The organism is Streptococcus henryi DSM 19005 (genome assembly GCF_000376985.1).
Lineage (GTDB): Bacteria > Bacillota > Bacilli > Lactobacillales > Streptococcaceae > Streptococcus > Streptococcus henryi.
In genome coordinates this window covers 346,030-403,700 of the sequence record NZ_AQYA01000037.1, presented here as the reverse complement: position 1 = coordinate 403,700, position 57,671 = coordinate 346,030, and the positions used below count along the sequence as shown (strand labels likewise).

General features: G+C 37.2%; 50 protein-coding genes, 1 other RNA gene and 3 riboswitches (2 of these 54 only partly in view). Of the genes, 10 read left to right on the top strand and 41 right to left on the bottom strand.

The genetic code is table 11. The features are described from left to right. From F601_RS0111940 to pdxS, 5 genes are all read right to left on the bottom strand, one after another. Positions 1–24 carry the beginning of an O-acetylhomoserine aminocarboxypropyltransferase/cysteine synthase family protein gene (locus F601_RS0111940; RefSeq protein WP_018165916.1) on the bottom strand. 1,257 nt of this gene lie to the left of the window's left edge, so only the first 24 of its 1,281 coding nucleotides appear in the window; the start codon lies at positions 22–24; the stop codon falls past the left edge of the window. Between the two features lie 175 nt (positions 25–199). After that, positions 200–1,525 (bottom strand): magnesium transporter, encoded by a 1,326-nt coding sequence (mgtE, locus tag F601_RS0111935; protein WP_018165915.1) that lies wholly within the window; start codon positions 1,523–1,525, stop codon positions 200–202. Between the two features lie 593 nt (positions 1,526–2,118). Next, positions 2,119–2,277, bottom strand: a riboswitch (M-box (ykoK) riboswitch). 81 nt (positions 2,278–2,358) lie between these two features. Further along, a complete protein-coding gene (gene pcrA, locus F601_RS0111920) occupies positions 2,359–4,692 on the bottom strand; it encodes a DNA helicase PcrA (protein ID WP_018165913.1) in 2,334 nt (777 codons plus the stop codon). 74 nt (positions 4,693–4,766) lie between these two features. Continuing rightward, entirely contained in the window at positions 4,767–5,351 is a 585-nt protein-coding gene (gene pdxT, locus F601_RS0111915) for a pyridoxal 5'-phosphate synthase glutaminase subunit PdxT (RefSeq protein ID WP_018165912.1), read from the bottom strand. A 12-nt stretch (positions 5,352–5,363) separates the two neighbouring features. Continuing rightward, a complete protein-coding gene (pdxS, locus tag F601_RS0111910; RefSeq protein WP_018165911.1) occupies positions 5,364–6,239 on the bottom strand; it encodes a pyridoxal 5'-phosphate synthase lyase subunit PdxS in 876 nt (291 codons plus the stop codon). Between the two features lie 205 nt (positions 6,240–6,444). Between pdxS and pdxR the strand changes: the two genes are divergently transcribed. The 4 genes from pdxR (at position 6,445) to F601_RS0111890 (ending at position 12,424) form a co-directional block, all read left to right on the top strand. Next, entirely contained in the window at positions 6,445–7,851 is a 1,407-nt protein-coding gene (pdxR, locus tag F601_RS0111905) for a MocR-like pyridoxine biosynthesis transcription factor PdxR (RefSeq protein ID WP_026183219.1), read from the top strand. A 99-nt stretch (positions 7,852–7,950) separates the two neighbouring features. Next, a riboswitch (glycine riboswitch) is annotated at positions 7,951–8,030 on the top strand. Then, positions 8,031–8,142, top strand: a riboswitch (glycine riboswitch). Between the two features lie 129 nt (positions 8,143–8,271). Beyond that, positions 8,272–9,597 carry an alanine/glycine:cation symporter family protein gene (locus F601_RS0111900; protein ID WP_018165909.1) on the top strand — a complete coding sequence of 442 codons (1,326 nt, stop codon included), beginning with the start codon at positions 8,272–8,274 and terminating at the stop codon, positions 9,595–9,597. 190 nt (positions 9,598–9,787) lie between these two features. Then, positions 9,788–11,128 carry an alanine/glycine:cation symporter family protein gene (locus F601_RS0111895; RefSeq protein WP_018165908.1) on the top strand — a complete coding sequence of 447 codons (1,341 nt, stop codon included), beginning with the start codon at positions 9,788–9,790 and terminating at the stop codon, positions 11,126–11,128. Positions 11,129–11,233: 105 nt separating this feature from the next. After that, on the top strand, positions 11,234–12,424 hold the full coding sequence (locus F601_RS0111890; protein ID WP_018165907.1) for a cation diffusion facilitator family transporter: 1,191 nt from the start codon (positions 11,234–11,236) through the stop codon (positions 12,422–12,424). Positions 12,425–12,526: 102 nt separating this feature from the next. Here F601_RS0111890 and F601_RS13190 read toward each other — a convergent pair whose 3' ends face one another. The 14 genes from F601_RS13190 to F601_RS0111815 all read right to left on the bottom strand — a co-directional run bounded on the left by F601_RS13190 (position 12,527) and on the right by F601_RS0111815 (position 30,154). Continuing rightward, the gene (locus F601_RS13190; protein WP_018165906.1) at positions 12,527–12,664 is read right to left on the bottom strand and encodes a hypothetical protein; all 138 of its coding nucleotides are present in this window, start codon (positions 12,662–12,664) and stop codon (positions 12,527–12,529) included. 559 nt (positions 12,665–13,223) lie between these two features. Beyond that, on the bottom strand, positions 13,224–14,063 hold the full coding sequence (locus F601_RS0111880) for a transporter substrate-binding domain-containing protein (protein ID WP_018165905.1): 840 nt from the start codon (positions 14,061–14,063) through the stop codon (positions 13,224–13,226). Positions 14,064–14,084: 21 nt separating this feature from the next. Continuing rightward, a complete protein-coding gene (locus tag F601_RS0111875) occupies positions 14,085–14,714 on the bottom strand; it encodes an amino acid ABC transporter ATP-binding protein (protein WP_018165904.1) in 630 nt (209 codons plus the stop codon). A 9-nt stretch (positions 14,715–14,723) separates the two neighbouring features. Then, a complete protein-coding gene (locus tag F601_RS0111870) occupies positions 14,724–15,365 on the bottom strand; it encodes an amino acid ABC transporter permease (RefSeq protein ID WP_018165903.1) in 642 nt (213 codons plus the stop codon). Positions 15,366–15,489: 124 nt separating this feature from the next. Continuing rightward, the gene (locus tag F601_RS0111865) at positions 15,490–15,825 is read right to left on the bottom strand and encodes a zinc ribbon domain-containing protein YjdM (protein WP_018165902.1); all 336 of its coding nucleotides are present in this window, start codon (positions 15,823–15,825) and stop codon (positions 15,490–15,492) included. Between the two features lie 127 nt (positions 15,826–15,952). Continuing rightward, the gene (locus F601_RS0111860; protein ID WP_018165901.1) at positions 15,953–17,098 is read right to left on the bottom strand and encodes a mannitol-1-phosphate 5-dehydrogenase; all 1,146 of its coding nucleotides are present in this window, start codon (positions 17,096–17,098) and stop codon (positions 15,953–15,955) included. A gap of 11 nt (positions 17,099–17,109) precedes the next feature. After that, complete coding sequence (locus F601_RS0111855; protein WP_018165900.1) at positions 17,110–17,547, bottom strand: PTS mannitol transporter subunit IIA; 438 nt, start codon at positions 17,545–17,547, stop codon at positions 17,110–17,112. A 1-nt stretch (position 17,548) separates the two neighbouring features. Next, on the bottom strand, positions 17,549–19,501 hold the full coding sequence (locus F601_RS0111850) for a BglG family transcription antiterminator (RefSeq protein WP_018165899.1): 1,953 nt from the start codon (positions 19,499–19,501) through the stop codon (positions 17,549–17,551). Between the two features lie 26 nt (positions 19,502–19,527). After that, complete coding sequence (locus F601_RS0111845) at positions 19,528–21,273, bottom strand: PTS mannitol transporter subunit IIBC (protein ID WP_018165898.1); 1,746 nt, start codon at positions 21,271–21,273, stop codon at positions 19,528–19,530. Positions 21,274–21,518: 245 nt separating this feature from the next. After that, positions 21,519–23,333: a glutamine--fructose-6-phosphate transaminase (isomerizing) gene (glmS, locus tag F601_RS0111840; RefSeq protein ID WP_018165897.1), complete on the bottom strand. Its 1,815-nt coding sequence runs from the start codon at positions 23,331–23,333 to the stop codon at positions 21,519–21,521. A 285-nt stretch (positions 23,334–23,618) separates the two neighbouring features. Beyond that, positions 23,619–24,176: a signal peptidase I gene (lepB, locus tag F601_RS0111830; RefSeq protein ID WP_018165895.1), complete on the bottom strand. Its 558-nt coding sequence runs from the start codon at positions 24,174–24,176 to the stop codon at positions 23,619–23,621. Positions 24,177–24,381: 205 nt separating this feature from the next. After that, positions 24,382–25,884 carry a pyruvate kinase gene (pyk, locus tag F601_RS0111825; protein WP_018165894.1) on the bottom strand — a complete coding sequence of 501 codons (1,503 nt, stop codon included), beginning with the start codon at positions 25,882–25,884 and terminating at the stop codon, positions 24,382–24,384. A gap of 70 nt (positions 25,885–25,954) precedes the next feature. After that, the gene (gene pfkA, locus F601_RS0111820; RefSeq protein WP_018165893.1) at positions 25,955–26,968 is read right to left on the bottom strand and encodes a 6-phosphofructokinase; all 1,014 of its coding nucleotides are present in this window, start codon (positions 26,966–26,968) and stop codon (positions 25,955–25,957) included. Between the two features lie 81 nt (positions 26,969–27,049). After that, positions 27,050–30,154 carry a DNA polymerase III subunit alpha gene (locus tag F601_RS0111815; protein ID WP_018165892.1) on the bottom strand — a complete coding sequence of 1,035 codons (3,105 nt, stop codon included), beginning with the start codon at positions 30,152–30,154 and terminating at the stop codon, positions 27,050–27,052. A gap of 216 nt (positions 30,155–30,370) precedes the next feature. Between F601_RS0111815 and F601_RS0111810 the strand changes: the two genes are divergently transcribed. From F601_RS0111810 to F601_RS0111800, 3 genes are read left to right on the top strand one after another with little or no spacing between them, the layout of a single operon-like run. Further along, positions 30,371–30,745: a GntR family transcriptional regulator gene (locus tag F601_RS0111810; RefSeq protein WP_018165891.1), complete on the top strand. Its 375-nt coding sequence runs from the start codon at positions 30,371–30,373 to the stop codon at positions 30,743–30,745. Further along, positions 30,742–31,440 carry an ABC transporter ATP-binding protein gene (locus tag F601_RS0111805; RefSeq protein WP_018165890.1) on the top strand — a complete coding sequence of 233 codons (699 nt, stop codon included), beginning with the start codon at positions 30,742–30,744 and terminating at the stop codon, positions 31,438–31,440. The genes F601_RS0111810 and F601_RS0111805 overlap by 4 nt, the downstream gene beginning before the upstream one ends. A gap of 9 nt (positions 31,441–31,449) precedes the next feature. After that, positions 31,450–32,199, top strand: a complete 750-nt coding sequence (locus F601_RS0111800; RefSeq protein ID WP_018165889.1) for a hypothetical protein — start codon at positions 31,450–31,452, stop codon at positions 32,197–32,199. A 99-nt stretch (positions 32,200–32,298) separates the two neighbouring features. Here the strand turns inward: F601_RS0111800 and F601_RS0111795 are convergent, their stop codons facing one another. Then, a complete protein-coding gene (locus F601_RS0111795) occupies positions 32,299–32,910 on the bottom strand; it encodes a TVP38/TMEM64 family protein (protein ID WP_026183218.1) in 612 nt (203 codons plus the stop codon). Positions 32,911–33,001: 91 nt separating this feature from the next. Between F601_RS0111795 and ssrA the strand changes: the two genes are divergently transcribed. After that, positions 33,002–33,350, top strand: a transfer-messenger RNA (tmRNA) gene (gene ssrA, locus F601_RS12980). A gap of 236 nt (positions 33,351–33,586) precedes the next feature. Further along, on the top strand, positions 33,587–34,213 hold the full coding sequence (locus F601_RS0111790) for a DUF3862 domain-containing protein (RefSeq protein WP_018165887.1): 627 nt from the start codon (positions 33,587–33,589) through the stop codon (positions 34,211–34,213). Positions 34,214–34,284: 71 nt separating this feature from the next. Here F601_RS0111790 and F601_RS0111785 read toward each other — a convergent pair whose 3' ends face one another. The 21 genes from F601_RS0111785 to F601_RS0111685 all read right to left on the bottom strand — a co-directional run bounded on the left by F601_RS0111785 (position 34,285) and on the right by F601_RS0111685 (position 56,559). Continuing rightward, positions 34,285–36,195: a beta-glucoside-specific PTS transporter subunit IIABC gene (locus F601_RS0111785; RefSeq protein ID WP_018165886.1), complete on the bottom strand. Its 1,911-nt coding sequence runs from the start codon at positions 36,193–36,195 to the stop codon at positions 34,285–34,287. A 477-nt stretch (positions 36,196–36,672) separates the two neighbouring features. Continuing rightward, positions 36,673–37,509 carry a BglG family transcription antiterminator LicT gene (gene licT, locus F601_RS0111780; protein ID WP_018165885.1) on the bottom strand — a complete coding sequence of 279 codons (837 nt, stop codon included), beginning with the start codon at positions 37,507–37,509 and terminating at the stop codon, positions 36,673–36,675. A 214-nt stretch (positions 37,510–37,723) separates the two neighbouring features. Continuing rightward, complete coding sequence (locus F601_RS0111775; RefSeq protein WP_018165884.1) at positions 37,724–39,256, bottom strand: ClC family H(+)/Cl(-) exchange transporter; 1,533 nt, start codon at positions 39,254–39,256, stop codon at positions 37,724–37,726. A gap of 286 nt (positions 39,257–39,542) precedes the next feature. Further along, the gene (locus F601_RS0111770) at positions 39,543–40,616 is read right to left on the bottom strand and encodes an ABC transporter substrate-binding protein (protein ID WP_018165883.1); all 1,074 of its coding nucleotides are present in this window, start codon (positions 40,614–40,616) and stop codon (positions 39,543–39,545) included. Further along, positions 40,609–41,385: an ABC transporter permease gene (locus F601_RS0111765; RefSeq protein WP_018165882.1), complete on the bottom strand. Its 777-nt coding sequence runs from the start codon at positions 41,383–41,385 to the stop codon at positions 40,609–40,611. Before F601_RS0111765 ends, F601_RS0111770 begins: the two co-directional genes overlap by 8 nt. After that, a complete protein-coding gene (locus tag F601_RS0111760; protein ID WP_018165881.1) occupies positions 41,382–42,176 on the bottom strand; it encodes an ABC transporter permease in 795 nt (264 codons plus the stop codon). The genes F601_RS0111765 and F601_RS0111760 overlap by 4 nt, the downstream gene beginning before the upstream one ends. Next, on the bottom strand, positions 42,160–43,314 hold the full coding sequence (locus F601_RS0111755; protein WP_026183217.1) for an ABC transporter ATP-binding protein: 1,155 nt from the start codon (positions 43,312–43,314) through the stop codon (positions 42,160–42,162). Before F601_RS0111755 ends, F601_RS0111760 begins: the two co-directional genes overlap by 17 nt. Positions 43,315–43,460: 146 nt before the next feature. After that, positions 43,461–44,366 carry a UDP-N-acetylmuramate dehydrogenase gene (gene murB, locus F601_RS0111750; RefSeq protein WP_018165879.1) on the bottom strand — a complete coding sequence of 302 codons (906 nt, stop codon included), beginning with the start codon at positions 44,364–44,366 and terminating at the stop codon, positions 43,461–43,463. 158 nt (positions 44,367–44,524) lie between these two features. Next, complete coding sequence (gene folK, locus F601_RS0111745) at positions 44,525–45,016, bottom strand: 2-amino-4-hydroxy-6-hydroxymethyldihydropteridine diphosphokinase (RefSeq protein ID WP_018165878.1); 492 nt, start codon at positions 45,014–45,016, stop codon at positions 44,525–44,527. Beyond that, the gene (gene folB / locus F601_RS0111740; RefSeq protein WP_018165877.1) at positions 45,013–45,375 is read right to left on the bottom strand and encodes a dihydroneopterin aldolase; all 363 of its coding nucleotides are present in this window, start codon (positions 45,373–45,375) and stop codon (positions 45,013–45,015) included. The genes folK and folB overlap by 4 nt, the downstream gene beginning before the upstream one ends. A gap of 1 nt (position 45,376) precedes the next feature. Beyond that, the gene (gene folP / locus F601_RS0111735) at positions 45,377–46,177 is read right to left on the bottom strand and encodes a dihydropteroate synthase (RefSeq protein WP_018165876.1); all 801 of its coding nucleotides are present in this window, start codon (positions 46,175–46,177) and stop codon (positions 45,377–45,379) included. 10 nt (positions 46,178–46,187) lie between these two features. After that, positions 46,188–46,751 carry a GTP cyclohydrolase I FolE gene (gene folE / locus F601_RS0111730; RefSeq protein WP_018165875.1) on the bottom strand — a complete coding sequence of 188 codons (564 nt, stop codon included), beginning with the start codon at positions 46,749–46,751 and terminating at the stop codon, positions 46,188–46,190. Between the two features lie 36 nt (positions 46,752–46,787). After that, positions 46,788–48,044, bottom strand: a complete 1,257-nt coding sequence (locus tag F601_RS0111725) for a bifunctional folylpolyglutamate synthase/dihydrofolate synthase (protein ID WP_018165874.1) — start codon at positions 48,042–48,044, stop codon at positions 46,788–46,790. An 84-nt stretch (positions 48,045–48,128) separates the two neighbouring features. Further along, positions 48,129–49,007: a cysteine ABC transporter substrate-binding protein gene (locus F601_RS0111720; RefSeq protein WP_018165873.1), complete on the bottom strand. Its 879-nt coding sequence runs from the start codon at positions 49,005–49,007 to the stop codon at positions 48,129–48,131. A gap of 224 nt (positions 49,008–49,231) precedes the next feature. Beyond that, the gene (locus tag F601_RS0111715) at positions 49,232–49,981 is read right to left on the bottom strand and encodes an amino acid ABC transporter ATP-binding protein (RefSeq protein ID WP_018165872.1); all 750 of its coding nucleotides are present in this window, start codon (positions 49,979–49,981) and stop codon (positions 49,232–49,234) included. Between the two features lie 3 nt (positions 49,982–49,984). After that, the gene (locus tag F601_RS0111710) at positions 49,985–50,662 is read right to left on the bottom strand and encodes an amino acid ABC transporter permease (RefSeq protein WP_026183216.1); all 678 of its coding nucleotides are present in this window, start codon (positions 50,660–50,662) and stop codon (positions 49,985–49,987) included. Further along, entirely contained in the window at positions 50,613–51,308 is a 696-nt protein-coding gene (locus tag F601_RS0111705) for an amino acid ABC transporter permease (protein ID WP_018165870.1), read from the bottom strand. Before F601_RS0111705 ends, F601_RS0111710 begins: the two co-directional genes overlap by 50 nt. Positions 51,309–51,451: 143 nt before the next feature. After that, positions 51,452–53,167 (bottom strand): aminodeoxychorismate synthase component I, encoded by a 1,716-nt coding sequence (pabB, locus tag F601_RS0111700; RefSeq protein ID WP_018165869.1) that lies wholly within the window; start codon positions 53,165–53,167, stop codon positions 51,452–51,454. Between the two features lie 182 nt (positions 53,168–53,349). Beyond that, positions 53,350–54,237 carry an EamA family transporter RarD gene (rarD, locus tag F601_RS0111695; protein ID WP_018165868.1) on the bottom strand — a complete coding sequence of 296 codons (888 nt, stop codon included), beginning with the start codon at positions 54,235–54,237 and terminating at the stop codon, positions 53,350–53,352. After that, positions 54,224–55,093 carry a homoserine kinase gene (thrB, locus tag F601_RS0111690; protein ID WP_018165867.1) on the bottom strand — a complete coding sequence of 290 codons (870 nt, stop codon included), beginning with the start codon at positions 55,091–55,093 and terminating at the stop codon, positions 54,224–54,226. The genes rarD and thrB overlap by 14 nt, the downstream gene beginning before the upstream one ends. Positions 55,094–55,272: 179 nt before the next feature. Next, entirely contained in the window at positions 55,273–56,559 is a 1,287-nt protein-coding gene (locus tag F601_RS0111685; protein ID WP_018165866.1) for a homoserine dehydrogenase, read from the bottom strand. Between the two features lie 221 nt (positions 56,560–56,780). On the opposite strand from F601_RS0111685, the gene F601_RS0111680 reads away from it, so the two are divergent. After that, positions 56,781–57,671 carry the 5' portion of a polysaccharide deacetylase family protein gene (locus F601_RS0111680; protein WP_018165865.1) on the top strand. The gene runs 36 nt beyond the window's last position, so the window shows 891 of its 927 coding nt (coding positions 1–891); its start codon is at positions 56,781–56,783; the stop codon falls past the right edge of the window.

Below are 57,671 nucleotides of genomic sequence, written 5' to 3'. Positions count from 1 at the left end.
TTCAAAAGAAAATTCTCGTGTCATAACTTGTCTCCCTATTGAATAGTCAATTCGTATTTTTATAAATACTCACCATTTCATTTTACTCCATTTTTGAAAAGCTTTCCAATACTTATTTAAATGAAAAAGGTATAGTTAATAACTATACCTCGAGTTTACATCATTGAATTTACTTTCTTAATAGGAATAGGTTCAGAAATTACCCAATTCCCATTAGAAGCTGTGCTATTTTAAAATAAATAACCAAAGCAAAAGCATCAACAACTGTTGTTACCAGTGGTCCAGCCATAACTGCAGGGTCTTGCTTTAGTTTACGGGCTAGAACGGGCAATAGTCCTCCTACAAGTTTTGCCATGACTATAGTCATTAAGAGGGTTAGGCTTACTGTTACACAAATGTTGAGTGATACTTGACTAAGAAGCATCATTCTAACTAGGTTGACCAAAGCTAAAATACTTCCTACAACCAAGCCGACACGAAGTTCTTTCCACAATACTTTGAGACTATCTCTTTCTTTAATCTCATCTAATGCCATTGATCGAATGATTAGAGTTGAAGATTGAGATCCTGAATTACCACCACTATCCATTAACATAGGGATATAGGCAGCTAAAGCTACTGTGGAACTTAGTACCGCCTGATATTTTTCAATAATAAATCCAGTAACTGTTGCAGAAATCATCAAAACAAGGAGCCAGACGATGCGTTTACTAGCCAGAGAAAAGACACCAGTCTCTAAATATGGTGACTCGGTCGTTCCCATCCCTTGCATAAGTGAGTAGTCTTCATGAATCTCGTCTGCAATGACATCAAATATATCATCGGCTGTAATTATTCCTACAATCCTATCCTCTTTGTCACAAACAGGAATAGACAAAAGTGAATGTTTATTGAAAAGCTTTGCTGCTTTCTCCTGATCATCATGAGTATAGACTTTAACAGGATTCCATTGAATGATAGAGTCAAGTGACTCTTCCTGTAATCTAACCAAGTCGGCCAAGTAAAAATAGCCAATAATTTGACGTTTATCATCTTTAATAAAGATAGAATCTAAGTGTTCGTGATCAGCTGGAGACTGTGAAATCTTTTTAAGGACATCCGACTTACTGTCACTCTTTTTCACGGCTACATAGTCCACACTCATCAAGCTTCCAACGCTGTCTTCTGGGTAATTCAATAATTTATTGATACTATCTCTTCTATCTGAATCGACATAATGCAAAAGTTTTGTAACCATATTTGAGGGTAATTCTTGCAAACTATCAACCAAATCGTCCGAAGCCAGTTCATCAATTAAGTCTTTCAAATCTGGATTGGTAAAACTTTCAATAACTTCTGTTTTCAAATCTCGTGGAAGCTCTGCAAATACTTCTGCCAGAACATCCTTTGGTAACATAGTCATTACAATAGTCCGTTTTTCTGGCTCCATTTTTATGAGAAATTCTGCAATATCTACTTCTTGCATTGTTTTTAATGTTGCTTGCAAGCTAGCCAATTCTTTGAAATTAATGTCTACTTTATTCATCTCTTCCTCCGTACAAGTCACTCTTAAATTGAGCTCTGTTACTCTCAACTTTACAAGGAAAGAAAATACAAGAAAAACTATCAGTTTAAGGGTGACTGAAAACTATAGTGAAAAGATTTCAGGAGTGCCATTAAGATAATCCCAAAACCTTTGACAATCAAACTGGGTTCGGGAACTGGGGAATTATCCATAATCATCACTCCTTTCAACAAGATACTAAGGGCGAATGGGGACCAAGCAAAAATAGGAGGTTAGACGCCGGATGCTGGCATCCAAGGAAAAACTATCTTTTTTGCATAGGTCCGAGCCCGAGTTCAATTTCAACAAGATACTAAGGGCGAATGGAACCAAGCAAAAATAGGAGGTTAGACGCCGGATGCTGGCGTCCAAGGAAAAACTATCTTTTTGCATCGGTCCGAGCCCGAGTTTAACACTTTAATAAATAGATTTCTATTTTCTTCTTAGACATAAAAGAACATTGACTAAAAATCGAAAAAAATCCACCTCAGGTAGGTGGATTCATTTTAGACTCAGATTGACAAACATCAGAAATTGAGTTTCAGTTTGCTTACTCTTAAATCGAGCATAGTTTCTGATGACTTGTTACGTTTGAGCTTTAGCTTTGAAGGGCAATGTTATTACACTATTCTAAACCTTGTTTCGATAAAGACTGTTGGCCAACGCATGGTGTCTCCACCATTTTGCGGCAGTAATCCGTATCCCTTCAGTAGCCTCACCTACCGAAACTAATTATAACACACTAGTTTTTTTAGTTCAACAAACTCTAAGGTGAATTTTTGAAAAGTAGTTTTCAGAAAACTATTTTTTCTAGTTTAGGATTTTTTCTCAATTGGCGCCACACTGGCTAAAAGTTTTTTTAGCCCAACTTCAGGGAAATTAATCTTCAACTCCTGAGTTTTGCCTGAACCGTTAACTGCAAGAACAGTACCATCACCCCATTTTTTATGGTGGGCGATATCCCCAATTTGCCAGTCCACTGCTTCCTTACTTGCGCTAGATTGACCAAATGGCAGACCTGCACTTGTTCTTGAAAATGGCTGAGCTTTGGTAGCAGTTGAGGTCTGGTAAGAAGAACTTGTTCTTGGCTGTGCCTGTGCTTTTCTAGCTTGCAGAGCTTCTTGCAGGCTCATTCCCTGACCAAACTGTGTTGCTCCGCCATTAGCATAAGAAGCTTTAAAGGAAGTATTGGCAGGTCGGGCAAGTCCTTGGTACCGTAAGAGCTCATCGGAGATTTCACGAAGGAATCGAGTAGGACGATTGTAGCTGGTTTTACCATAAAGGACACGGCTGTTGGCGTTGGTCAGGAAGAGTATTTCCTCGGCTCGAGTAATACCAACATAAGCTAGGCGACGTTCCTCTTCCAATTCGTCAGGATCTTCAGAAGCGCGTGACAGAGGGAAGACTCCTTCTTCCATACTAATCAAGAAGACAACCGGAAATTCCAGTCCTTTTGCTGCGTGAAGAGTCATGAGGGTAACTTCTGCAGTCTGTTGGTCACCCTCATCCGTATCAGCAATCAAAGCCAAGTCGTTTAGGAAACGTCCCAATTTATCTAAACCGGACTCTTCTGGTGTCCCATCAGTGTTATTTTCATCAAAATTCTTTGTAACTGACAGGAACTCTTCAATATTTTCAATACGAGCTTGACTTTCAAGTGTATTTTGAATCTTGAGGGCATCTAGGTAGCCAGATTTATCTAAAATTTCTTCTACTAATTCCGTTACAGACAGCTGATCAAGCTTATCACGTAAGTTAAGAACTAGATTAGCCAAATCCCAAACCGCCTGAGCAGCCTTACCTTTGATTTGCGATAGCATGATATTAGCCGATGCATCAAGCAAACTCATCTCTTGGGTATAGGCAAATTGGCGGATTTTTTCAAGAGTTCCTGGTCCTACACCACGCTTTGGTTCGTTGACAATTCGCTCATAACTGATATTGTCTGCTGTATTAGCCACAATGTTCAAGTAGGCAATGACATCACGGATTTCCTTACGGCTGTAGAACTTTGTTCCACCGACCATGGTATAAGGAATATTGGACTTAAGCAGGGCTTCTTCAATAGTACGAGACTGGGCATTAGTTCTGTAAAGAACTGCGAAATCTTTAAAGTTCTTGCCAGTCTCACGGACAATATTGTCAATCGTTGAAGCTACAAAGACAGCTTCGTCGCGTTCATCATGGGCACGATAGTAAACAATTTGCTCACCATCATCATTTTGTGTCCACAGTTTCTTTGGACGGCGATTCTTATTGTTTCCAATAACTTCATTTGCCGCCTGTAGGATTTTTTTAGTTGAACGGTAATTTTCTTCAAGAAGGACAACTTTTGCTTGAGGATAGTCCTTTTCAAAATCAAGGATATTTTGCATGTCAGCCCCACGCCATCCATAAATAGATTGGTCAGCGTCCCCAACAACACAAATATTTTTAAAGCGTGATGCCAGAAGTTTAACCAATTGGTATTGGGCATGGTTGGTATCCTGATACTCATCTACGTGAATATATTGGTAACGTTGTTGATAGTAAGCCAAAACATCTGGATTCTTATCAAAAAGACGCAGCGTCATCATGATTAAATCATCAAAGTCCATGGCCTCAGAACGACGCAATTCCTCCTGATAAGCCTTATAACATTTGGCAACTATTTGCGTATACATATCACCTGCCTGATGCTCATAAGCCACTTCATCCAAAAGGTCATTTTTCGCATTGGAAATGGTGCCCAGAATAGAGCGTTCATTCCATTTCTTAGGATCAAGGTTAAGGTTCTTCAAGATACGCTTCATAAGCGTGCGCTGCTCACCAGGATCGACAATCGTAAAATTACGATTGTAGCCAATGTGGTCTGCCTCTCGTCTTAAGATGCGGACACACATGCTGTGGAAGGTAGCAATCAAGGTATCCGCTGTCGCAGGATTCAGTGCCATAGCACGCTCACGCATCTCACGCGCAGCCTTATTGGTAAAGGTAATAGCTAAAATATTCCAAGGATTAACAAATTTTTCATCAATCAAATAGGCGATTCGATGAGTCAAGACACGAGTCTTACCAGATCCTGCACCAGCCATAATTAAAAGTGGGCCTTCAGTAGTTTTAACCGCTTCGGCCTGTTTCTCATTCATACCATTTAATAAAGGATTCATTTTTCAACCTTTCAGTTCATTTCAAATCAGCTATAAAATTATACCATTTTTAAAACTAAAAGGGTAATTTATGATTAAAGGTTTTTCAGAGAATTCTTTTTACATAATTCAATAAAATAGTGATGTACTTTAAAAGAATTTGTTAATTCAGGATGAAATGATAGACCAATTTGATTTTGAAAGCGAACACCAACTATTTTTTCATCAACCTTAGCCAGAACTTCAACATTTGGGGCTACTTCTTCGATATATGGCGCTCGAATAAAAGTCATTGGTACAGTTCCAATATCTTTAACAATTGACTGAGATGAAAAAGAACCCAATTGTCGACCACAAGCATTTCTTTTAACCTTTATTGGCAAAGTGCCCAAATGTTGCTTAGTATCATTAGAAAGTTTTTCTGCAAGCAGAATTAGTCCTGCACATACTCCCATTACTGGTAAGCCGGATTTTATTTTCTCTTTTAGAACCTGCAACAGACCCAATTCTTTTAATAATTTCCCTTGAGCTGTTGACTCACCACCTGGAAGAATAATACCATCAATATCCTCCTCTAAATCCGAAAGTTGACGTATCTCAATGACTGTAGCACCCAGCTTCCTTACTATTTCTTCATGTTCAATAAATGCACCTTGTAGCGCTAAGATTCCAATTTTCATAGCATTACCCACTTAGATACCACGCTCAGCCATCAATAGTCCAATTTCATCTTCATTAATTCCTACCATAGCCTCACCCAGATTTTCTGATAGCTTAGCAATCAGCTTTGCATCCTTATAATTTGTCACTGCCTGAACGATTGCCTCAGCTCGTTTTACCGGATTTCCAGACTTAAAAATACCAGAACCAACAAAAACACCCTCAGCACCCAAATGCATCATTAATGCTACGTCAGCTGGTGTTGCAACCCCTCCTGCAGCAAAATTAACAACAGGAAGTCTATGGTTTTCGTGAACATATTTAACCAAGTCGTATGAAACTTGCAGCTCTTTTGCAGCGTAATATAACTCATCTTCTGTCAATGAAGATAGACGATTGATTTCTTGATTTAGCTGTCGCATATGGCGAACCGCTTGGACGACATCACCCGTCCCAGGTTCCCCTTTTGTTCTAATCATGGTAGCACCTTCTTGTATCCGTCTAAGAGCTTCCCCTAAATCCTTGGCACCACATACAAAAGGAACTTCAAATTGATTTTTATCAATATGGTAAACATCGTCAGCTGGTGAAAGTACTTCGCTCTCATCAATATAGTCTATCTCAATTGCCTGCAAAATTTGTGCCTCCGCAAAATGACCAATTCGTACTTTTGCCATAACAGGAATTGAAACCGCCTCTTGAATGCCCTTAATCATAGCAGGATCACTCATGCGTGACACACCACCTGCAGCTCTGATATCTGCTGGAATACGTTCAAGTGCCATAACCGCACAAGCTCCCGCTTCTTCAGCAATTCTAGCTTGTTCTGGTGTTGTCACATCCATAATAACACCACCTTTTAACATCTGAGCAAGTTGCTTATTCAATTCAACACGTTCTTTTACCATAAGATCCTCCTTTGGAAAACAGGTAAAATTTTGAAAGATAACTTAAAATCAATAGAAAAACTAAGTTGACTATTTGATTTTTAGCGGTCTCAACACCTGTTTACCGTTTACATTTTTATTAACATTTATTATAATGAAAACTGACTTGATTTAAATATTCATTTTAAAACTATTTTATAGGGTCAGATTAACTTACTATGCTAACATATTAACATATTCATTAAACTCATCTTCAAAAATACCCTTGTATGAACAGTTATACACTTCTATTAAAAAAGACATTTTAAAAGGTAGATTACTCGCCCATGAAAAACTTCCATCAAAGCGTAATCTCTCAAAACACCTTGGAATTTCAGTGGTAACTATTGAATCAAGTTACCAACAGCTTCAAGCAGAAGGATTTATCTACAGTCTTCCAAAAAAAGGTTTTTTTGTGTCAAAAATTAACCTCCAAAAAATTCATACTCAAAAAAAAATAAGACTAGATTCAGTTTCTGAAACAAGGTCAGTTTTACCACGAACAGAATTAAATTTGAGTCATCATCAAATTGATCCAGAAACATTTCCTTTTGCTACATGGTCAAGATTATTACGATCAGTCCTTAATGAAAACCAAGAAAAACTCGTAGATGTCTCACCAAGTCAAGGTATTTTATCACTTAGACAAGCTATTGCTGAGCATCTTAATGCTTATAGAGGAATGGCTGTTGATCCTCAACAAATTATCATAGGAGCAGGGACAGACTATCTTTACTTGCTTCTCATACAGCTATTGGGAACAAACAAAACCGTAGCTATTGAAGATCCCGGCTATCCTAAAATAAGAAAAATCTATGAACAGTTTAATGTCCATTTTCAACCAGTACCTGTCAATGAAGATGGAATCGATTTGGAAATACTAAATCAAAGTAAGGCAGATATTGTTCATATTTCACCATCCCATCAATTTCCTACAGGTTCTATTTTACCGATTAGTAAACGCTATGAACTCCTGGCATGGGCAAGTCAGAAAGAAAACAGATATATTGTAGAAGACGACTTTGATAGTGAATTTCGTTTTATCGGAAAACCACTACCAAGTCTCCAGAAAATCGATCACTCAGATAAAGTGATTTACATTAATACCTTTAGTAAAAGTCTCGTTTCAACCCTAAGAATTAGTTATATGATTTTACCACCTCAACTTCTTCCTCTTTTTAAAGAAAAGCTGAGCTTCTATGCAAATACTGTCTCAAACCTTGAACAGTACACACTTGCAAAATTTATTAAAGAAGGTTACTTTGAGAAACACCTTAATAGAATGAGAATCTATTATCAGAAAAAGCGTGATTATTTTATTAATCAGCTCAAAGAAAGTTCCCTTTCAAAGAAAATTAGTATTGTTAATAGTTCATCTGGATTGCATTTTATTCTTCACATTAAAACAATCACCCCAGAAGAAGAGATTTGTCAAAGGGCTATTGAACAAGGGCTCTCAATAACTCCCGTCACATCCTTCTATCATCAAGATAATCAAACTTGGCCTCATTGCTTTGTGGTGAATTATGGCAATATAAAAAAGGATAATGTCAAAAAGATAATTACGATTTTAGAAAATATTTTACAAGATTAAAAATTAAATCGTACTTTTTTCCATACAATTACAGGAAATTCTATTGACAAAGTTCGTTTTTTCGGATAATATAGAATCACAATCAAATACAAAACCGAATGATGTCATTCAGGAGAAGAAAGCTTAGCTTTCGCCGAAGGAGTTGCACTCTCAGGTGTCGTAAGACGGGACTGGTTGACTGACGGACTTCTGGAGAGACCTAGATAGACACATTTCTATCATTTAAGGCGCCGAAGGGGCAAGGTAGCATCAGCTGCCCAATCTCTCAGGCAAAAGGACAGAAGATAAGTTAATTTCTTAATATTACTTAAAATGAGTGATAATTAAGTCTTTTTTCCTTATCTTGCTACAATTCAGAAGTTATCCTAGGATAACTTCTTTTTGTTTGGCATCGTAGGTTTTAAAAAGGAGAATTGTTTTATGTTAGAATTTTTTAATACTCTGGACAATATTGTCTGGGGGGCGCCACTTCTGATTCTATTAGTTGGTACAGGTGTTTATTTAACAATCAGATTAGGGCTCTTGCAAATTATCAAATTACCCAAAGCCTTCAAGCTTATTTTTGCTGATGATAAGGGCTCTGGAGACATTTCCAGTTTTGCTGCACTCGCAACTGCACTTGCAGCAACAGTAGGTACTGGTAATATTGTTGGTGTAGCGACAGCTATTAAAGCCGGCGGACCTGGAGCACTCTTCTGGATGTGGGTTGCTGCTTTCTTTGGTATGGCTACAAAATATGCCGAGGGTCTTCTTGCAATTAAATACCGCACTAAAGATGACAAAGGTGAAATTTCTGGTGGACCAATGTACTATATCGTCAATGGTATGGGACAAAAATGGAAACCACTCGCTGCTTTCTTTGCTATTTCAGGTATCCTTGTAGCATTCTTTGGTATCGGTACTTTCTCTCAAGTTAATTCGATTACTTCTGCACTTGATAATAGTTTTGGTATTTCACCAAAAATCGCTAGTGTTATTTTAGCTGTTTTAGTTGCAGCAATTGTATTTGGCGGAATCCAATCTATTTCAAAAGTTGCTGAAAAAGTTGTGCCTTTTATGGCCATTATCTATATTATCGCTGCTGTTGCGGTCATTGCAGTTAACTATAATCAGATTATTCCAATGTTAGCTCTAGTTATCAAATCAGCCTTTACTCCTGCTGCCGCTGTTGGTGGCTTTGCTGGTTCACTAGTTAAGGATGCTATTCAAAAAGGTATTGCTCGCGGAGTCTTCTCTAACGAGTCTGGCCTTGGTTCTGCACCGATTGCTGCTGCTGCTGCTAAGACAAACGAGCCAGTGGAACAAGGTTTGATTTCTATGACTGGTACTTTCATCGATACAATCATTATTTGTTCCCTAACTGGACTTTCTATTTTGGTTACTGGACAGTGGACAACTGAATTGCAAGGAGCTCCACTTACTCAAGCAGCTTTTGCTTCAGTTTTTGGAAATGCAGGAAGCTTGGCTCTCACATTCTCTCTTGTCCTCTTTGCATTTACTACTATTCTTGGTTGGTCTTATTACGGTGAGCGTTGCTTTGAGTTCCTTTTTGGTACTAAAGGAATCAATGGATACCGTTTGATTTTTGTTTTAATGATTGGTTTAGGAGGATTCCTAAAACTAGAACTCATTTGGGTTATTGCCGACATCGTTAACGGTCTTATGGCCATCCCAAACCTGATTGCCCTCTTGGCATTATCACCAATTATTGTTAAAGAAACTAAAAATTACTTTTCAAGATTATAATAAAAAAGTCCGTATGGACTTTTTTACTTGTTAAATTATTGAAAAATCATGAGATTTTCAGAAAGAAAATTGACAAACGAAACTTGACACTTTATAATAGTAAAGTCAATTATTTGATATTAAATTTCTGATAATAGACTTCGAATAGTCTTAAATGACTATGAAGAAATTCCGAAATTAGGAGACTATTATGCATAACATTTTATCGTCCATAGACAGTTTCGTCTGGGGACCACCACTTCTTGTTCTTTTGGTTGGAACAGGAATCTATCTTTCAACTAGACTCGCTTTACTCCAAGTTTTTAAACTACCTAAAGCCTTAAAACTTATCTTCACTGCCGAAAGCAAGGGACAAGGTGATATCTCCAGTTTTGCTGCACTAGCTACCGCTCTGGCAGCAACAGTCGGTACAGGAAATATTGTTGGTGTCGCTACTGCAATTAAGCTAGGTGGACCAGGTGCCCTCTTTTGGATGTGGGTCGCTGCTTTCTTTGGGATGGCAACAAAATATGCTGAAGGTGTTTTAGCAATTAAATATCGAACACAGGATGCAAATGGTGAAATAGCTGGCGGACCTATGTACTATATCGTCAATGGTATGGGGAAAAATTGGAAACCACTTGCTGTTATCTTTTCAATTTTTGGTGTCATGGTTGCCTTACTTGGTTCTGGTACCTTTACACAAGTAAATTCGATTACAGATTCACTTAATAATTCTTTCGGTTTTAACCCTAAGATTATTAGTATTTTACTTGCCATCCTTGTAGCAATTGTTGTCTTTGGCGGTATTCAATCTGTATCAAAAGTTGCTGAAAAAGTTGTTCCATTCATGGCACTTATTTATATTTTAGCTGCCTTAACAGTTCTAATCTTTAATGCTTCTGCTATTTTACCAAGTGTTATGCTAGTATTAAAATCTGCCTTCACTGGCCAAGCGGCTACAGGAGGCTTCGCTGGTGCTACAATCATGGTGGCCATACAAGCAGGTATTGCTCGTGGAGTCTTCTCAAACGAGTCCGGTCTTGGTTCTGCACCAATTGCAGCTGCGGCCGCTAAAACAGAAGAACCAGTCGAGCAAGGTTTGGTATCAATGACAGGTACCTTCATTGACACTATCATTATTTGTACATTAACTGGATTAACAATCATCGTTACAGGTGGATGGTCAAGCGCTCTCAACGGAGCATCCTTAACTCAACAAGCTTTTTCAACTGTATTTGGTCAATTTGGTATCTTTGCTATGACAATTAGCTTAGTTCTCTTTGCTTTCACTACTATTCTTGGATGGGGTTATTATGGAGAACGATGCTTCGAATTCCTTTTTGGAACACGCGCCATCCCAATTTATCGATTTATTTTTGTTCTAATGGTAGCAATTGGGGGTTATCTTAAGTTAGAATTAATCTGGATAATAGCAGACATCGTAAATGGACTTATGGCAATTCCAAACTTGATTGCACTATTAGCTCTGTCACCAATTATCATTAAAGAAACCAAAAGCTACTTCAGTAGAATTCAAAATGTAGATTAAAGCTCAGAAATGAGCTTTTTTTCATGTAAAAACACTATATTATTATGAAAAAATATATAAATATGGTATAATGTCAAGATATTGATTTTAAAAGGAGTTTTAGGAATGTCACCTACTGAAAATTTAAAACTAGCAAAACGTGGCCCTATTGTCAGTATTGCTGCCTACCTTACAATAACAATAGCAAAGCTTATTACTGGCTATTTACTGGACTCCTCTTCATTAATCGCCGACGGCTTTAACAACCTATCCGACATAATTAGTAACGTTGCCTTATTCATCGGATTACATCTAGCTAGTAAACCAGCTGATGAAGACCATCGCTTTGGTCATTGGAAAATAGAAGATCTATCTAGTCTGATTACATCAGTCATCATGTTTATCGTTGGATTTCAAGTTCTATTCCAAACCATACAAAAACTATTCTCAAATGAACACGCAGCTATTGACCCTGTAGGGGCAGTTGTTGGACTTGCCTCTGCAGTTATCATGTTCTCTGTCTACGCATACAATAGCACCCTATCTAAGAAGGTCAAATCCAGTGCTCTAGTTGCTGCTTCTAAGGATAACCTGTCTGATGCTCTAACCTCACTAGGAACAGCAATTGCCATTCTTGCAGCCTCTGTTAACCTAGTGATTATTGACCGAATTGCAGCCATTATCATCACCTATTTAATTCTAAAGACTGCCTATGATATTTTTATGGAAAGTGCCTTCAGTCTATCTGACGGATTTGATGATAAACAACTTCGAGATTATGAAAGTGCCATTTTACAAATTCCTAAAATCACAGCTGTTAAATCGCAGCGCGGACGAAAATACGGAAGCAATGTCTATCTTGACATAGTTCTTGAAATGAATCCAGACCTTTCCGTTTATGAAAGTCATGCTATCACAGAACAAGTAGAACAGCTCCTAAGTGACCAATTTCATGTTTATGATATCGATATTCATGTAGAACCTTCAGCCATTCCAGAGGATGAGATTTTTGAAAATGTTTCAAAAAAACTGTATAAGAATGAAAAAATTATTCTTTCTAAAATACCAGATTACGAAGAATATATTTCAAAAAATTTCCTGATGATAGATGAGAGTGGTCAATTTCTCGCTGCAGATGAATTTTTAGCTAGAAACAAATACTACCCCTGCAATTTTAAATATTTTAAAATTCAGTCCATCAGTCAAAAAACAAAACTAATTACATATGAACTCAACAATGAACGCCATACAAGCATTTGGCGTCGACACGAAGTGTGGTTCCTAATCTTCCATCAAATAACACCAATAAATAAATAAAGAAAGAAAGATCCTAAACCTTAGTAAAAAGGTCTTAGGATCTTTTTATTATAGAGACACACAATCTGACATAATTCCTTGAAATAAAGTTTGTTTTGGGGGCTATAAATGTTTTTTGGAAATTGATCTGACTAATTCAATATCAGGCTTACTCAAATAGCCAGCACGACCTACTCCTGATAAAGCAAGCATTGCAAAAACCTCTTTCAGATAAAGACTACGACTCATTCGTTTTAACATTTACTACCTCTCAATCTTAGATTTATTTAGAATACTAAAACCTGATCATCTTTACAATAAATACATATCAATTTTCAATATTTTCTGAAATTATGTTAGTAATTATCATTTTTACAAACATAAATCAGGTGATTCCATTTAAGTGAGAAATAAAAAGAGAGAAGAAATTCAAAAGATTTCAGCTGTATAGCCCACCGATTTTTCACTTCCATCTCTGCAATCCTAGTAGCTCTAAACTTTAGTCGAATGAATTAGCTTTCAGACAAGGAACTGAGGCGCTGGTAGGCATCTCCAACAGTCAGTGAAGTGACTGTTGGAGGTGGGTCTTAAAGAAACATCTTTCACTCAGCCAAGAATACGGCAAGACTAAAATGACGATGATCAAAGTTAATTCAAATGACTACATGGGGCGGTACAAGTGTGAAAAGATAAAGCAGACAAATAAGTTAACCTTAATATCGATTTTTGAAAAATCGAAAGAATATTCAAAACTGCAACCTTTCGATAAATTTCTAAACAAAAAAGAGGCTGGAATTTTCTGCCCAGCCTCTTTGGATTATTATTTAACGTTTTCTGTTGCAACGTCTTCTCCAAACCATTTTTCAGAGATTTCTTGGAATTTACCTTTTTCATAGAGAACTTTAAAGGCTTCATTAATCTTTTCTACCAGTGTAGTGTCAGATTTTCTTGCACCAGCTGCAAAGGCATCTGTTTCATAGCCAGCATCAATGATATTGTAATCGTCTAAAATACCTTCTTCTGTCAAATAGTAGTTGGCATAAACTCGGTCAATCAAAAGCCCATCAATACGGCCATTATCTAAGTCAATCAAGGCTTCAGTGAAGGTAGAATATTGTGTAGCATCATTACCAGAAACAATATCTTTCAAAATTTCTGAATTTGCTTCAAACATTGAGTAACCAGCTGAACCAGCCTGAGCACCTAGAACTTTACCAGACATTCCATCCACTGCAGTAATATTTGAAGATTTTTTAGTTACAAGAACTTGTTCATTAACCATGTAAGAGTCAGTAAACAATACTTTTTCTTGTCGTTCTTTTGTAACTGAATAACCATTCCAAATTAAATCAATAGTTTCATTGTTCAACTCAGTTTCTTTCATGTCCCAATTAATCGGCTGCCACTTAACTTTAATGTCATATTCAGCAAAGACAGCTTCAGCCAATTCAATATCAAAACCAACATTTTGACCACTCTCATTCTCAAATCCCATTGGAACGAAAGTATTATCAAAACCAATGGTAATTGATTTATTAGTTTGATAGGTTTCCCATTTATCTGAACTTGTTTTTTCTGTTTTTGAACCTGAGCTACAAGCTGCCAATGTAACAGCTCCTAAAATTGTAGCTGCACCTAAAAGAACTTTTCTAAATTTCATTTTCCCACCTAAACTTTCTTTTTATTTTGGATTAATTTTAAGAATATGATCAGAAATATTTTCTGCAAACTGTAAATCATGAGTTACAACGATTTGAGTCATACCAGCTTCGCGATTTTGCAAAATCAGTTGCTCTACTTCACGTCTTAATTCAGGATCTAGTGCACTTGTTGGTTCGTCATAACCAATAATTTGCGGATCAATCATCATTGCACGTGCTAGAGCAACGCGTTGCTTCTGCCCACCCGACAATGAATATGGATAAACATTAGCATGTTCCGCTAAGCCGAGACGTTTCAACAAATCATTTGCCTTATCCTTAGCTTCTTCTTTTGTCATTCCCATTGTTTTTGTAGGAGATAAGATTAAGTTATCTAATACTGACAAATGAGGGAATAATTGAAAATCTTGAAATACAAAACCAAGCAAGTTCAAGTTTTCTAAATGATCGATTGGAACAGACTCACCATTATAAATGATTTCACCTGAATCAATTATTTCCAGTCCTGCTAACATACGGAGAAGTGTTGTCTTTCCTCCGCCTGATGGACCAACCAAAGATAAGATTTTACCATCTTCTACAGTCAAATTAAACTGATCAAAAATTTTTTTCTGACCAAACTGTTTTGAAATATTTTTTAATTCTAACATATGGTCTCCCTATCTATAATAACTAAATTTCTTCTCAGCTCGTTTTGAAATCACAGTCACAACACCAATTAAGATGAGATAAATAGCGCCAGCAATAAACATTGGTGCGAGTGTCGCATCACGGTTTGCTGCAATTTTACTTGCCATCAACAAATCACCAACTCCGAGTACATAAACCAGAGATGAATCCTTCACCAAGTTGATGATTTCGTTGAATACACTAGGCATCACAATTTTAAACACTTGTGGCAGAATAATATAACGAATGGTCTGTAATTGACTAAATTTCAATACCTTTGCTGCTTCATACTGCCCCTTTGGAATTGCTTCAATTCCTCCACGGAAAATTTCAGCAAAATAAGCCGCATAGTTTAATGTAAAGGCCAGAATAGCAGCCGGCATACGATCAAAAACGATACCTACACTTGGGAGAACATAATAGAAGAAAATGAGTTGCAAAAGCAAGGGAGTTCCTCGCATAACCCAGACATAAAGTGTCAATAACCATTGAAGTGGTTTTAATCTTATTTGCATAAGAAAAGCTAAGGTTGCACCTAGCGGAATAGATAGAATGATAACAATACAAAAAACTTGTAAAGTAGCTATTGCTCCATTTAAAAGACTAGGTAAAACTTGTAAAATATATGACATAGTTACTCCTGACATTATTATGAATCCATTATATCAAATTTTCAGAAGATTTTGAAGAGTAGTTTCCAATAATAATTTATAAAAATACAGCCTTCTCATTAAAACGAGAGGGCTGCTGTTGTAATTAGATTTTTTTTACGAATTCAGATTTGAGCTTCATTGCTCCGAAACCGTCAATTTTACAATCAATGTTGTGATCACCTTCAACAAGACGAATATTTTTCACACGTGTACCTTGTTTAATATCTTTTGGTGCACCTTTAACTTTCAAATCTTTAATAACTGTAACTGTATCTCCATCAGCAAGACGAGTACCGTTGCTATCAAGAACAACCAAACCTTCTTCAGCAGCAGCTACTTCATTTGGATCCCACTCATAAGCACACTCAGGACATACAAGTAAAATACCATCTTCGTAGACATATTCAGAATTACATTTTGGACAATTTGGTAAATTCATTATTTACTCCCTTTTTTTAATAATTATCTATAAAACTATTTTACTGTACTTCATGCTATTTGGCAAGGTTATGGCAGTTAAAAAGAGCTGAAATTGCTTTCAACTCTTTAAAACATTTTAATAAAATCTAAACTGCTTCTACACTTTCAACAATTTCAGCAATTAATTCTTTATCATCAAGACCTGTGACTTCAGCTACAACTTGATACAAAGGTTTTGAATCTAAGAGTTCTTGAAGTTGTACAGATTGTTCGTCAGTAGCATCTTCATATTTGAAAACGTAAGCAACTGTCTTTAGGAGATTTGAATAAGACAAACCACGTTCTTTCAATTCACGAATTGGACGAATAAAGCGCTCATCAAAGCCAAGTTTACGAATTGGTGTACGAGCAACACGCGTTACATCATCAATGATAAATGGATTCTCAAATCTAGATATAATAATCTTATGATATTCTACTAAAGCATCCTCATCAAAGCCCCATTTAGCAATCAAAAGACTACGGATTTCTCCAAGGACAGCTTCGACCTGTGCCTTAACTTGATTGTCTTGAAGCGCTTCAAGAATTGTCTTAGCCCCATAAAAAGCTCCTGTATAAGCTGATGTAGCATGACCAGAGTTAACTGAGAAAAGTTTACGTTCAATGAATGGTTCCAAATCATCTTCGTAATGAACACCATCTAGTTTCAATCCAGGATTTTTCATACGACTGGTTTCCACTACCCACTCATTGAATGGTTCAACAACTACAAAGAGAGGATCTTCATGAGTCTGTGCAGGAACAATACGGTCAACAGCTGCATTTGGGAATCCTACAAATTCTTCAGCATAAGCTAAACCATCTTCTGAAAGATATTTTTTTACTTCTTCATACAAGAATTGTGATCCGCCAATCATATTCTCACAAGCAAGAACATCAAATGGTGTTTGATTACCTGCTTCACGACGTGCTTCAATCCCTTTAGCAATTAACTCTGCAATAAATGGCAAGATGTTTGGTCCAATGGCAGTTGTCACCAAATCAGTCTCTTTAATAGCTGCAACTACTGCTTCTGGGTCTTTACCATTGTTAATGCCATTAACATTTGAAACCGCAATGTGTCGTTGACCTTCTTCAGCAATTTCAATTTCATAGGCTTTTCGTTCTTGCAATGCATCAATAATTTTTTCATTTACATCTACAAAATCAATATGGAAACCATTTTCAAATAGAATTTCTCCAATAAATCCACGGCCGATATTTCCTGCTCCAAAATGTACTGCTTTACTCATTTTTTACTCCTCTATTCAACACTATCTAACAAACGGACAACTTCATCTTCAGACTGAGCATCTGCTAATTTAACAACATTATCAATATCAGCACAGAAGATAGAAATTTTTTGAATAATTTGCAAGTGCTCGTCACCAATACCAGCAATACCGAATAGCACTGTAGCTACTTGAGGATCCTCTTCGGTTCCAAAATTAACACCATCAGGAACTTGAACAATTGTAATCCCTGACTTAATAACTTTTTCTTTAGCTGAATCTGTTCCGTGTGGAATAGCAATAAAGTTACCCATATAGACTGAGAGCTCTTTATTACGTTGAATCATCGCTTCAATATAATCTTCCTCAACGTATCCACCTTGGAAAAGCATTTGTCCACAGAATCGGATGGCCGCTTCTTTGTTGTCAAAAGCTTGATTAAGCTTGATTAATTCCTTTTGAAATTCCATGTTAATTCTCCAATTTTTTGATTTTTTCTGTAAATATTTGATTCAGTAACTGATAAATAATATCTTTATTACCAGTCTTATAAATTTCTGTATAGAGATGATTTTCAATAATAGATTGGCTGATAGCTGACATCAAATCTCGTATTTCTTCACTCTCACCCATTCGAGTTAACATGACTAAAATCCTTGACACATTCTCTGTTTCATGATTCATTGATAGGGCTTCTACCGGAGCTTCCAAATCAAAAATCATAAAACAACTTTCAGTTACACGACTAGAATAAGTATGTAATAAAGCTAGGTGTGTTTCTGGTATAGCCATTGGGCTGATTTCAAAACGCCTTAATAACTTTTGAGATAGATAATCTTTATCCGAAATATAATCAATTTTATTGACCACCATAGGAACAGTTTCTTCAAATGTCGGCAAATTATCTAAATGTTGATAAGAAAAACGTTCGAGTAAAATTTGACTAGCCAAAAAGTATTTCTGGAAATCATACTCGCCATCAAAAATTTTTTGCTCCCTTACCCTTACTTCCCTATTTGATTGCACTTCCTGCAAGTAATCCTGTAACTGCAGCATCTCTTTACCATCAGGATAAATTGATACCACCTTTACTGATTCATCTTTTAATAACTTAGTTGTTAAAATGCAATCGTAATACTCATTGTCTACTTGACTAAACCTTAAAGGCGGTTTAACATGAACAGCTTCAACAAATGGTGCCATAGTTTTTATACGTGTAATCAATAATTCTCTGGCTAAAGGTCGCTCATCTGTTAATAGTAAAATCACAATTGGATAAATATCAGGACTTCGTCTCAAACTTGATGCAAAATGCAATGTAATGAGTTCAAGTTCTGATTCACTTTGTAAATAACGTGGAAAGATTTCCATTACTAGCAGACTAACCACACGGTGTAAGTATTCACTATGCTGCAATGCTGAATGAGCAATAACAGCATTTGAATTATCTTCAAACAAAGTTGGGACTGCTAAACTTAAACGAATGTGATTAAACAAGAATTTGAAAAGCACCCTATCCTTAGCAAAATTTATCTTGGTATATAAGGCAACTTTATCAATCAAATTAGATACACTGTAATAAAAGACACTGTCGAAATTTTCATGAAAGAGTGGCGTCTCTTGACGTTTGATTAATAGTTCATCTAATATGGACGCATAGTATAGAATTTCTTGAATACTGTAGAATTGCCCCGTTACTTTCGAAAACTCGGCATAGACAGATTGAGTAAAATCAAGTGAGACCTTACTTACTAACTTAGCGTTCCCAGGAGTCACTCCATGATTTGCCAAAGCTAACAAGATGATAAAAAATTGACTCATCTTAGCATCCATCTCTGGCAAGTTTTCTTGATATTTTTGAAAAATAGCTGACGCTTGATTGAAGGATTGATCATAGCTTTCATGGTAATATCCATAATCTTGATTCCCAAAGTCAGAGACTGGAATAGTATTAACCATTAAAATAGCTAAGAGTCTTCTTGCATTATTTTGGTTTAAATCAATTTGATATCCTTTTTTTCTCCCTAATATCAAATCAAAATCTGCTAGACGTTTCTCAATATCAGCAATATCCTGAATAATGGTGACATTACTTACTCCAAACTCAGTTTGCAGCTCTTCATTAGTCACTTCTCCTGATGTTGTTAATAGGCGGTAAGTAATTAAATTTAGCCGTTCATTTCGTGTGTATGTTACTTGACTAGAAAATTGCCTCAAATTTTCTAATTCACCAGCTAAAATATATCTGTTACCTTCTTTAATAATACTGATATTTAATGTATTTAAACTTGTTGTTAGATCAGAAATCGTTCGATAAACAGTTCGTTTAGACACCTTTAAAATATCAGAAATATTATCAATTGAAAGCTTTCCATAATCTTGGAAAGCTTTCAACAAATGTTCTTCTCGTTTTGTTAATAGCATAAACTTATTATACTACTTTTCTTATCTTACTTATGCATTCTTTCAACCATTTTGTCATACTCAGGCGTTGTTACAAGGCTGTCAACAATTAGGACTTGTGCATGTGGCGCGAATTGTTGCGCCTGAGCTTGATTGGCAATGGTAGTTACGATAAGAATGTTTTTTGAATTGAATCGACCTAAATCAGTATTTGTTGCTTTTGAGACAGGAATACCGATTTGCTTGTTTTTGAAGATAGCTTTAAGAGTTTCTTGACCCATTGTGGCAGAACCTTTGGCATTTCCATAAGCAAAGACAACTTCATCGATATAGTTAAGATCAACTTCAGCAACTGCTTGAGCCGAAGTTGCTTCAGACTTTGGGCTAGCGTCACCACTTAGAAGAGTTACAATTTCATCGTATTTAGGTGTAGCAAGGAAATTGTCTACTGATACGTGCGCTGCACTTGGAGTGCGTTCAGAAGCACGGGCAGCCAATTCTTGTTGCGTAACGATTAATGTATTTGGCTCATCAGTTAAGTTAGAGATAGCTTTATTTGATACTGGAATATTTAGACCAGCTTTTTTAACTTTGTCACGAAGGATTGATGCTCCCATAGCTGAGCTACCCATACCTGCGTCACAAGCGAAAATGATTTGTTTAATTGAATCTGAAGAGATTCCTCCTGCTGCAATTGGTGCTTCTTTTCCTTTAGATTGAGCTTTAGCTGCTTGAGTTGCTGCTACAGATGCTTCAAAATCATCTTCTTCAGATTTATCTGCTTTAAGAATAACAGAGGCAACCAGGAAGGCAACAAGAGCACCAACGAATACACCAGCAAGGACAGCCAAGTGGCTACCTTTAGCAGTCATACCAAGAATAGCAATGATTGAACCTGGCGACGCTGCACCAGTAAGACCAGAACCAAGCAATTGGTTAGTGAAGGTACCAGACACACCACCTGCAATAACTGCAAGGAACATAGCTGGTTTCATCATAACGTATGGGAAATAAATTTCGTGGATACCACCAAGGAAGTGGATGATTGATGCACCCCATGCAGAAGATTTAGCTGAACCTTTACCGAATACGATGTAGGCAAGTAGGATACCCAAACCTGGTCCAGGGTTTGCTTCAATAAGGAAGAGGATAGATTTACCAGTTTCTGCAACTTGCGCACCACCAAGTGGGGTAAAGATACCATGGTTAATAGCGTTATTCAAGAAGAGAATTTTAGCTGGTTCAACCAAAATGTTAGCAAGTGGCAAGAGTTTAGCATCGACGATTGCTTGAACACCATTACCAATCATTTCAGTCAATGTTGATACAAGTGGCCCAACTGCCCAGAAGGCAAGAATAATAAGTGCAAAACCAATCAAACCTGCTGAGAAGTTGTTAACCAACATTTCAAATCCAGTTGGAATTTTTTCTTGGAATTTTTCATCAAATTTCTTGATGCACCATCCTCCAAGAGGACCCATAATCATTGCTCCGATGAACATTGGTACACTAGCACCGGCTACGGCACCAAAGGTTGCGATAGCACCAACAACTGCACCGCGTTGTCCATGAACCATATGACCACCAGTATAACCAATAAGTAGTGGCAAGAGGTAAGTAATGGCTGGACTAACGATAGTTGACAATTGTTCGTTTGGAAGCCAACCAGTATCAATGAAAAGTGAGGTCAAAACACCCCAAGCAATAAATGCCCCGATATTAGGCATAACCATATTTGAAAGTGACGTGCCCAGTTTCTGAATTTTCACTTTCAATGATGAATTGTTTTCCATAAGAAAACCTCCTTTATTTCTTGACTTTATTATATGACAATTTCATGTGACACAAAACTCAAACTTTGGCACAAAATTTGTGACACACGTTGATAAGTGTTGCAGAATAATTTAAAACTGTTAAAGACATTATTATCGAAATTATTGAATCAAGTCATGGGCATAGCTTCAAATCTTTAAAAGTCGCTTCTATGATTGCAAAAAAGACAAATACCAATTTCGGCATTTGTCTTCGAAAATAGATATTATTCAACAGTTACGGCTTTTGCCAAGTTACGAGGTTTATCAACATCAAGACCACGTTGTAATGATGCAAAGTAAGCAATCAGTTGTGTTGGAATGACCATAGCAATGGTCGCCAAGAACGGGTGGACTTTATTGACAATAATATCGTCTCCTTCTTTGTTAAGACCTTCTTCAACAATGGTTAAAACATGAGCTCCACGTGCAGCAACTTCTTGAATATTACCACGAGTATGAGCAGCGACTACTTCACTAGATGAAATCAAACCAAGAACAGGTGTTCCCTCCTCAATCAAAGAGATTGTACCATGTTTCAATTCACCAGCTGCAAAACCTTCACATTGAATATAAGAGATTTCTTTCAGCTTCAAGCTTGCTTCCATAGCTACATAGTAATCATTGCCACGACCAATATAGAAGGCATTACGAGTTGTGCTAAGAAGGTTTTGAACTTTTTCAGCAATAGCATCTTTCTCAGAAAGTGTTGCCTCAATTGATTGTGCTACAATTGACAATTCGTGAACAAGATCAAAGTCAATAGCTTCTTGTTTACCATTTGCTTCACCAACCGCTTTTGCTAAAAATGCTAGCGCTGCAACCTGCGCTGTGTAAGCTTTTGTAGAAGCTACAGCAATTTCTGGTCCGGCGTGAAGAAGCATTGTATAAGTTGCTTCACGAGAAAGTGTAGAACCAGGAACGTTAGTCACAGTCAAACTTGGAATACCTGCTGCATTTGCTTTAACCAAAACTTGACGACTATCTGCTGTTTCACCTGACTGGCTGAGCAAGATAAACATTGGTTTCTTGCTAAGTAGTGGCATATTATAACCCCATTCAGATGCAACTCCAAGTTCAACTGGTGTATCTGTCAATTTTTCAAGCATTGATTTTGAAGCAAATCCTGCATTATAAGATGTTCCTGCTGCCAAGATGTAAATACGATCAGCTTCTTGTACAGTTTTAACGATTTCTGGATCAACATTCATGTTTCCATCTGTATCAGCATAAGTAGAAATCAATTTACGCATAACAGTAGGCTGTTCATCGATTTCTTTGAGCATGTAGTAAGGATATGTACCTTTACCAATATCAGACAAATCAAGCTCTGCAGTATAGCTACCACGTTCTACAACATTTCCATCATAGTCAGAAACAGTAACTGAATCTTTTGTCAAAATAACAAGTTCTTTATCGTGGATTTCCATAAATTCACTTGTTTCACGAATCATAGCCATGGCATCTGAGCAGACCATGTTATAACCTTCACCAAGACCAATAAGAAGAGGTGATTTATTTTTAGCGACATAAATTGTATCTGGTTCTTCAGAATCAACAAGTGCAAATGCATAAGAACCTTCAATAATATTAAGGGCTTTCTTGAATGCTTCTAATACTGATAGACCGTCTGTAACAAATTGACCAATAAGGTGAACAGCAATCTCTGTATCAGTTTGTCCTTTAAGAGTATGCCCTTCAAGATAAACTTCTTTAATCTGAAGATAATTTTCAATTACACCATTGTGAACTAAGACAAATCGTCCTGTTTCTGAAGTATGGGGGTGAGCATTTTCTTCAGTCGCTTGTCCATGTGTAGCCCAACGTGTATGACCAATCCCTGTTGAGCCAGCCACATCAATGCCAATTTTAGCACGAAGATCTGCAATACGACCAACTGACTTAATGAGACGTCCATTATTTGCGCCATTAACAACATAGATACCTGCAGAGTCGTATCCGCGATACTCTAGTTTTTCAAGACCTTGCATTAAAATATCAGTTGCATTACGATTACCAACTACACCTACAATACCACACATAATTTTCTACTGGCAGCAGTTGTTTCACTACTGCCTTTCTCCTTAAGATTTTTTGAATTGGTATAGTCAAATAAGACTTTACCAAAGTCAACAAAAACAGTATATAACTTTATCTTTTTATTGTCAACAACAAAATTGGTATAGTCAGTTTTCCTAGAATATTGAAAAAGCATAAACGACTTATCTTTGAATAAAACAAATCTTCAGAGTTTAAGAGAATTCCCTTTAGTCAAACAAATTAAAAAAGACAAACCCCAATAAGAGTTCATCTTCATAAAAGTATTTCTATTCCACATCAGTAAAACCAAAATTACTCAAAGGTAGGATTCTAAATGTTACAACTCCTCTAATTTGAGATTTCTTAATTAAACCAAATTTTCGGCTGTCATTTGTATTTCGTCGATCATCATTTAGAACAAGATACTCATTCTTAGGTATCGTATCTTCTTTTCCATCTGTAAGAGTCTCAATAGTGAAATCATCAGTAAAGAGAGAGCCAGCCGGAGCTTCTGCTAAATAGTTATTCTTGACAGATTCAATATATTCCTGAGGCTCTACAATCTCATCTAAATAGAAAATATCATCCATGTAAGTGACTGCCTCACCCTCACTTGCAATGATACGACTGATGTAAAAAATACCATCAACTTCATAGACAATGAAGTCTTTATATTTAGGCTGGCGATTTCTATTAACTAAAACAACATCATTGTTTCTCAAATATTGATTGGCTGCATCTTCATGTACACGAAAAGTTGAGAAGATAAAAATTCTTAACAAAACAACCGTCAAGATAGCCAATAATGCTAAAATTATATTTCTTATAAAATCACGTTTTACCATAACATCTCCAATTCTATACTATATCAGTATACCATTTTTTAGAGAATAAAAAAAGACAAGGTTTAAGAAACTTCGGTCTTCAAATGTACAAAACTATAACAAAACATTTACAGAAAATATAATCGTCCCATCTATGCTCCAAAATACAAAAAAGACCTATCAATCAAGAAAGATTCCTTGAAATGATAGGCTTTTTAATTACAAATTATTTTACAGTGCGGATACGCATTGTGTTTGTACCACCTGAACCAACTGGTACACCAGCAACGATAACAATGTTATCACCTGATTCTACTAATCCTGATTCAAGAGCTACTCGTTCTGCAACTTCAAACATATCGTCTGTTGAAGCAGGTTTTTCAGTAACCACTGGAATAACACCCCAGTTAATCATAAGTGATTTTTGAGTTTTCTCATCAAATGTTACTGCCAAGATGTCAGCATCTGGACGGTATTTAGAAATAAGACGAGCTGTGTTACCAGATTCTGTAAGAGCAACAACAAGTTTGATATCCATTGATTTAGTTGCATCTTTAACTGCTGAAGCAACAACATCAGTCTTAGTTGAACGTGAGAAGTTATCAGAGTTCAAACGACCATATTCGTTAAGAAGTGTTTGAGCATTCTTATCGATTGTAGCCATTGCACGAACTGATTCAACTGGGTATTTACCATTAGCTGACTCACCTGAAAGCATTGTAGCATCAGTACCGTCGATAACAGCGTTAAATACGTCAGATACTTCTGAACGAGTTGCACGTGGTTTTTCAGTCATTGTTTCAAGCATGTTAGTTGCTGTGATAACTGCTTTACCAGCTGCATTAACTTTAGTGATGATCATTTTTTGGTAAACTGGAACCATTTCAAATGGAACTTCGATACCCATGTCACCACGAGCGATCATGATACCATCAGCTGCTTCGATGATTTCATCGATGTTATCGATACCTTGTTGGTTCTCAATTTTAGCGAACAATTTAACGTGTCCGTTACCAGTTTCTTCACAGATAGCACGAACTTCGTTAACGTCTTTAGCAGTACGTACAAATGAGATAGCGATGAAGTTAAGACCTTGTTCAAGACCGAAGCGGATGTCAGCGTTATCACGTTCTGCAAGTGCTGGGAAAGGAATTTTAGTGTAAGGAATGTTTACACCTTTTTGTTTAGCAATGATACCATCGTTTTCAACTTCAACAACAAATTCACGTTTTTCAGCATCTTTTTCGATAACGCGAAGTCCAAGTTTACCATCATCGATAAGAACTTGTTTACCAACTTCAACATCATCAAAGACGTCAAGAGAACCGGCAACGTTCAAAGCAATTACGTCGCGAGTTGATTGGATACCTTGTTTTGTAGCAACGCGGATAACTTCACCTGTTTTGTATGAATATTCTTTTGCATCATCTGCAAACAATTCAGTACGCATTTCAGGACCTTTAGTGTCAAGAAGGAAACCAACTTTTTGACCAGCGATTTCTTCTGCACGACGTACAGTAGCCATACGAGCACCTTGCTCAGCGTGATCACCGTGTGAGAAGTTGAAACGGAAAACGTTAGCGCCTTCTGTGATCAACTCAGCGATTTTCTTAGCTGATGCTTCAACATCAAGGCTTTCACCCCAATAACCATCATCACCGAATTTTTTACCACCACGGAATTCTACCGCAGGACCAAGTGTTGCAACGATTTTTACGCGTTTATGCATTTTATAAAAACTCCCTTTATTTTTTGTCGATTAACGACATGATTACAAAATTAATTAATGAACCGACCAATTAGTGAGCAATGTCACGATTCAATTGAGCCAAATCAAGACGTGCTTTGTGTGGGTTGTTGACGATGATTTTTCCTTCATCTGACAATGAGAACAAGGCACCTTCTTCAGCTGTTCCAAGAATTGGGCTTTCTACAAGTTGCTCGTTGTGGATACCAACTGCAAGACCACCACGTCCTTCTTTCAGAAGTTCAACAGCATGTGCACCCATCCATGATGCAAGTACACGGTCACGAGGTGTCGGTGCACCACCGCGAAGAATGTGTCCAAGGTTAGTTGCACGAAGGTCGCTAGTATCACCAGCTTCTTTCATCAATTCAACAAATTTTTCTGCGTGCATAACACCTTCAGCCAATACGATGATATGACGGTGTTTACCTTTTTTCTCATATCCTTCACGAACTTTACGAACAACTTCGTTAATATCGTATTCTTCTTCAGGAATGATGATTTGATCAGCACCTGCAGCAATACCTGCCCAAAGAGCAATATCACCAGCGTTACGACCCATTACTTCAACTACGAATGTACGGCCATGACTGAATGATGTGTCACGGATTTTATCCAAGGCATCAGTTGCAGTATTGATAGCTGTATCAAAACCGATTGTGTAATCTGTACCAGCAATATCGTTATCGATTGTACCAGGTACACCAACAGCTGGGAAGCCGTGTTCAGTCAAACGCATAGCACCATGATAAGAACCGTCACCACCAACAACTACGACACCTTCGATGCCCTTAGCTTTAAGTTGTTCGATTCCTTTCAATTGACCTTCAAGTGTTGCAAATTCTGGGTAACGAGCAGATTGAAGGAAAGTACCACCGAATGAGAGGGTATTTGATACTGCTTTAGCATCAAGTGGGAAGATATCTCCCTCTACCATACCGGCGTAACCACGGTTAATACCGTAAGCTTCCATCCCTTCTGAAATTGCTTTACGAACGACTGCACGAACTGCAGCGTTCATACCAGGAGCGTCGCCGCCACTAGTTAAAACAGCAATACGTTTCATTATACTATACTCCTTATTATTAATCTAACGTTTTTATTATAGCATATTCATTTGTAAAATGCTTCACTTTGTTATTTATTTTTAGCGAAAAACCGTTTTCAAGACATATTCTTGTAATTTTTTTAGTAATTCTGGTGTCTTATCTACTGTGATGTTTTTAAGCTGAATGGTTTGCTTTGAGTCTTGATAGTGTAGGACTACTCCAAAATTCCCAGGATATTGAGATAAAATCTCAGAAATTTCTCGATCGTTTTGATGACTCTCTAGTAGCAACCATAGTCGTTCTGTGGTGACTTCTTGAACTTGATTTAAGACCATTTGAAGCCTTCCTTCTCTATTTTGAATTTTCCCAGTTAAGTAATAATATCCACCTTCAGTCAACGACTCACGATATTTGGAAAAAGTTTCAGGAAAAATGGTAACATCAAATTTTTTCTTTGTATCTGTAACGTTAAGGAAAGCCATCTGCTGTCCAGACTTGGTCCGAATCACGCGCATGCCAGTTAGCTGAACTAGAATCTTAGCCTGCAGATTCTCCTCTAAACTGTCTAAAGGAATAAAATCTTGACTAGCCTGCTTTGCTATTTCCAATAGAGGATGGGGACTAAGACCAACTCCTAGAAGTTCTTGCTCCATCTGATATTTCTCAATTGATGTGTAATCCGGACTATCAACCCAATTATAAGAAGAATCCGCAAAGAGACTACCCAACTCATTGACAAAAATAAGCAGATTCTCCAAATTTGATTCGATTTTCCGACGATTTTTATCAAAGTTATCAAAAGCACCGATTTGTATAAGAGGAGCTACGAGGTCAGCCTTTTGGTAATTCTTAGGTAATCGTGTTAGAAAATCTTCGACATGCTGGAATGGACGATTTTCAATAATCCATAATGCCATGTCACGAGGAAGAGATTTAATATTCCTTAACCCTAGATAAATTTTACCTTTGTCAATCTTGTCATTGTAGGGAACCGTATTGATATCCACCTTTTGAACCTCAAAATCAGACTCTAAAGCATCGGTGATGTAATCAGCGCTAGAATAATTGAGTATAATATCGTAGAAGACATTAGGGTAATGAGCTTTAAAATAAGCCAATTGAAAGGCTAGGGCTGAGTAGGCGAAGGCATGGCTTCGGTTAAAACCATATCCTGCAAATTTTGCCATGCGCCCAAAGATATCTTTGGCTGTTTCTAAAGGATGCCCAAGAGCTTGCGCACCAGATAAAAATTCTGCTTCCATTTTTTGCATCTCTACTGCATTCTTCTTAGACATGGCTCGTCGCAGCAAATCGGCTTTGCCAAGTGTAAACCCTGCATAAATCTGTGCAATCTGCATAACCTGCTCCTGATAGAGCATGATACCATAAGTCGGTTCCAGAATTTCTGCAATGACTGGATCAATCAAGTCTACTGCTTCTTTTCCAAAACGACGACGAATATAATTCTCCGTATAATCACTAGCTCCCGGTCTGTTAAGACTTGTTGTAGCAACAATATCTTCAAATTTTTCTGGCTTTATGCGTTTTAGAAGGTTAATAGCTCCGGTTTGTTCAAATTGGAAAATACCCTTGGTTTTACCAGCAGCAAAGAGAGCTAAGGTATCTTTATCTTCTAAATCAATAGCCTTAATATCAATAGTAATTCTGTAATCCTTTGCAACTTTTTCTTGCATCTTTTGCACAAAGGTTAAATTGCGGAGCCCGAGAAAATCCATTTTGAGCAGACCATTTGCTTCAACTGCTCCTGCATCATATTGGGTAATCATCATATCATCCCCTGCTTTTAGAGGAATATGATTGGTCAAGTCATCATCACTCATAACGACACCAGCAGCATGAATTGAAGTCTGACGTGGATTCCCTTCAATTCTCTTAGCAATTTCAAAAGCTCGTTGATATTCTATTTTAGAATTAATGATTTGACGAAAGGCTAGATTATTTTCGAAGACACTAGCCAGATTATCACGAAAACCTATCTTACGGGTGATATTGGTTAACTCGAACTCAGGTGCGCCAAAACGCTTAAAGACATCACGAATAGCCTGCTTAGCACCAAAGGTTGAAAAGGTCACAATTTGCGCTGAATGCATGCTCCCATAGCGATTTCGGACGTAATGCAAGAACTCACTACGATAAATGTCTGGCAAGTCAATATCAATATCTGGCATGCTATAACGTTCCTCATTAAGGAAGCGCTCAAAGAGCAAATTGTTTTTAACAGGATCTATTCCAGTAATATCTAAGGCAAACGAAACTAAACTTCCTGCCGCAGAACCTCGACCCATCCCCATATAGTAACCTCGACTTCGTCCAAAACGGAGCAGGTCCCATACAATTAGGAAGTAATCATCAAAGCCCATCTTATGGATGACATCTAGCTCATGAGCTAGTCGTTCTTGATATACAGGCAACCAGAGTTTTTTATTTTTTAATCCCTCTTTGGTCCTCTCTGCTAATTCTTCTACTGCCGGTCTCTGACGATTAAAACGCGGAAGTTTTAGTTCTGTATTAAAGTGATAGTCTATGTCTGCAACTAATTTTTCAAGATTTTGAATCGCCTCTGGAAATTTTTCTTGAAACCCACGTGTCACAACATCACAAGAAAGAAAATTTTGATTTCCTTCAACCGCAGGCACATCCTTTAAAGGGAGGTTGTCACGGATGGCATGGAGCATATGTAGAGTTTCAGTCTCATCCATGTCATAGTATCTAACAGTCTTTATTGGAATAATTGGTCTTGGATATTCTTTTTGAGGTGCATCAATCGTGACTCCAAGATAATAATCGAATGGTATCGAAAAACTATCTAGAACCTCGCTATACGGTACGATGACTGCAATATCAGATAAATAAGAAGTTAACTCAGTTAATGGTATGCCATTTGTTAATTGACGACTAGATATCTTCATCAACTGTTGATATCCCTTGGTATTTAGGGCTATCAGATAGAGACATAACTGGCGATTGTCTTCAGATAAGTAATTAAGCTCCAGCCCAACTACTGGTTTTATTCCATTTTGTTGTGCTTCTTTAATAAAATGGAAGGCAGCATATAGATTGTCTTTATCCATGATACCAATTGTCTCATAACCTAAAGACTTGGCTTGGCTGACATAGCCCTTTAAGTCTATCAGACTATCCATGAATGAATAAACTGTTTTAGTATCTAATTGTGCAAACATGACTCCTCCTTCTTGAATCTAATACTAATACTCATTATACTATGAAATTGAAAACTATGCTTATTTTGTAGATAATTTAAAATTATACCGCCTCATAATCTATAAAATAGTTTCAATTATAAAATAAAATGTTCAATTCCTTGACATTTTCATGATATTTTTGTACCATTAAAGCAGTACAAAGCTTATAAATTATTAAATAGAAAGGGGCACCGTATGTCCTGGAAATTTGACGAAAAATCGCCGATTTATGCACAAATTGCACAACATATTAAAATGCAAATCATTAGCCAAGATATTAAAAGCGGTGAGCAACTCCCTACAGTTCGTGAACTTGCTGAAATTGCTGGTGTGAATCCAAACACCATGCAACGTGCCTTTTCTGAATTAGAACGTGAAGGAATGGTTTATGCCCAACGAACTTCTGGTCGATTTGTAACTGACGATAAAGAACTCATCGTTCAAAAACGGAATGAGTTGGCAGAATTAGAACTTAAAAACTTTGTTGATAACATGACCAGAATTGGCTTTAGTATCAAAGAAATTCTTTCTGTTCTAAACACCTATATCACGGAGGAAAAACTAGGATGACACCATTACTTCAACTTCACCACCTTTCTAAATCCTATAAAAAACAAGTAGCCATTGATGACATAAGCCTAGCTCTTCCTGCTGGTAAAATCATCGGCCTCCTTGGTTCAAATGGGAGTGGAAAAACAACTCTAATAAAATTGATTAACGGTCTTTTACAACCAGATAAAGGTGATGTTGTTATTAACGGTTATCGACCATCAATTGAGACTAAGAAAATTATTTCATACCTACCTGATACAACTTATCTAAGAGAAGGTATGAAAATCAAAGATATGCTTGATCTCTTTGATGACTTTTACGAAGATTTTTCACGCGAAAAGGCTGAAAACCTCCTTAAAGATCTTCATTTAGATGACAATGATATGCTCAAAAACTTGTCTAAAGGAAATAAAGAAAAAGTCCAATTGGTTTTAGTCATGGCAAGAAAAGCTAAACTATATATTCTTGATGAACCAATTGGCGGTGTTGATCCCGCAGCTCGTGATTATATCTTAAAAACAATCATTAACAATTATTCTGAGGACGCTTCTGTCATCATTTCAACACACCTCATTTCAGATATTGAGCCTATTCTGGATGAAGTTATTTTCCTGAAAGAAGGAAAAATCATCTTACAAGGAAATGCCGATGATATTCGAGAAGAATATGGTAAGTCAATTGACTCTGTTTTTCGTGAAAAGTATAACGGATAGGGGGAGAGCATGTTTTCTAAATTATTAAAATATGAATTAAAATTTGTAGGTAAATGGTATTTTGCCCTTAATACTGGCTTGTTGCTAATTGCTGCACTTTTAGGATTTGTCATTAAATCATTAGATACAAATCCACAAAGTATGAACGAAATTATTCCTTTCTTCCTTTTCCTAATTCTCGGAGCTTTAATTGCTAGCTCTTGGCTTGCAACCATTACCATTATCGTTAAACGATTCTATAGCCATATCTTTGGTCGCGAAGGATATTTGACACTCACATTGCCAGTTTCTATCCATCAAATTATCATTTCTAAGTTATTAGTATCTGTACTTTGGAGTATTTTTAATACATTAGTCATTTTAATTTCTATCGGACTTCTCTTTTTACCGAGTGTCGGAATTAAGGAGACATTGATTTTTCTTCCTTCGATTAATGATGTATTACCCTTTAATAACTTGCTTCTACTAATTTTCTATACATTTATGTCAAATATTAGCGGAAACCTCTTAATATATTTTGCTTTGTCAATTGGTCAATTGTTCTCTGATCACAGAATTTTAATGAGTTTTGTTGCTTACTTTAGCATTATTATTGCTTTAATATTGTTTACAACACCTTTGTTAGAGAAATTCATACCTTACGATGATCTATTTTCTACTCCATTCTTCATTTATTACATCCTAGCATTTATTATTGAATCTTCAATATTCTATTTTGGGACGGCATACATTATCAAGAACAAATTAAATCTACAATAATTTTTAAAGTCATCTTAAAGGATGGCTTTTTATGTGGTCTCTTTCTGAAAAAAACAGCCACAAAAAAAATAGAACAAAGTTGATTGAAACAACTCTGTTCTATGAAAGGATTGACTTAATAATGTCACCACCAAAAATCCAAAGATAACTATAGCCAATGATTGACAAAGGCTTTGCAATTAACAAGATAACAACAAATCTTTTTAAACTCATATTTGTTAATCCTGTTACCATAACCATAACATCCGCAGGTGATATTGGGGAAGCCATGCAAAAAATAAAGAATCTCTCGTATCCGGGTGTATCTAACTTTCTTTCATAGCGATAAAATGTTTCTTCTTTAACAAAGAGTAATATGAATTTTTTCCCAAAAATTCGTACCAGCAAAAATAGAATAACGCTTCCAAGAAGTATTCCTAAATAGTTATAGATAAAGCCCTGCCATGTTCCAAAGATCAAAAAACCTGCTACTGTTGTAACTCCACCAGGAATAATGGGGAAAACAACTTGAATAATCTGGATAAGGATAAAAATAAAGGGACCCCAGAATCTATAATAATTTACAAAATCTTTTAATGCATTACTATCATTTAATATACCTAGTCGGTAGAGCCAAAACACTAAAATTCCTGTGGCAATAAGAGCCGCGAAACCAATGATTTGAATCACCTTTTGCCAAAAAAGATAGCGCTTGGACAATTTCATTTTCATAAGTCAATCATATCATATCTGTTATTTTTTTGCTATTTAGAAGGTTATTTGTTATAATATTTGAGGTGAGTTTCTCACATCATATTGACTTGGGGTCGTTACGGATTCGACAGGCATTATGAGGCATATTTTGCGACTCGTGTGGCGACGTAAACGCTCAGTTAAATATAACTGCAAAAAATACAAACTCTTACGCTTTAGCTGCCTAAAAACCAGCGAGCGTGACTTTTGCTGAATTGCTTGTGTTTAGTTAGAAGTCTTATTATTAGCAAGCTACGTTTGATTATTGTCTAGCTAATCAAAAAGAGATTCATAGGCTCGCTTTAGCAAGGCTTGAGTTATGTGTCGTGCTAAAGTTAAATCAAATACATAACCTATGGTTGTAGACAAATATGTTGGCAGGTGTTTGGACGTGGGTTCGACTCCCACCGGCTCCATTGACTTTATAGCTTCCTAAACTTCATGTTTGGGAAGTTTTTATTTTTAGGAATATGAAAGCCTATCCAATTTTATACTATTTTTCCAAACTTTATTACACTGCATATTTAAAAAAAGTTTTTTAAAATATCAAATTTCATTATATTATTGCCCCTTTTACTGGTAAGAACATGACCAAGTTGCAGTGTTTGTGGTATAATAATGAAAAAATCAATGAAAGTTTCAGAGGGAAATTCTTGTGAAAAAAAGTCTCTATTTACTTACCTTAGCCTTAGTATCGTTTAGTCTCGCTGGCTGTAATGAAAATAAAAAAGAATCAAAATCTTCTGAAGCAGATACAAATTTACTCACTTCTACCTCTTCAACTACTGAAGCTGCACATCAAGATGTTAGACTCAAATTTAATAATATCAAGGTAGCAACTGTTGCAAATGAATTCAAAGGTGGAACTAGCTTAGCAGATTTAAAAGAATTGTTTGGAGAACCAAGTACACACGAACAAAGTCCTGCCGGTGATGTTACTCTCGATTTATACACTTGGCAATTTGATTCAGTAACTGTCAGTGTACACCTCTTTGAGGACAGTACGATTGCTCGGGCCATTTCTAATTTTGCCTTTAATCGAAAAACACGCATTGATAAATCACTTTACAATACTGTGGAGGAAGGAATCAGCTTCCGTAAGGCAATCGAGATTCTGGGTGAACCAGATGACTTCTCTGAAGCAAATTCTACAGATACTGAAAGTCTACAAGCTATTTGGGTCAGCGGAACAAAATCAGAAGAAAATGTTATGGCAAACGTTACACTAACCTTCGAAAAAGATGCTCTTGTGAACAAAACACAATCAGGTTTGATAGATTAATAGATTTACATAATATAAAATGAGCTTGCTAAATTGATAAGCTCATTTTATTTTTTATAAATAGGAAAGTTTTATTTTACAGTTGTCAAAAGATAAGCTCCTGCACTAACAGTCTCATCTTGAGTCATCAAAATATCAACATAATCATCAGAATTCGTAACAATCACTGGTGAGATGATTGGCAATCCTGCTTCTTTGATTGCATCAATATCAAACGAAATCAATTTTTGTCCTGCGGCAACTTTATCACCTGCTTTGACAAATGTTTCAAAGCCTTTGCCATCCAATGATACAGTATCCATACCAATATGAATGAGAAGCTCTGCTCCATTTTCCGTACGAAGACCAATTGCATGTCCAGTAGGGAATACTAATGTAACTTCTGCATTTGTTGGAGCTGTAACAACACCGTCAGTTGGATCTACTGCGATTCCTTTGCCCATTGCACCAGAAGCAAAAACTTCATCAGGTACATCAACTAAATCAACGACTTTCCCTGTTAGTGGACTTGCAAGAATCTCTTGTTTAATTTCTTTTAATTCTGGAACTACTTCTTTTGTTACTTCGTTGGCTTTATCATCACTTGGTTGACCATAAAGGTATGGTACTGGTGCAACCATCTGAATAGCAAATGAAGCAACAATTGCAGCTATGGTAAAGATAATACCAATCCACATTGGTCCCATTCCTTCAGTTGGACTAACCCAAGCTGGGAATTGGAAGATACCCATTGCACCGAAAGCATACATTTTTATCTTGAAGATTGAGAGTCCTGCACCAATTACTGCCGATACCGCACATGAAATGTAGAATGGAATTTTCATTGGGAGAGTAACCCCATAGATAGCTGGTTCAGTGACACCAAAGATTGATGAAATGAAGGCAGGCATTGCAATTGATTTAACTTTTTCTTCCTTAGTTTTCAACATAATTGCAAGAAGAACACCTGTTTGTGTAAAGTTTGGTAGAGCTGCTGCCAATAAGATATCTGTCCATCCATTTTGAGAGAATTGCAGAATAGCCAACGGTACAAGTGCCCAGTGAAGACCAAACATAACAAGTACTTGCCAAAGAGCACCAAGTAGGGCTCCATAGAGAATTGGGCTTACATTCATCAAGGTTGTGAAGCCATTTGATAGAAGATCAGAAGCAATATTAGCAACTGGGCCAACTACCAAGAATGTCAATGGCACTGTCACCATAATGACAACAAATGGAACAACAAAGACTTTTACAACATCTGGAGTAATTTTCTTCATCCATTTTTCAATTAATGATGCAACCCATACCGCCAAAATAACAGGCATTACCGTTGAAAGGTAACTTCCTGAGGAAGGTAGTTCAAATGGAATTCCAAAGACTTGATTTAATTTTGCTTCCGCTAAGCCAGAAACTGTGGTTGCTAAGTCTGGGTAAACAAGTGCTGCTGCAATCGCCGCCGCTGTAAATTCATTCATTCTAAATTTACGTGCTGAAGTAAAAGCAATCATAATAGGAAGATATTGGAAGAAACCATCTCCGGCAGCATTTAAGATAGCATAAAGAGCATTATTATCAGATGTCCAACCAAGTGTTACACCTAAAATAGCAACTACACCTTTTACAATACCGGCTGCAGACAATGGACCGAGATAAGGTTGGAAAATACCAGAAATTAAGTCAACAAAGCGATCAAAGAGATTCCCTTTTGGTCCATCCCCTTCATCAATATCTAAACTTCCTGCACCTGTTAATCCTGAAACATTTAAAAATTCAGCATAAACGTCAGGAACATGATTACCAATAACAACTTGGTATTGTCCTCCAGCCTTAACAACTGTTACAACACCATCACGTTTTGTAAGATAATCTGTGTCAGCTTTTCCCTCATCTCTCAATTGAAAACGAAGACGAGTCACACAGTGTTTAACAGAGATAATATTATCTTTGCCACCAACATGATCTAAAATATCTGTAACTAATTCGGTATACTTATTAGCCATTAGTTTCTCCTTTGTAAATTGAAAAGTCAGCTAATACAGATTGATCAAGTCTACATCAGCATATCTTGTCTGGTATTAATAAGCCACTTGATGACTATCTCAGTGGTTATTAAAATGTGAGATCTCATGCTCATTACTAGAAAAAAGAAAAACCTAAACAAATACCAAATAGACCAAAGAAAATAACATGGCTTATACCACACTTCTTCTGACATATTTCGTATTTATTTAGGTTTTGCCTGCTTACCAGTAACAATCCTTACAAAAGATATAATAGCAGACTTCATTATATATTGCAAGCGCTTTTATAAACTTTTTTAAAAAAGTTTATAAAAGTTTGGAAAGTAATCTAAATCTCAAAAAAATATCTCTTTAATTTTTATCAACTTACAAATAAATATAAGACGATAAAAATTAAAGAGATACTGTTTAAAAAATTTTTGTATTTTGCATATTTAGTTTATACAAACTAGACTTTTACTTGCTATTTTCCAATCGCTGAATATGTATAGTCAAATAGACCTGTTCATCACGGCTCATTGGAAAATCAAAGCTTGTTTCAACATAATTTTTGATACGTTCTGTGCAGATAAATGCTTCAGGATAATTAAGCTTAACCTGCTCATATAAAAAGCTATCATTTTTCCCTTGAACTGTACCATTTAAAACACGCTGAACAAAGTATCTGACATGTGTTACGAATCGATTATAACTGATAGAATCCTCATCGAATGACTGACCAAAATAAAGACGAACAATATCTAAAATATCTGCAACTGTCTTAGACATTTGATAGTTTTTCTCAATCATTCCAGCATCTTTTTCAGCATTGATAAAATGCAGAGCGATTGAAGCAATTTCATCATCTGGCAGGCGAATACCGATCTTTTCAGCAATCAGGTCAATAGATCCACACGCTACTTGAAATTCTTTAGGAAAGAATTTGCGAACTTCCCATCCAAGTGGATTTTCCATTGTCAAATTATCCCTGAGGCGGGTAAAGGCAAAATGTAAATGATCTGCCAAGGCGACATAAAGTGAACTTTCAAATTCTATCTCTAAAACTTCCTGAGCATGACCAATAATATCTAAAACGACTTCGCTTTCCTCAGATGAAAGTTCTACATAAACTCTAGATAAATCATCTGCTGAGCTATCATTCTCTAGGATAAATTTTTTCTCAATGAGAGAGTAATCTAGCTCTTCGCCCGCCTTTTTTTGAAAACCTAGTCCCTTTCCCATAACAATGAGTTCTTCACCTTTATCTCCACGTGCCTGAACGACATTATTATTGTAGACTTTATCAATTTTCATTGTCCGCCTCCTAGAATATGCTAAAAAATATCCCAAATACGTCACAGAGCCTTCATATTGGTTATCTGCCAACATATTTAGGTATTTCTTGCCAACAATAGCTAGCTATCGTTATTAAATTGTATCAAAAGTCAAAGTAAATTTAAAGAGTCTTTTGATGAATTTTTACTTGAAAATCTTTTAAAGACTAATTTATCTAATACAATAAAGAGCTCTATAGAAAAAGTTCTTGTACTTTTCCAATATCTGACTCATTAACTACAAGAAAAATCGTATCACCTGAGTGCAGGCGAGTATTCCCTGAGACCACTTCTGCTTCTTGATTGTGTATCTGAGTTGTAATCAAAACATTCTTTGGCAAAGTTAAATCTCGAACCAATTTTCCTGCTAATTTTTCAGTCACTATAAATTCAAGTAAGGTTGGTTTAAGTGCCTTTTTCTTATTGTCTTTAGTCATTTTAGCCAGCATAGCTTCGTAAATTGGTTCACCTTTTAGAAGGTCCATCATTAAATAGGCAACTAGTGTTACAATTCCAATAGTCATTAATTGACCTAAATCTCCAACCATCTCTGTTACTAAAATCATTGCCGTCAGCGGAGCTTTTGATATAGCACCAAAATACCCAGCCATCCCTAAAACAATAAATAAAGGAAGGCTTTGAGCATTGAGCAACTGCATATTTTCAAAAAACAAACCAAATGCCAAGCCAGCAAGTGACCCCAAGGTTAGAATCGGAAGAAAAATTCCACCAGGTAGCCCACTTCCATAAGAAATCATACTCCAGATAAAGCGAATAATTAAATAAATGACAACCGTAGCCAGTGTCGGAGTAGAGATACTCAATGAATTGATGACACTGTTACCTCCACCAAGCAATTGTGGGTAAAAATACGCTACTGGAAGTGTTAATAATACAGCAAAAATTCCATAAAAATAAGATGGAACATGAAATAGTTTTCCTAAGAAATCGTAGAAAACGTTAATATTCAAAATGACTTTTTCATAAATATATCCCATAATTCCAAGAAAAATACCAAGCAATAAGAAGATCCAGTATTGACTTAGTGGTAAATAAGGTAAATCCCCAGACATGGCAAGTACTGGCGTCAATCCAAAAATATGTAGTGAAATATAATTAGCCACTAGACTGGCAACAAGTGCTGTTACCCAAACTAGATGAGAAAAATGATGGTAAACTTCTTCCACAACAAATAAGAGGCCTGCAATTGGGGCATTAAAAGCTGCAGAGAGCCCTGCTGCCGCCCCACTTGCTATTAAGACCCGTTTTTCAATTCCACAAGCTTTTAAAAAATGTGCTATTCCCTTTGCAGACATAGCTCCTAACTGAATACTCGGACCTTCACGCCCGAGCATTAAGCCCATTGAAATGGATAAAACGCCACCAATAAATTTTTTCCAAAGGATACTCCACCAATTTGTTTCTAAATCACCTTTTAATTCGCCTTCGACATGAGGAATGCCTGATCCTTTGATATCTTTATCTGATTTTACCAACAGTCCAATAAAAACAACAATTATGACACTACAAATCCCAATTGGTAGAAGATAAATCGGTTGGTCCTGAGCAATTTGATAATAATAACTAACTTTCTCAAATATTTTTTCAATCAGTAATCTAAATAAACTGACAACACAACCTGAAACAATACCGACAAGAACCCCTCGCCAAGCAAGTGCAAGAACATTATGTCGGCTAAAATTAAATTCTTCTTGATGATTATTCATAATACCCCCTTATTAAAACATTGACGAATATCACCTAACACTCAAAGAAAAACAAAATCAGCCCCCACAGATCAAGGAAGACATACCTGAAAGTAGACGAAAATACTTAAGCAAGTATCTTTTTGATTTTCAAAACCAATAACACATAAGAGCCTAGAACTGCCTCCTACATTCTCTCAACTAACATTGTACCAAATCTCCCAAAAAGATTCGAGGGCTTTTCCAAATTGATCTGATTAACAAAAAAAGAAGACAGAGTGTCCTCTTTTCTGAAATAAGATTTCTCTTATTTTCGATACATTTTAAATTGTAGATAAAGATCGTTATAGATACCCAACCATTTTTCGCCAAGATTATCATAAACTTCTAAGTTTTCGATAGTTTCCTGAGATGGATAAAAGGCAGGGTCATTTTTGACGTCATCAGGTAAAAGTTCTTTTGCAACCTCATTTGGTGTTGAGTAACCTATATACTCTGCATTTTGTGCTGCATTTTCAGGTTCTAACATAAAGTTAAAGAAGGCATAGACTTCTTCTTCATGTTTAACTGTTTTGGGAATGACAAGATTATCAAACCAAAGATTAGAACCTTCACTTGGAACCACATAATGAAGGTCTTCGTTTGAATCAAGCATTTCACTAGCTTCACCAGAGAAGGTAACTCCGATGGCTGCATCACCTTGAATCATATAGCCCTTCATTTCATCCCCGACAATTGCCTTAATATTGGGCGTTAAATCGTGCAATTTGAGTTCAACCTCTTGGAGTTGTTCCAATTTTTTACTATTGAGACTATAACCTAGTGTATTCAAACCAAATCCCATAACCTCACGGGCGCCATCAACCAGCATAATATCATTACGATATTCCTCTCGCCAAAGGTCAATCCAATGTTCTGGTGCTTGTTCAACCATTGTCTCATTATAAACAATACCAACGGTTCCCCAGAAATAAGGGATTGAGTATTCATTATCAGGGTCAAAACTCAAACCAAGAAATTCTTCTCCGATATTTTCCATGCCTTTAAGCTTTGATTTATCAAGTTTGACCAAAAGATCTTCTTTAATCATCTTATCGATCATATAGTCAGACGGAACAGCAATATCATAGGTTGTCCCGCCTTGTTTGATTTTGGTGTACATGGCTTCGTTGGAATCAAAGGTATCATACTGAACTTCAATACCTGTCTCAGCTGTAAATTTTTTGAGAAGATCCGGGTCAATATAATCACCCCAGTTATAAATAACTAATTTGTCCGATTGACTTCCTGAACTCGAACGCTTCTGCATATAGACAGAAGTTCCTGCAAGGATAAGGATGATAGCCACAATCCCTGCTATAAATGAATAAAGTCTACGCATGCTTGTCCCCCTTCTCATTTGAAATGAAATAATAGCCAATCACAAGCAAAATGCTAAAGAGAAAGACGATTGTTGAGAGGGCATTGATTTCAAGTGAAATCCCTTGACGAGCGCGTGAGTAGATTTCAACCGATAGGGTTGAAAAACCATTTCCTGTTACAAAGAAAGTCACGGCAAAGTCGTCCAAAGAATAAGTGAAGGCCATAAAGAAGCCTGAGATAATTCCCGGTGTCAAATAAGGAAGCATGACTTCGCGCAGCATTTGCCTTCTAGTAGCTCCCAAGTCAAAGGCTGCATTGATCATATCCTCATTCATTTCCTTCAATCTTGGAAGGACCATTAGCACTACAATTGGGATTGAAAAAGCAATATGACTTAGAAGAACTGAGACTGTTCCTAGTTGGAAGCCCAACATCGTGAATAAAATCAAGAAACTAGCACCAATCATAACGTCCGGTGAAACCAAAAGAACATTATTGAGAGATAAGAGTGTGTTTTGAAATTTTGGTTTCATTTGATGGACAAAGATTGTGCCGAAAGTCCCGATTGCGGTTGCCAAAAGAGCACTCAGAAAGGCTAAGAAGAAGGTTTGAACCAAAATCAACATGAGTCGGCTATCTTCAAACATTTCCTGATAGTGCTCAAGTGTGAAACCTGTAAAACCATTCATGTCTCCTCCAGCATTGAAGGAGAAGAAAATCAAATAAGCTATCGGAACATAGAGAACAACAAAGACTAAAAGAAGATATAAGTTTGCTAATTTTTTCATTTACGTCTCTCCTTTGTAAGCCACATCGTTGCCAGCATAGCCATAATTAGGATAACTCCAATTGTTGACCCCATTCCCCAGTTTTGAGTGGTTAGGAAATGTTGTTCAATAGCCGTACCAAGTGTAATCACCCTGTTTCCTCCAATCAAACGTGTCAGCATAAAGAGACTGAGACTAGGAATAAAAACAGACTGGACACCACTTCTTACACCATTGAGAGAAAGTGGAAAGATAACTTTGGTAAAGGTTTGACTGTCTGATGCTCCCAAGTCTCGACTGGCATTGATTAAATTATCATCAATGTCATCCAGGGCATTGAAAATTGGTAAAAGCATGAAGGGAATTTCAATATAAGATGCCACAAAGATAAATGAAAAATCAGTAAAGAGGATTTGTTTTGGACCAATTCCTACAAAAGTTAGAAAAGCATTGATACCACCTTGCTGACCAAAAATCCCCATAAAGGCGTAAGCTTTTAACAAAAGATTAACCCAAGTCGGTAGGATAACCAACATCAAAAGAAGTTGCTTATGTTTTAGCTTGGTCAAAAGGTAGGCAGCTGGATAACTAATGATTAATGTCACCAAAGTAATAATCCCAGCATAGAAAATGGAATTGAGACTCATACGCAAATAGGTCCATGAACCAAAAAAGGTTGCGTAGTTAGCCAAAGTAAGATTTCCTTGAATGTCAAAGAATGACTTGTAAAGCAAGAGGACTAAGGGTGCTATTACAAAAAGGCCTATCCAAAGAAGGTAGGGAACAGCAAAGGCATTAGAGGTTTTCTTCATTACGCTCCTCCTCAATGGCATTAATCAAGCCATCTTCATGCTCTTCAACTTCCACATACTCTTCAATACGGGCATCAAACTCTTCTTCAGTTTCATTAAGACGCATAATATGGATATCTTCAGGTGTAAAATCTAGTCCAATAACTTCACCTTCGATAGCCTTGCGAGTTGAATGAATCATCCATTCATTACCAAGTTCATCGTATGCGATGATTTCATAATGCACACCGCGGAAGAGTTGCGTATCCACCTTAACCTGAAGTTTTCCTTCTTCTGGCAAAGTGATTTGCAAGTCCTCTGGACGAATAACAATTTCGACTGACTCATTAGGACGCATACCACCATCAACAGCTTCAAAACGTTTGCCATTGAACTCCACCAAGTAGTCTTCAATCATTTTTCCAGGAAGGATATTCGATTCACCGATAAAGGTTGCAACAAAATGGTTGATTGGTTCATCGTAGATGTCAACAGGCGTTCCTGACTGAACTATTTCGCCTTCGTTCATGACGAAAATCCAATCTGACATAGCCAAGGCTTCTTCCTGATCATGTGTGACAAAAACAAAGGTAATTCCTAGGCGTTGTTGCAACTCACGCAATTCATACTGCATTTCAGTTCGAAGTTTCAAATCCAATGCAGACAAAGGTTCATCCAGAAGAACAACTCTTGGTTGATTAATGATTGCACGCGCAATCGCAACACGCTGACGTTGTCCACCAGATAATTTTTGAATAGGGCGATTCTCAAAACCTTCCAATTGAACCATTTTCAATGCCTCTTTGACACGACGTTCAATTTCACTCTTCTCAACTTTTTTGAGTTTTAAAGCGAAAGCTACATTTTCAAAAACGTTCATATGAGGAAAGAGTGCATAGTTTTGGAAAACGGTATGGACATCACGCTTATTAGTTGGGACATCATTGATACGTTTCCCATCCAAGAATACATCACCTGATGTTGCATCCAGGAGACCAGCGATAATATTCAAAATAGTTGATTTACCACTACCTGATGCTCCAAGAAGTGTGTAAAACTTCCCTTCTTCAAGCTCAAGATTGATATCTTTTAACACCACAGTGTTACTATCTTCAAAGACCTTTGACACGTTTTTAAACGTAATAATTGGATTAGTCAATTCTCATAAAACCTCTTTTTTTCTTATCCTAAGAAATTTCTTCCTCGAAAAATATAAATTAAATATATCAGCAGATAGTTCAACTAACCTGCTGATATCTAAACTAAAATACGAATTAAGTCGGGAATTGAGTCTCCTGACCTAAACTAGTTTATCAGTGCTTCACCGATAATGCGAACTTCTGGTTCAAGTTGAATTCCTGCTTTGGCATCAACGGTTTTAATCACGTGAGCAATCAAGTCCTCATAATCTTTTGCAGTTCCATCAGCAACGTTTACCATAAAACCAGCATGTTTCTTGCTAACTTCAACACCACCAATTCGGTAGCCCTTGAGGTCTGCTTCACTAATTAATTGACCTGCAAAGTGACCAACTGGGCGTTTGAAAACAGAGCCACAAGATGGGTATTCCAATGGCTGTTTCAATTCACGTAGGTGTGTCAATCGATTCATTTCTTGGCTGATTTGCAAGTAATCACCAGGTTTTAAAGCAAATTTGGCCGAAATAACAACATCTCCTGTTTCTTGAACAGAAGAGTGACGATAACCAAATGCCATTTCACGATTGGTTAAGGTCTTAATTTCACCCTCTTTTGTCAAAACTTGTGCAGAAACTAGAATGTGGGCAATTTCACCACCATAGGCGCCAGCATTCATGAACACAGCTCCTCCGATGCTTCCAGGAATACCGCAGGCAAACTCAAAACCAGATAAACTGTGATATTTAGCAACTCGCGTTGTTTCAATTAAATTAGCACCAGCCTCTGCTTCAATTGTGTAACCATTGACTGTCACTGAATTAAGCTTATCAAACATGATAACAAAACCACGGATACCGCCATCACGGACGATAATATTGCTTGCATTTCCCAAAACAATCCAAGGAATGTTTTCACGATTAGCGACTTGAACAATTCGAGACAACTCGAAACGGTTACGTGGGAAAGCTAAATAGTCAGCTGGACCTCCCACTTTTGTATAGGTATAATTTTTCAAAGGTTCATTAACACGAATGTCAATACCATTTAAATCATTAGTCAAAAAATCTGTCATTTCATCACTTTTCCATTAAAAAAATCGGCATAAAACCGATTATAATTATAACAAAAAAAATAGTATTTGACGATAGCTAGCTCATAGGAAAAATACAAATTTCAAGCACATTTGACTCTTACCTCTTACTTAGAGCAGTTATTTTTTATTCTAATAATTTACCTTACACTGGCCACATCAATTTTTTGGATGTCAGAACAATCTAGCGACTTAATTATTTCCGAAATAGGCTTGCCACTGACCGACAAATTAGGTGCAATATCAAGCAAAGGAACCATGACAAAAGCACGTTCTAACATGTACGGATGTGGCACTTTGAGATTATCTTCATTAATTAATGCATCCCCGAATAAAAGAATATCAATATCAATTGTTCTTGGACCCCAATGTTCATGACGAACACGACCTAGTTCTTTTTCAATACTTTGACAGTGATGCAACAAATCTTGTGCTTGTAAATTTGTTTCTAATTCACAACATAAATTAAGAAAATCATTCTGGTCTGTATTTCCCCAGGCTGGAGTTTCATAATATGATGACACCTTTGTCACATTGACATTAGGTAATCCATTCAAGAGTCTGATTGCCTCTTCCAGATAAAACTTTCTTTTCCCGATATTTGAACCCAGGCTTAGATAGACCTTTGTCATTCTCGAACCCTCTCTAACTCTATACCTACCGCATCATAATGACCATTAATAGGAGGATTTTCCTTTGTTATTCGAATGGTAATAGCCTCAACTGGAGCAAAGCCATCAAAAATATCCTGACAAATTGCACCAGCTAAACGTTCAATCAGCTTGTACTTCTTCTGTTCAGCCTGTTTTTTAATGGTTTCAAAAACCAGACCATAATGAACAGTATCTTCTAAATCATCAGACATTGCAGCTTTTTTCAAATCAACTGAAAGCGTACAATCAATAACAAAAATTTGTCCCAAAGTTTGCTCTTCAGAAAATGCACCGTGATAACCGTAAAAACGGCATCCTTTTAATTGTATTTTATCCATTTTACACCAACTGACTAATAACTTTAACGACATCACGATTGAGGTCAACATTGTGTACACGTACAATCTGGCAACCCTTGGCAATAGCCCAGGCTGAAAGCGCAGCTGTTCCCATGTCTCGATCAAGCGCAGCTGTATTTCCACCTAAGAGATGGTCAACCACGCGCTTCCGGGAAATCCCAAAGAGAACTGGATAACCTAATTGACAGACAGCATCCAAGCCCTTGAGGAGTTCCATATTTTGATCAACGTTTTTGGCGAATCCAAAGCCTGGATCAATCCAGATATTTTCCTTTGCAACTCCTGCTTCTAAAGCTTTCTGAGCACGCTGACTTAGGAAGTCACAAACCTCTTGAGTGATATTTTGATAAACCTCTTGGTCCTGATTATGCATGAGAATGATTGGGACCTTTCTCTCAGCAGCCAAGTCCAACATTTTCCCATCATAAAGTCCCGCCCAAACATCATTCAGAATATCTGCGCCGGATTCAAGTGCTGCACGCGCTGTTTCCGTTTTATAAGTATCAATACTTACTAAGACATCAAATTTTTCCTTGATGGCCTTAATTACTGGTACAACTCGAGCGATTTCTTCAGCAGTCTCAACAAAAGTAAATCCTGGCCGTGTTGATTCCCCACCAACGTCAATAATTTTAGCACCAGATTGAACCATTTTCTCCACTTGTTGGAGTGCTGATTCTACTGCAGTATAGTTTCCACCATCTGAAAAGGAATCAGGTGTCACATTAAGCACCCCCATGATGCAAGCTTGACCAGCAATTTCATGTTTTCCAATTTTCATTCGTCAACTCCTATTTTTCGCGGATTAAAGACAAGATTTCCTTACGTTCTTCACGATCTTCTTTGTAAAGCCCTTTGGCAACAGTTGTGATTGTCTTGCTTCCTGGCTTCTTGATACCACGCATAGTCATACACATGTGCTCAGCTTCAAGCATGACAAAAATCCCCTTTGGATGAAGTGCTTCTTCCAAGGCAGTGGCCACTTGATCTGTTAAACGCTCTTGTAATTGTGGACGCTTGCTGGCAACTTCAACAGCACGGGCTAGTTTACTAAGACCGGTCACGCGACCATCACTTGGCAGATAGGCCACATGAGCCACTCCATAAAAAGGAACCAGATGATGCTCACACATTGAATAAAAAGGAATATCCTTAACCAAAACCACCTCTTCATGGTTTTCTGTAAAAACTGCAGTAAATTGGTCTTTAGGATCTTCATTTAAACCCGCAAACATTTCTTGATACATTTTAGCAACACGCTTTGGTGTATCTAAAAGCCCTTCACGTTGAGGATTTTCGCCCAAGGCTTCCAATAATTGATATACTGCTTGTTCTAACTTTTCTTGATTTGCCATTTCATTTCCAATCTAATTCGTTTTTACTATTATAGCTTAATTCTGCTGTCTTGACAAAAGCGCCTGACGCACTTGCGAGATGAAATAAAGAGAGCCTGTAATAACATAAAAATCATCTTGACTGTCATAAGCAATCTCGCTCAACCACGCCTTCCAATCTCCCACTCTCTCATAACCCTGAGGATAGGCCTCCAACTTGATAGCATTTGGATAATCAAAGCTAGTAACTTTCACTGGTGCAAGCTGCTCCAAGATTTCCAACATACTATCAACTGGTTTAGTATCAATGGCAGCCATTAAAATATGAATCTTCCTACCACTATATGTTTTTAAGACATCAACCAAGGCAGAAATGGATTCATTATTATGAGCACCATCAATCATGACATTGCTTGCCATCATTTCAGTTCTACCAGCCCATTTGCTTTCAAGAAGCCCCTTACGGATACTGTTTTCATTAAGTTTTGGATAGTTTTTGGACAATAGCAGAGCTGTCTTGATGGCAAGACTTGCGTTGTTGATTTGGTGCTGACCTTGCATGGAGAGTTTTATAGCTTGAAGTTCAGCTTTGCTATCTTCAAAAGTGAAGCCTGACTCATGGCTCGAAACTGAGAAATCACGTCCCAAACGATAAGATTGACTAGATGTCTGCACAGCTTTGTCATCAAATATTGAGGCTACATCTTCTCGCTCACTAGCATAAATGAGGGGAACCCCTTCCTTGAGGACGTCAACTTTCTGCTCTGCTATTTGACCGTAGGTCTGACCGAGAATAGCCTGATGATCTAGCCCGATAGATGGACAAACCACAGCCAAGGCTTTGAAAACATTCGTAGCATCATCACGGCCACCCATACCAGCTTCAATGATAGCAAGGTCTACTGGATGCTGATGACCAAAGTATTCGAACATTAAAACCGTAATGGTTTCAAATTCCGTAGCCGGCTCCAAATCAATCTCCTGAGGCATGCGCTCCACCACGGGTTTGACGCGCTCCACCAATGATATAAAGTCTTGCTCGGAAATCATCTGACCATTCAAGCTGATGCGTTCCCTAAAATCAACAATGTAAGGTGAGGTAAAAGTTCCAACCTCATAACCAGCATGGCTGAAAATATGTTGTAAATAGCTAGTTGTAGATCCCTTACCATTGGTGCCCACAACATGAACAGCTGCTATTTTTTCCTGTGGATTCCCCAGTTGGTTGAGCATCCAAGCCATACGCTCCAAGCCTGGCTTAATCCCAAATTTGAGACGTCCATGTACCCAATCCAAACAATCCTGATAATTCATAATCACACTTCTTTCAAAAAACAGATTAGCTCTATTATATCATAGGTTGAGTTCAAAAAAAGCCAGCAATGCTGACTTTTGATATTATTCAACTTCACCAGCTTCAACAACTAAGTCATCTGGATTAGCTGCTGATCCGTAAATTGGCTCCAGTGTTTCTTCATAATCCTTATGGAAGAAGTTTTCCTCACCTAGTGTCTTAATTTCATCGTTGATCCAATCAAGCAACTCTGTGTTTCCTTTTTGGACTGCTGCAGCAATGGTATCAATATTACCTAAACTAGTAATCCCAACTTCATAACCTTTATTTTCCAATGCCCAAGCTAATACTTCCGTATTATCTGTTGAAAGAGCATCACCACGGCCGTCAAGAAGAGCTTGGTAAGCCTCACTGTATTGGTCAAATTTTAATAAATTAACTTCTGGATGTTCTGCTTCAAAATAAGTTTCAGCAGTTGTACCTTTACCTACAATCAAGTTTTTTCCTTTTAAATCTTCGACTGATTCAATAAGTGATTTACTTGGAGATACTACACCTAGAGCAACCTTCATGTAAGGCAAAGCAAAATCGACTTGCTTGGCACGTTCATCAGTTACAGTAAAGTTTGCCAAAATGATGTCAACCTTAGCTGAAGTAAGGTATTCTACTCGGCTGGCAGGATCAACTGCTACATATTCGACATCAACCTTCAAATCTTTCGCTAATCGGTTAGCAAAGTAGACGTCATAACCTTGATAGTCACCATGTTCATCTACGTAACCAAATGGTTTCTTATCCGAAAAAACACCAATTTTAATTTTTCCTGATTCCTTGATTTCTGAAAGTGTTCGTGCTTGAGCTGTATTTCCAGAAGAAGACGATGCAACAGATGAAGACTTATTAGAATCTGATGTTGAGCAAGCAGTCAAAAGAACTGCTACAATCAAACCTAAAAGACCTAAAAGATAATTAACTTTTTTCATATAAAACTCCTTTATACTCAATGAAATTCAAAATTAGAGAAGGCAAGCCGACGCAGACATACCTAATGGTAGGCAAGAAGGCTTAACCACCTATCATTTTGATTTTCGAAGAGTATTCATTTAAGATACCAAGGCGTAAAATTTATAACACGGTGACTGTCGCCTCGCTCCCTATCACCATGTTTTGTAACTAAATAATAAAATAGATATGTTTTTTTAGTCTATTAACCTATCGTTGAATAATCAAATACGGTTAGGAAATCTTTAGCTCTCTGTGTTTTAGGAGAAGCAAAGAAGTCATTTCCCTGACTTTCTTCAATAATTTTTCCATTTTCCAGAAAAATAACACGATCAGCGATAGCTTTAGCAAACTGTAGCTCATGCGTGACAATAATCATGGTACGTCCCTCATGAGCAAGCTCGCCAATCAAATCCAATACTTCTCTGACCATTTCAGGATCTAAGGAAGCCGTCACTTCATCAAATAAAATAACTTCTGGATGCAAGAGGAGACTTCTGACAATAGCCACTCGCTGTTTCTGCCCACCTGACAACTCTCTAGCAAACCGTTCTTCTTTGTCTGCTAAACCTACCCGCTTAAGTAACTCTCTTGCTTCCGTTTCAACGTCAGCTTTGGGGCGCCCCTGAGCTTTGACCGGACCCAAGGTCAAGTTTTGCATGACATTTAGATGTGGAAATAAGTCATAGGATTGAAAAACCATACCTATTTTTTGTCGTAACTTAGGCAAGTTCTTCTTATCTGCTAGGACCGATTCACCTTCCAAAGTGATTTCTCCTGATTCAAAAGTTTCCAGACCATTGATACAACGAAGCAAAGTTGATTTTCCACAACCTGATGGACCAAGAATGACTAGAACTTCTCCCTCTTCAACAGCAAGTGATAAGCCATCTAATATTTTGTGTGTTCCAAATGACTTATTGATATTATTAATTTCTAAAATTTTCTTTGCCACAACTTACTCCTTCCATTTTGACTCAAGATAGATTGATAACCTTGAGATTGGAAAACAAACCGCAAAGTACATGAAGAAAATCAAACCATATATCCAAATAGCAGAGCTTGGAACCGTTAGGCGATTAGCTTCAATGATTTGCTGTCCTACTTTTACAACTTCTACAACTCCAATCAAAACTATTAGAGAGGTTGTCTTGACCATCCGTGTCATAAGATTAACTGCTTGAGGAATGAGCTGTCGCAAAATCTGAGGAAAAATGACATACCAATAAAGTTGTTTTTGATTCAATCCAATGGCTAAGCCACTCTCAATCTGGTGTCTTGGTAACGAAGTCAAAGCTCCACGAACTAAGTCACCCATTTCAGCAGTTCCCCACATTGAAAAGACTATGATAGCAGCCATCTCTCCTGAAAAATTGATATTAAAAGTTCTAGCAAAACCAAAATAAACAATAAAGAGTAAAACTAATTGAGGCATAATACGAATAAACTCTAAATAGAATCGACAAATACCTCTTATCCACTTAAACCTCGAAGTCATCAGAATGCCAAATACAAATCCTAAGAGAATGGAAATTATTATAGCAATCATAGACAGCTCAATCGTTACCCAGAGACCTTGAAAAAGTCTAAGTAGATTCTTGCCCCGAAAGATGACTTGAATTGCCGAATCCTGCATAACGTAACCTCCTCTCAATTAGGGTAAATACTATTGATACTGGCAAAAGAATAATCAGATATGACAAAACCAACAGCAAGAGTGCTTCATCTGTTTCATAATAAATCCCAATCAAATCTTTGGCCACATACATTAAATCTGCAATGGCCACAATTGAAAAGACTGAAGTCTCCTTAATCAAGAATATGACATTTGCAGCAAATGAAGGTAGGGCAACCGCAAAAGCTTGAGGTAAGATAACATAGATCATGTTTTTGATTGGGCTCAAGCCGATACTCAATCCAATTTCGTATTGGGTTTTAGAAACAGCTTCTAAACCTGAACGAAAGGATTCTGCCATATAAGAGCCACCTAAGAATATCAAACCACTTATAGCACAGACTTCTGAACTAAGAATAATCCCAATTTTTGGGAGTCCAAAGTAGAGAAAGTAGAGCTGAATCAATAGTGGCGTATTCCGTGACAGTTCAATATATAATTGACTCAACTGACTCAAAATTGGAATCTTCTTGATTTTTATGATGGCAATAAGAAGACCAAGGATTGTTGCTCCAATAATACCCCAAAATGCTAATTTTAGCGTTATAAAGAGTGCATCTTGATATAAAGGTAAGCTTCTTTCTATAAATTCCCAATTTAGCACCATAGACCTCCTTCAAGCTTTAAAAATATTATAAAAGAAAGTCTTCATCTCGGATAATCTATTTTATTTATGACATGGTATAAGAAAAATTTATAACCAAAAAACAAGCATAGGAAACTACTTAGCTAGAATCCTATGCCTGTTTTTTATAAAATATCTAGTTTATAGAGACCTCTGACTGCATTACAAGCGTAAACAGCATCTGCTCTTTTCAAATCTTCTTTGGTCAAGAGGCATTCTTTGACTTGACCTGTTTTCAATAGGTGTTTTCTATATATGCCAGCTAGGATGCCGACAGATAGGGGAGGAGTTAGTAATTCTCCACCTATTTCTAAAACAAGGTTTCCTATTGTTGTTTCCTGGAGGTAGCCTTCCTTGGAAATAAAAATCTGTTCTGTCTCTGCCTTAGTCAAATGAGGACGGTAGCTCGTCTTATAATAGACAAATGGTCCTTCTATTGATTCTTGGCGCTGATGGATTTGAGCCTTGAGAAGAGGCTGGGGCAGGTCTTCTAAAAGACAGGCATGGCATTCTAATTGACCAGATTTAGTCAGTGATAGTCTCAGGCGGTAGTCTTTGGTCTTGTTCAGACTTTCGAGATAAGACTCAAGCTCAGCTCTGCTATTTTCCAAAGTAAAAGGATAAGAGAAATAGGCACTAGATTCTTGGAGACGCTCTAAATGATAGTCAAGCAAATCAATGTGTCCCTTAGTCACTTTGGCGGTCGTGATAAGGTCAAATCTAGGCTGTTTTCGATAGAGAACAGCACTTTTTTGCTTAGTCTCCTGGTATTCATCCTGCCAATTGCTGTCCCAAGTAATGCCCCCGCCGACACCATATATAGCCTGATTTTTATAAACTTGCAGACTTCTTATAGCCACATTGAAAATCCGATTGCCATTAGGCAGACAGATGCCAAGTGTACCGCAATAGACGCCACGTGGTTTGGGTTCAAGTCTGCTAATAATGTCTATGGTTGCGATTTTAGGAGCACCTGTAATAGATCCACAAGGAAAGAGAGCTTGAAAAATATCAACCAAAGTCGTATCTTCCTTGATGCTACTCTCAATGGTAGAAGTCATCTGCCAGACAGTTGAATAGGGTTCAAGCTCACATAAGCTAGTGACCTGCACGCTAGAAATTTCCGAAATTCGCCCCATATCATTGCGCAGAAGATCCACAATCATCATGTTTTCAGCACGATTTTTAACATCATTGGCCAACCAATCTCTTTTTTTCCTATCTTCTGCCAGATTAAAGCCACGACCTGTCGTCCCCTTCATGGGCCTCGTCCTCAAGGTCTGCCCCTCCGTTTGGAAAAAGAGTTCGGGACTAGCTGAAATAACTGCAAAATCATCGTGCTCTACAAAAATATTATAGGCTGCCCCTTGTTCTACCACTAGGCGGTTGTAAATAGCAAAGCTGTCAGCAGTTACTTTACTCGTCAACTGAATGGTATAGTTAACTTGATAGGTATTTCCCTGTCTGATATTTGAGTTGATTTCAGCAATTGCTCTTTCATATTCTTCTTTTCTAGTCTCATTTTTCCATGCATTAGGCATCTCTACTTCATCATAACTTTCAATAAAGTCCACTTCCTCAGCTGACTTGTGAACAGTAAAGTAGGCAAGATACTCGCCTGAGAGACGACTAGAATGAAGATTAAATTTGCTTTCAAAGGCTTTACTCGCTTCATAGGAGACGTAACCAACCACATAATAACCTTGCTTTTGAAAGGCTTCTACTTCTTCTAAAACTAAAGGAACTTGATGTAGGTCATCTGCTATCAATTCCTTTACGGGATTCTTAAAAATCAGTCGTCTCCCAAGACTTTTCACATCTACAACTGTTTGCTTATGCATTCCTTCTTCCTCATCAAAAAGGGAGTGGGACAGAACTCACTAACAAAAAAGAAGAGTTCGTCGTCCCACCCCCGCAAGGCCTAGTAGGGAAGTTCGAGCTTTGAAAAAAGCGAAGAGATTCCCACTAGGCTACTGCGTCTGGATTATATTCCAAATAATAATTAAGGAGCTGTGCTCTTTGCTCAGCTTCTTCTTTTTCTCATTTCTAATAATTGTCCGATAACAAAAATCGCTATAGCTGACCAGATAAAGATAAATCCTTTTAACTCACCAGCTGTGATTCCTTCTTGAAAAACCAGCACTGCTATTGCCAATTGAATGGTTGGATTGATGTACTGAATAAAACCAATAAGATTAAGTGGTGCTCTTTTCAGAGCCTCAGCGAAGAACAATAATGGTATAGCTGTAACTGCGCCAGAAAGCACAAGTAAGCTATTCTCAAGACTATTGTAATCATGCATGCCTTCCTTAGCAAAGAAAAGAAGATAAATCAAAGCAAAAGGCAAAATGATTAGACTCTCAACTAACATGGCCACATCGCTTGATAAACTGACAGATTTTTTGACCAGACCATAAAGGCCAAAGCTCAAGGCTAAGGCCAGCGAAACCAATGGCAGATTACCTGTATTGATAACCAATACGAGAACACCAATACCAGCTACCAGAATGGCTAAACGCACCGCATTGTTCAAAGATTCCCTAAGAAAAATGACAGATAAGCCTACGGAAACAAGAGGCATGATGTAATAGCCCAGGCTAGCTTCTGTCGCTTGACCATGACCAACCGCATAGATATAAACCAGCCAGTTGATACTAATTAGGAGACTTGCAAACAGCATGGTCAAGGCAGCTTTAGGATTTTTGAATAAGTTTGACAGTTCCTCTTTATAGACCTTGCTGCGACCAGAAAAGATCATGTAGACAAGCATGGTTAGACTGGTAAATAAAATACGGTAAGAAAGCGTATTATAGGCATTGACACCTGCTAATAGTTTCCAAAATAGAGACAAAAATCCCCAGCACAAGTAGGTAGATAAGCCTAGTAAGATACCCAGATTAGTCCTTCTCAATGACAACTCCTTTAGTGTCTACTCTTAGTGGACAAACTTGACCATCCAAATTCATGTCCTCAAGACTCTTAACCAAGTCAGCTTCCTTTTCTTGCTTGATGAGGACCATAACAGTTGGTCCAGCACCAGAGAGATAGGTAGCGTAAGCACCATGTTGGTTGGCCACTTCCTTGATTGCTGCGAATTCCTTGACCAATTTTTGGCGGAAGCGCTCATGGAAGAGGTCTCCTTGAATGGCTTTTCCTGCTTTTTCCAAGTCCCCTGTCAATAGCGCAGCGATTGCCACATTAGCGATTGAAGAGGCTGCAACTGCTTCTTTATAAGACATCTCACTGGGAAGCACACCACGGCTGTCGCTAGTTTTGAGTTCATAGTTTGGAATGAAAGCAACAAAAGCTGTCTCAGGAAAATCAGCTACGATGCTGTTAACATGGCCATCTACATAAGATGAAATGACAAGATTACCCAAAATAGCCGGTGCAACATTATCAGGATGTCCTTCAATTTCAGTCGCTATATCTAATTTTTGATCAGCAGTTAATTCTAAATTCCCAAGTTGATTGGATAATTCAATTCCAGCAACAATAACTGAACTTGAAGAACCCAGACCACGGGCCAAGGGAACATCTGAAACCATTTTCAGATGATGAGGCTGAAGGTCTCCCTTAACACGTAGTGCAGTTGCAATCAGGAGATTTCTTTCATCACTTGGAATTTCTTCACCTAAATCATGATCCACCTGCCAAGAATCAGAAGGTTCTAGAACTTGGATTTCTAAATACTTAGACAAAGCTACACCTACCGAGTCGAATCCCGGTCCAACATTGGCAGAGGTAGCAGGAACAATTATTTTCATCATAATCCTCTACTATTACAAATAAAGAGAACGACTAAGATTAGATTTTAGTCATTCTACTTAACTTTTATGAGCATTTGGTTTGCGGAACTCAATCTGATATCATTCTACTCATCGTACCAAAAGTGAGTTGAAAGCCCCTAACCTTTTGTCATTCTCTTTAATCTTTACTTGACAATTTAGTCGCCAAGTACCTTAAATGTATTAACTACTGTAAAGTCTGCGACAGCATTCAAATCAGCTGTTACATCCTCAAGTTGTGTTTGACTGAGTTCGTGTGTAATAATAACAACACGAGCTACTTCACCATTAGCTTTTTGCTGAAGTACTTGTTCAAAAGAGATATTTTGAGCATTGAAAATTTCAGCTAAACGAAGAATTTGACCTTTTTTATCTGGAACATCAATAGCAAAATAATATTTCGCAAAGACATCTGCTGGGTTTGCCAACTTAGTCTCACGAGCAAACTCGTTAAATGGTTTTCCAACATTCTTATCGTTGATACGACGAGCAATACGCACAATGTCAGCTGCTACTGAAGTTGCTGTTGGCTTTTGACCAGCACCTGGTCCATAATACATTGACTCACCGATACCGATTGATTCAACAAAGACCGCATTCATAACACCATTGACACTTGCAAGCGGGTGACCTTTTGGAAGGAATGTCGGTGCTACCTCAGCAGAAATACCTGACTCTACCTCACGTACATCACCAACAAGCTTGATAACATAGCCTAATTCTTGAGCAACTGCTACATCATCTGGAGTAATAGTTGTGATTCCCTTATGAGAAACAGCTGCAAAATCAAGCGTCATCCCAAAACCAAATTGACTGAGGATAACAGCTTTATAAGCTGCATCAATCCCCTCAACGTCATTTGTTGGATCACTTTCAGCATAACCTAGCTCCTGAGCTGTCTTAAGTGCAGCATCGTAAGTCCATCCTTCATCAACCATTTTAGTCATCATGAAGTTTGATGTCCCGTTCAAGACACCTAGAATACGAGTAACTTTATCAGACGTCAAAGAGTTTGCCAAAGTACGTAAGATAGGAATACCGCCAGCCACTGCTGCTTCATAATAGAATGCGACACCTTTATCCTGGGCAAGTGCAATCAATTCCTTACCATGTGTTGCAATCAAATCCTTATTAGCAGAAACAACATGCTTCCCAGCTTCCAAAGCACTTGTAATAAATGTACGAGCAGGCTCAATACGTCCCATCAATTCTACAACAATATCAATCTCAGAATCATTAAGAATCTCATTAACATCCGTAACAAAATTATAATCATTACCAGCAGCAAGAAGACGATTTTTTTCTTCATCATCCTTAACTAATACTTTGGTAATTTCAAGGTCACTACGTGATGCAGCTACAATTTTTTCACCATTTTCCTGCAAGAGGAAAGGAATACCACTTGCTACAGTCCCGAAACCTAATAAACCAATATTTACAGTCATAACGTCTCCTTATTCTCAAAAAATAAACATTTTAACCATTATAACAAAAATAATTCAGAATTTACAGAAAAATGCAACTTTTAAAAAGAAAAAGTTTGAAATTTAGCCTTTTAAACTGTTGTTTCAATAAAAAAATGATACAATTAATCATAATATAAGCATTTTTTTGAAGTACTATCTTAGATTCAAGAATATTCAAAACGACAAAATAGGAGATTTACATGCAAGAGAGAAGAAAAAGAAAGAAAAAAGCATCTAAAATTATTTTTATATTACTGGTAATACTGACTTTGACCCTGTCACTTATTTTAGTACTTAAATTGAGTCATCCTTTTAGCGAAAATAAGACTGAAGCATCCGTCACAAAAATTTCTAAGTCTAAAAAGGAATCTGAAACAACTACTAGTGATCAAATTAGTTCAGAAAGTCCTGATTCTGCTGATTTACCCATAGATTGGATTAAACAAGAAACTCCAATAAATATTCCAATCTTAATGTACCACGCTATCCATGAAATGGCACCAGAGGAAATATCAAACGCGAATCTGATTGTTGACCCAACTACATTTGAAAGCCATATTCAAAAACTTTCCGAAGAAGGGTACTACTTCCTCACTCCTGAAGAAGCCTATCAAGTCCTAAGCGAGAACGCCTTACCTAATGGTAACAATAAAGTGATTTGGCTAACCTTTGACGACAGTCTCTGGGATTTCTATGACCACGCGTTCCCAATTTTAAAAAAATATCAAGCTAAAGCAACTAATAATGTTATAACAGGCAGTGTCAATAACCCAGGCAGCTTGACTCTTGATCAAATGATTGAAATGAAAGAAGCTGGTATGTCCTTTCAAGGTCACACAGTAAATCACCCTGATCTTGAAATGTCAGATCTCAATTCTCAAAATAATGAATTAGAAATTTCAAAAGAATATCTAGACTCAGAGCTAAATCAAGAAACAATTGCAGTTGCTTATCCTGCTGGTCGGTATTCTAATGATACCCTTCAAATCACTCAAAGTTTGAATTACAAGCTTGGTGTCACAACAAATGAGGGACTAGCTTCAGCAGCTGATGGACTCCTCTCATTAAATCGCGTCCGCATCCTTCCAAGC

Coding starts and splice junctions, on each gene's coding strand:
- mgtE (WP_018165915.1), bottom strand. CDS start 1,525: ATGAATAAAGTAGACATTAATTTCAAAGAATTGGCTAGCTTGCAAGCA.
- pcrA (WP_018165913.1), bottom strand. CDS start 4,692: ATGAATCCTTTATTAAATGGTATGAATGAGAAACAGGCCGAAGCGGTT.
- pdxT (WP_018165912.1), bottom strand. CDS start 5,351: ATGAAAATTGGAATCTTAGCGCTACAAGGTGCATTTATTGAACATGAA.
- pdxS (WP_018165911.1), bottom strand. CDS start 6,239: ATGGTAAAAGAACGTGTTGAATTGAATAAGCAACTTGCTCAGATGTTA.
- F601_RS0111900 (WP_018165909.1), top strand. CDS start 8,272: ATGTTAGAATTTTTTAATACTCTGGACAATATTGTCTGGGGGGCGCCA.
- F601_RS0111895 (WP_018165908.1), top strand. CDS start 9,788: ATGCATAACATTTTATCGTCCATAGACAGTTTCGTCTGGGGACCACCA.
- F601_RS0111890 (WP_018165907.1), top strand. CDS start 11,234: ATGTCACCTACTGAAAATTTAAAACTAGCAAAACGTGGCCCTATTGTC.
- F601_RS13190 (WP_018165906.1), bottom strand. CDS start 12,664: ATGTTAAAACGAATGAGTCGTAGTCTTTATCTGAAAGAGGTTTTTGCA.
- F601_RS0111880 (WP_018165905.1), bottom strand. CDS start 14,063: ATGAAATTTAGAAAAGTTCTTTTAGGTGCAGCTACAATTTTAGGAGCT.
- F601_RS0111875 (WP_018165904.1), bottom strand. CDS start 14,714: ATGTTAGAATTAAAAAATATTTCAAAACAGTTTGGTCAGAAAAAAATT.
- F601_RS0111870 (WP_018165903.1), bottom strand. CDS start 15,365: ATGTCATATATTTTACAAGTTTTACCTAGTCTTTTAAATGGAGCAATA.
- F601_RS0111865 (WP_018165902.1), bottom strand. CDS start 15,825: ATGAATTTACCAAATTGTCCAAAATGTAATTCTGAATATGTCTACGAA.
- F601_RS0111860 (WP_018165901.1), bottom strand. CDS start 17,098: ATGAGTAAAGCAGTACATTTTGGAGCAGGAAATATCGGCCGTGGATTT.
- F601_RS0111855 (WP_018165900.1), bottom strand. CDS start 17,547: ATGGAATTTCAAAAGGAATTAATCAAGCTTAATCAAGCTTTTGACAAC.
- F601_RS0111850 (WP_018165899.1), bottom strand. CDS start 19,501: ATGCTATTAACAAAACGAGAAGAACATTTGTTGAAAGCTTTCCAAGAT.
- F601_RS0111845 (WP_018165898.1), bottom strand. CDS start 21,273: ATGGAAAACAATTCATCATTGAAAGTGAAAATTCAGAAACTGGGCACG.
- glmS (WP_018165897.1), bottom strand. CDS start 23,333: ATGTGTGGTATTGTAGGTGTAGTTGGTAATCGTAATGCAACTGATATT.
- lepB (WP_018165895.1), bottom strand. CDS start 24,176: ATGGTAAAACGTGATTTTATAAGAAATATAATTTTAGCATTATTGGCT.
- pyk (WP_018165894.1), bottom strand. CDS start 25,884: ATGCATAAACGCGTAAAAATCGTTGCAACACTTGGTCCTGCGGTAGAA.
- pfkA (WP_018165893.1), bottom strand. CDS start 26,968: ATGAAACGTATTGCTGTTTTAACTAGTGGCGGCGACGCTCCTGGTATG.
- F601_RS0111815 (WP_018165892.1), bottom strand. CDS start 30,154: ATGTTTGCACAATTAGATACTAAAACAGTTTATTCATTCATGGATAGT.
- F601_RS0111810 (WP_018165891.1), top strand. CDS start 30,371: ATGTCCTGGAAATTTGACGAAAAATCGCCGATTTATGCACAAATTGCA.
- F601_RS0111805 (WP_018165890.1), top strand. CDS start 30,742: ATGACACCATTACTTCAACTTCACCACCTTTCTAAATCCTATAAAAAA.
- F601_RS0111800 (WP_018165889.1), top strand. CDS start 31,450: ATGTTTTCTAAATTATTAAAATATGAATTAAAATTTGTAGGTAAATGG.
- F601_RS0111795 (WP_026183218.1), bottom strand. CDS start 32,910: ATGAAAATGAAATTGTCCAAGCGCTATCTTTTTTGGCAAAAGGTGATT.
- F601_RS0111785 (WP_018165886.1), bottom strand. CDS start 36,195: ATGGCTAATAAGTATACCGAATTAGTTACAGATATTTTAGATCATGTT.
- licT (WP_018165885.1), bottom strand. CDS start 37,509: ATGAAAATTGATAAAGTCTACAATAATAATGTCGTTCAGGCACGTGGA.
- F601_RS0111775 (WP_018165884.1), bottom strand. CDS start 39,256: ATGAATAATCATCAAGAAGAATTTAATTTTAGCCGACATAATGTTCTT.
- F601_RS0111770 (WP_018165883.1), bottom strand. CDS start 40,616: ATGCGTAGACTTTATTCATTTATAGCAGGGATTGTGGCTATCATCCTT.
- F601_RS0111765 (WP_018165882.1), bottom strand. CDS start 41,385: ATGAAAAAATTAGCAAACTTATATCTTCTTTTAGTCTTTGTTGTTCTC.
- F601_RS0111760 (WP_018165881.1), bottom strand. CDS start 42,176: ATGAAGAAAACCTCTAATGCCTTTGCTGTTCCCTACCTTCTTTGGATA.
- murB (WP_018165879.1), bottom strand. CDS start 44,366: ATGACAGATTTTTTGACTAATGATTTAAATGGTATTGACATTCGTGTT.
- folK (WP_018165878.1), bottom strand. CDS start 45,016: ATGACAAAGGTCTATCTAAGCCTGGGTTCAAATATCGGGAAAAGAAAG.
- folB (WP_018165877.1), bottom strand. CDS start 45,375: ATGGATAAAATACAATTAAAAGGATGCCGTTTTTACGGTTATCACGGT.
- folP (WP_018165876.1), bottom strand. CDS start 46,177: ATGAAAATTGGAAAACATGAAATTGCTGGTCAAGCTTGCATCATGGGG.
- folE (WP_018165875.1), bottom strand. CDS start 46,751: ATGGCAAATCAAGAAAAGTTAGAACAAGCAGTATATCAATTATTGGAA.
- F601_RS0111725 (WP_018165874.1), bottom strand. CDS start 48,044: ATGAATTATCAGGATTGTTTGGATTGGGTACATGGACGTCTCAAATTT.
- F601_RS0111720 (WP_018165873.1), bottom strand. CDS start 49,007: ATGAAAAAAGTTAATTATCTTTTAGGTCTTTTAGGTTTGATTGTAGCA.
- F601_RS0111710 (WP_026183216.1), bottom strand. CDS start 50,662: ATGCAGGATTCGGCAATTCAAGTCATCTTTCGGGGCAAGAATCTACTT.
- F601_RS0111705 (WP_018165870.1), bottom strand. CDS start 51,308: ATGGTGCTAAATTGGGAATTTATAGAAAGAAGCTTACCTTTATATCAA.
- pabB (WP_018165869.1), bottom strand. CDS start 53,167: ATGCATAAGCAAACAGTTGTAGATGTGAAAAGTCTTGGGAGACGACTG.
- thrB (WP_018165867.1), bottom strand. CDS start 55,093: ATGAAAATAATTGTTCCTGCTACCTCTGCCAATGTTGGACCGGGATTC.
- F601_RS0111685 (WP_018165866.1), bottom strand. CDS start 56,559: ATGACTGTAAATATTGGTTTATTAGGTTTCGGGACTGTAGCAAGTGGT.